The sequence below is a fragment of the Paracoccus sp. S4493 genome, assembly GCF_000967735.1.
In the GTDB taxonomy this organism is placed as follows: Bacteria; Pseudomonadota; Alphaproteobacteria; order Rhodobacterales; family Rhodobacteraceae; genus Paracoccus; species Paracoccus marcusii.
Genome location: NZ_JXYF01000010.1, coordinates 112,394 through 158,518, shown reverse-complemented (window position 1 = coordinate 158,518; position 46,125 = coordinate 112,394). Strand labels below are relative to the sequence as shown.

Genomic DNA, 46,125 nt, shown 5'->3' with positions numbered 1-46,125 from the left:
CGGCCAGATCGGCGGGCAGGGCGCTTTCCTGGGCCAGGGGATGATGGATCATCGCCACGATGGGCGCGCGGATCGCGGCCACCCCCTGCGGGTCCAGCGCGCCAAAGGCCAGCCCGTCGATGATCACCGGCCGATCCGCGGGCAGCGCCTGCAGCGCGTCCAGCGCCTGGCGCATGTCGCTGTCGGACGGGGTTGGAAAGCTGTCGGGCAGGGCCAGGACATCGACATGCCGGCCCTGGTCGCGCAGCCCCCGCACCATCCGGTGGTCGTAGATGTAGCCGCCGGTCAGGGTGGTGATGTCGCCCGGCAGGGCAAAGGTCAGGGTCTTTGGGTCGGTCACGGGTCTGCCTGTATGGCTGCGGGGGCGGGACGGTTGACGCGGCGCTGCGCCAGCAGGACCAGCAGCCCCGGCAGGGTGCTGGCCAGAAACATCAGGCCGAAGGCCAGACTGGCGGCAAGCCCCGCCTGCGCGGTGGCGCCGATCAGGGGGAACAGCCCGGCGGCCGCACCCTCGCGCAGACCCCACCCGCTGACGGTCAGCGGCAGGATCATGGTCAGCAGGATCAGCGGCACAAGAACGGCGGTCTCGAGCGGGGACATCATCGTGCCGGTGGCCGCGGCGCAGAAGGCAAAGGCCGCAAGGTTGGCCCCGGTGATCGCCAGGTTCAGCGCCACCTGACGCGGCAGGGCGCCCGGCGCCAGCAGCGTGACGCGCAACGCGCCCCGCAGATCGCGTGCGGCGGTGCCTGCGCGCCCAGGCAGCTGTCCAGCACCGCCGATGGCCAGCATCGCGATCAGCGCGACGCTCAGCAACGCGCCGATCAGGCCCATGACCCAGGACGGCAGTGTCAGCCCGCCCGGCATCAGCGTCACGGTCAGCGCGCCCGCCGCCAGCACCAGGAACAGCGCGACCTGGCCCGCCAGGCGCTCGATCGCGACGGCGGCACCGGCGCGGCGCAGGCCAGCCTGATGACGCGCACGGACCGCGCGGCCGGCATCGCCCACTACACCGCCGGGCAGCGACTGGTTGACGACCTGCGCCAGGTAATATTCTCCGATGGCCCGGGTCAGGGGGATGGTCTGGCCAAGCTGCCGCGCCGTCAGCCGCCAGCGCATTGCCGACAGCACCGTCTGTGCCGTCAGGGCCAGCGCGGCGGCCGTCAGCCCCAGCGGATCGGCACGAACAAGCAGGTGCAGCGCCTGCCGGCCGTCCAGGCCGAACCACAGAAGTGCCATCACCGCCAAGGCGACCAGGATTTGAAGACTGCGTGTCACGTTCATGCAGGAGGCACGTCCAGGGACCCGGAAAAGTTGCGCATGAAGCGGTCACGAAGTGCTTCCATCGGCATCGCCGGGCTGCCCGGTTCCGGGACCAGCCCCCGCGTCAGGCCCCAACCGTCGGTCCGCGCGACCAGATCGGGCGGGCCGATGACGTGGATCGGAACCTCTCGGCGGTCGTCCAGGCCGATGGTGGTGGCGGCCTGGTGATCGCCGACCAGGATTATCAGGGGCGCGTCCTCTTCTTGCCGCGCGGCATAGTCCAGCACCGCCTGCAGCGTATAGTCGATCGTGTCCCGATACTGGGCCCGCACCCGGTCGCGGTCGCGCCAGACGACGTTCGGCGGATCGCCCGCTTGCGCCATTGCGTCGAATTCGGTGCCGTCGCCCAGATCCTCCCAGGGCAGCATTTCGGGGACCGGGGTCCAGGGCGCGTGGGACGAGATCAGGGCGATCTGGGCGAACAGGCGGCGCGGGTCGCTGCCGTCGCGCAACAGGCGGTCGGTGGCGGCCAGCGTGAACTGATCAGGCATGGTGACCCAGTTGAACGGCTGCCCGCGATAGCCCAGGTCGGGCGCGGCCAGGATCCGCTGGAAGCCCATCGTCGACGCCTCGGGCCAGGGACGAACGATGGCGGGCATCACGGCCGCAGTGCGGAACCCGGCATCGGCGGCGTGGTGGAACAGCGTGCGGCGCCCGCTGGCGATGGCCGCCTGATAGCGCGTCTGGTCATTGACCCACAGCCCGTTGGCCAGCGTCGCATGCGCCAGCCAGCTTTGTCCGCCATGCGTCGGCGACGTCAGGAACCCCGATGCCATGGCCAATCCGCGATCCTGCAGCACCTGTTGTCCATGGCGCAGCCGGGGCAGGTGCGTGTCGGCAAAGAAGGGCGTGTCAAAGCTGGTGCGGCCATAGCTTTCCAGAAAGATCACCAGAACGTCGCGGTCGATCAGCGCCAGCGGATCCTGCAGCCCGGCCAGCGTGTCCTGGCGCGCCTGTTCGTTGAACTGGCGCAGCTCTGTCACGGTGCGTGCCGACAGCTGCGCGCGGTCGATGGCGTAGGCGGCCGTGGGGGGCGGCGTTAACGCCAGCAGCGCGATCCCCGCGACAGAGGCCGCCAGTCCGGCGATCCGCATCCAAGCGGCGCGCGGGCCCTGGCGCATCAGCACGCCCATCGCCCACCATGTGCCCGCAACGATAAGCAACGTGGCCAGAAGCGCGGCCAGAACCGCACCCGCCGCCTGCCAGGGGCCCAGGCTGCCGGCGATCAGCCGGACGGATGCATCGATCAGGGGCAGGTCCGCAACCGGGTTGAACCTGCGGCCCAGGCTTTCCAGCATTGCCAGGTCCGCGACCTTCAGCACGGTGACCAGCGTCAGGGCCAGGGTCGCCGCCACGCGCAGCAGCCGCCCCGCGACCGTCCGGCCCGCGGCCAGCGCCAGCAGGATCAGCACCGCCAGTTCCGGCGCCGGGCGTGCCAGCGCGGCCCAGGCTAGCTGATCGGGATGCGCGGGCAGCGCCAGCAGGACGTGCAGCAGCAGGATGGCGGCAAGGACCGACAAGGGCCGGGGGGTCACCGATGGCCCCGCAACCACAGCACGTCGCGGCCAAAGGACCAGATCAGCGCCGCTGCCGCGATCCGCGCCAGGGTGATCGCCAGATCGTCCGACAGGACCGGCACCTGAAGCGCGATCAGCGTCGCAAGCTGCAGCACGCAGACGGCCTTGCGGGCATAGCTGACCGGCAGCGGCGCCATGATCCACGGCCAGACCAGCCCCGCCCCGATGAATAGATAGCGTATGACGCCAAGGGCCAGGATCTCTGGTCCGACGGGGCTGCCGGCCAGGGCGTGCAGCGCCAGGATCAGGGCCAGCGCGGCGTCGACCTCCATATCGAAGCGGGCGCCGAAATCGGAACACAGCCCGCTGCGCCGCGCCAGCCAGCCATCCACCCCGTCCAGCGTCAGTGATATGGTCGCGATCGCCGCCACTGCCCAGCCCGCCGCGACCCCGCCGACCAGGGGCGCGATCAACGCCGTCGTCAGCGCCATCCGCATCAGCGTCACCGCGTTGCACGACCCCAGCCTGGCATGCGGATAATGCCTGCGCATCGCAACGCAGACCAGCGCGGCCCCCGCCAGATAGACGACGCCCGCGACCAGGGCACCCGTGCCCTGGCCCAGGACCATCACGCCGATGCCCAGGTTCAGGGCCAGCCCCGCGGGAATGGCCAGGATCAACCCCTCGGGCAGGCGGCGGCCTGCGGCGGGGGCCGGTCTGACGGTGGGATCGGCAAGGTCAGGGCGGGAAATCTGCATCGGGTGAACATATGACAGGGGCATGACGCGTCAAGCTGACTTCTGAACAGGCTTGCCTCAGCACGATACCGGGCTATCCTGTCGCGACAGGAGGGCTGCGCCATGGATCATCGACCCGCAGGCTATGGCACTACGGCGCGGATGCTGCACTGGCTGGTCGCGGCGCTGATCCTGGCGATGATCCCCGTGGGTCTGCTGATGGTGCAGGACGGGCTGGACCGCGGCCTGGGCGACGCGCTGTACCTGTTTCACAAGAACGTGGGCAGCCTGCTGATCGTCATCATCGCGCTGCGGCTGGTCTGGCGGCTGACGCATCCGCCCGCGCCGCTGCCCGCGACCATGTCAGACTGGCAGCAGCGGGTGGCGGGGTTGTCTCATCTGGCGCTGTACGGGCTGATGATCGTGATGCCGCTGTCGGGTTACGTCCGCGTGCGCGCGGGCGGCTTTCCGATCGAGGGGCTGGATGCGCTTGGAATGCCGACGCTGGTCCCCCGGTCAAAGCCCCTGGCCGACGCCGCCAGCAGCCTGCACGAACTGGCGGCCTGGGCGCTGATGGCGGTGTTGGCCCTGCATGTCGGCGCGGCGCTGCACCATGCGCTGATCCGGCGCGACGGGGTCTGGGCACGGATGTGGCCGCCGCGGGCGCGCTGAGCCCTCGACAGGACCGTCCGGTTTGGATATGGCCATGCGGCGCGAATGACGGGGACCGTCGGGTCGCACCGGATTATCAAATATTGATCACAGGCGGTTGAACGAAAGGTCCTGTCGCGGCGTTCGACGGTGACGTCGAAAATGCCGCCGACCAGGAGAGATCGTGACCAAGACCCAAGACCTGACGATTCTGGTCGTCATCGCAGCGGCCCTTGCCGGCGTGTTTACCCTCGATCTGATGGTGCCGTTGGGGACGGCGGTCTGGCTGATCTATATCCTGCCGTTGAGCCTTGCGGTCTTCGCGCGTTGGCCCGCTCTGCCGGTCGCCACGGCCGTGCTGGTCTGCGTGGCGATGGCGCTGGCGTTCCAGAAGGACAACACCGGCATCGATCCGACCGTGGCGGCCGTGAACCGCGGCTTGGCCGGGATCGTGTATCTGTGCCTGGGATTTCTGGGGCGAAGGCTGATCGTCACCCGCGGCAAGCTGCTGGACACCGACTGGATCACCGGCACCCAGGTCGCGGTGTCCCGTGCCGTGCAAGGCGACCTGACCGCGGAAAAGCTGGCCCGCCAGGTCCTGCAGGTGCTGGCCGACCGGATCGGCGCGCGGGCCGCCGTCGCCTATGCCCGTAATGGACATGGCCACCTGCGGCTGGCGCAATGGGGCACCGACGGTGACGCCCTGGCGGAACGCGTGGCGGATGACGAAGGCCATCTGGGCCGCGCCGTCACCGAAGGTCGCATCCTGCAGATGTCCCTGGCGCCGGACCAGGCGCTGGGCTGGGCGACGGGACTGGCGCGGGGGCGCACGGCGCATGCGCTGATCGTGCCGATGCGGGACGGGCAGCTGATCAACGGCGTGCTGGAGTTCGGGCTGGATGCCGCCCCGCCGCCTCGCGTGATCGACCTGTTCGAGCGTATCGGAGACAAGCTGGGCATTGGGCTGCGGTCCGCCCAGTACCGCCAGCAGCTGCAGGAGTTGCTGGAGGAGACCCGCCGTCAGGCCGAGGAGCTGCGCGCCCATACCGAGGAGCTTGCGGCGTCCAACGAGGAGCTGGAGGAGCAGACCCGCGCCCTGCAGGACAGCCAGCGCCGGTTGGAGGCTCAGCAATCAGAGCTGGAAGAACAGAACGCCCAGCTTGAAAGCCAGACCCAGGAACTGGAGGAACAGCGCGATGCGCTGGCCCGGTCGCGCCGGATGCTGGAGGATCAGGCGCAGGAGCTGGCGCAGGAGAGCCGCTACAAGTCCGAATTCGTCGCCAACATGTCGCACGAGCTGCGCACGCCGCTGAACGCGTTGCTGATCATGTCGCGGCTGCTGTCGGACAACCGCGGCCGCAACCTGTCCGAGGAGCAGGTCCGCTGGGCCGAAACGATCGAGGCATCGGGCAAGGATCTGCTGGCGCTGATCAACGACATCCTGGACCTGTCCAAGATCGAATCCGGCAAGATGGACGTGTCGCGCGACACGGTCGAGCCGCAGGCGCTGGCCGACAAGCTGGTGCGCGCCTTCGAGGCGCAGGCCCGCGACAAGGGGCTGACCCTGTCGGCGCAGGTCGATCCCAAGGTCGCGGCGTTCTCCTCCGACCGGCAGCGTCTGGAACAGGTGCTGCGGAACTTCATCTCGAACGCGCTGAAATTCACCGAACGGGGGCAGGTGGTGCTGCATATTTCCCCGGCGGCGCAGGGGATCGCGCTGTCGGTGCAGGACAGCGGCATCGGCATCGACGCGAGCCAACAGGAGACCGTGTTCGAGGCGTTCCGGCAAGCGGACGGCACGATCTCCCGCCGCTTTGGCGGAACGGGGCTGGGCCTGTCGATCTGCCGCGAATTGGCCGATCTGCTGGGCGGGCGCATCACGCTGACCAGCGCGCCCGGCAAGGGCAGCACCTTCACGCTGATCCTGCCCGCGGCCCCGGCGCTGCAATCGCCGGCACCTGCGCGGCGGTCCTTGCCCGCGCCCACGATGCCCGAACCCGCGCCGATGATGCTGGACGCCCTGCCGGGGGTCGAGGACGACCGCGCGGACATCGGTGCCGGCGACCGGGTGATGCTGGTGGTCGAGGACGATCCGGCATTCGCCCGCATCCTGTACGGTCTGGCGCAGGAGCTGGGCTTCCGCTGCGTCTGCGTGGGCAGGGCGGATGACGCGGTGCGTGCGGCGCGCCATTTCCTGCCGCAGGCGATCGTGATGGATGTGGGCCTGCCCGACCATTCGGGCCTGTCCGCGCTGGACCGGCTGAAGCGCGACACGACCACGCGCCATATCCCGGTGCACATGGTCTCGGCCGACGATTACACCAAGGAGGCGCTGGCCCAGGGCGCCATCAGCTATATGATGAAACCGGTGCGGCGCGACGATTTGGCCACGGCGATCCGCAACCTGGAGACCCGCCTGGAACAGCGCCTGCGCCGCGTGCTGATCGTCGAGGACGATCCCGCGCAGATGCTGGGGCTCAAAGCGCTGCTGACCAGCGACGGGGTCGAGACGGTGGGCGCCGGTACCGCCGCCGAGGCACTGCAGATCTGCCGCAGCCAGACGGTCGACTGTATCGTCCTGGACATGACGCTGCCGGATGCATCGGGGTTTGAGGTGCTGGAGCAGCTGGACGGGGACGGAACGGCGTCCTTTCCGCCGGTCATCGTCTATACTGCGCGCGCCCTGTCCGAGGCCGAGGAGCAGCGCCTGCGCCGCTATTCGAAATCGATCATCATCAAGGGCGCCAAGTCGCCTGAACGCCTGATCAACGAGGTCACGCTGTTCCTGCATCAGGTCGTCTCCGACCTGCCCCAGAAACAGCGCGACATGCTGGCCGCGTCGCTGAACCGCGATGCGCAGCTGGAGGGGCGCCGCATCCTGGTGGTCGAGGACGACATCCGCAACGTCTATGCCCTGACCGGCGTGTTCGAGCCGCATGGCGCGACCGTGCAGATTGCCCGGAACGGCCGCGAGGCGCTGGAGGCCCTGGGCCGCATCAACGACGGTGCCGCGCCCAAGATCGACCTGGTGCTGATGGACGTGATGATGCCCGAGATGGACGGCCTGACCGCCACGCGCGAGATTCGCAAGATCGACCGCTGGAAGGGCTTGCCCATCATCATGCTGACCGCCAAGGCGATGGCCGAGGATCAGAACCAGTGCCTGGCGGCGGGGGCGAACGATTATCTGCCCAAGCCCCTGGATGTCGACAAGCTACTGTCGCTGACTCGGGTCTGGATGCCGCGATGAGCGTCGATCCCGTCCCCCTGCGCGCGGCCGACGCGATCGAGCTGGACCTGTTCCTGGAGGCGCTGAACCGGCGCCACCATTACGACTTCAGGTCCTATTCGCGCGCATCGCTGGCCCGTCGCGCCGAACTGGCGCGCGAAAGGCTTGGATGCGCGACCCTGTCCGAGGTGCAGGGCCGCCTGCTGCACGATCCCGCGGTTCTGCCCGACATCATCGACGCGATGACCGTGCAGGTCAGCGAGCTGTTTCGCGATCCGGCCTATTACCTGGCGCTGCGCCGCGAGGTGATCCCGCATCTGCGGACATTCCCCTCGCTCAAGGTCTGGGTGGCGGGCTGTGCCGATGGCGAGGAGCTGTATTCGCTGGCAATCCTGTTCCGCGAGGAGGGGCTGTTCGACCGCACGATGTTCTATGCGACCGAAATCAACCGCCGCGCCCTGGCCCGGGCCGAGGCCGGCATCTATGACATCGATCGCCTGCCGGTCTTCTCGCAGAACTATCAGCGGGCGGGGGGGCTGGGGTCGCTGTCGGATTACTATACCGCCGCCTATGGGCGCGCGGCCTTTGACCGGGGCCTGCGGTCGCGCACGGTGTTCACCGAGCACAACCTGGCCACCGACCAGGTCTTTTCCGAGGTCCAGCTGGTGTCGTGCCGGAACGTGCTGATCTATTTCGACGGGACGCTGCAGGACCGCGCCGTGGGCCTGTTCGCCGAGGCGCTGGCGCGGGGCGGCTTCCTTGGCCTCGGCTCTCACGAGACGTTGCGCTTTTCCACCCATGCCGCGTCCTTCGCGGCCTTTGCCGAACCGGACCGGATCTGGCGCCGGAATGCCGACCAGGAGACTGTTCATGCCCGATAGACCCATCCGTTTCCTGATCGTCGACGACATCGCGGAAAACATCATGGCCCTGGAGGCGCTGCTGCGGCGCGACGGGCTGGTGGTCGACACCGCGCGGTCCGCGACCGAGGCGCTGGAACTGATGCTGCAGCACGATTACGCGCTGGCCTTCCTGGACGTGCAGATGCCCGGCACCGACGGCTATGAGCTGGCGGAACTGATGCGGTCCACCGAACGCACCCGCGGCGTGCCCATCATCTTTGTCACCGCCGCCGAGATGGACGAGGCCCGCCGGTTCCGCGGGTACGAGGCGGGGGCGGTCGACTATATCTTCAAGCCCATCGACCCGGTGGTGCTGAAATCCAAGGCCGAGGTGTTCTTCCGCATCGGCCGCCAGGCCAAGGACCTGCAGCGCCAGCGCGACGAGATGCAGGACATCGCGCTGCACCGCGACCGCGCGATGGCGCAGCTGAAGGCCCATGCCGACAATTCGCCGCTGGCCTTCGTCACGCTGGACCGGAACCTGTGCGTGCGCAGCTGGTCCAAGGGGGCCGAACGCATGTTCGGGCGGCCCGCGGGCGACATGCTGGGCATGACCGCCACCGCGGCGGGCTGGCTGGACGAACAGGGGGCCGCGCTGCTGACCGGCTGGCTGGACAGCCAGCAGGACGGCGTGCCGCGCTTCTCGGCCGAGATCAGCCTGGATCACGCCGATATCGGGCCGATCTGCTGCGAGGTCTATGGATCGGTCCTGTCCGAGGGTCTGAACCGCCAGTCGCTGTCGCTGCAGGTCCAGGACATCACCGAACGAAAGCAGTCCGAGGAGGTCCGCGCGCTGCTGATCGGAGAGCTGAACCACCGCATCAAGAACACCCTGGCAAACGTCCAGGCCATCGCCCGCCAAAGCCTGCGCCAATCCGGCAGCCTGCCTGAATTCGAGACCAGCTTTGGCGGGCGCCTGCAGGCGCTGGCCCGCGCCCATTCGATCCTGTCGGATGCGACCTGGGCCAGCGCACCGCTGGATCAGCTGATCGACGACCAGATCAGTTCGGGCACGCTGGACGGCGACCGGCTGCGCCGCGACGGCCCGCCGGTGGAACTGGCCCCCGACACCATGCTGCGCCTTGCGCTGACGCTGCACGAATTGGGCACGAATGCGGCGAAATACGGAGCGTTGTCGGTTCCGGGCGGGATCGTGCACATCGCTTGGCGCCTTGAGGGGCAGCGCCTAGTCCTGATTTGGCGCGAGACGGGCGGCCCGGCGGTCACCGCGCCGTCGCGCATGGGCTTCGGCATGACGCTGATCGGGGCGGCCGGGGGCGGCGATGCGGCCGCGGTCAGCGCCGACTGGAACCCCGACGGGGTCGTCTGGACCATCCGTCTGACCGACGGCGTGACCCGGCTGGCGGGCCAGGCCGCCGCCGCCGAGGCGCTGGTCGGCCAACCCGTCATCCGCGCATCGACGCTGGAGGGCGCGCGCGTCCTGCTGGTCGAGGACGAGCCGCTGGTCGCGCTGGACCTGCGCTATGAACTGGAGGATGCCGGGGCCACCGTCACCGGCGTCGCCCGCAGCGTCCCCGAGGCGATGGCCGCCGCCCGGAACGGGCCCATCGACCTGGCCCTGCTGGACGGCAACCTGAAGGGAGAGCCGGTGGACGAGGTCGCGGCCCTTTTCGACAGCCTGTCGGTGCCGTTCTGCTTCGTGTCGGGCTATGGCCGCGAGAACCTGCCGCAGGGGTTCGACCATGCGCCGCTGATCGAAAAGCCGTTCCGCCCCGACACGCTGCGCACGATCCTGACCGCGCTTCTGGCGCGCGGGGTGCCGGACGCCGCGGAATAAGGACGCCGTCCTGCCCGATGCGCGTCCCGACCGCTGCGGTCCGTGCGCATCGGCTGGGGCAGGGCCTGCGTTCCGGCAGGCTGCGCGGCGCGCGAACGGCCGTTCCGGGCGGGATCACGGTGCGGCTGTGGCACGGCTTGCGCCCGGCGGCCGTTTCGGGCAGGACCGCGCCCTGACTTTTGGCAAGCATGCAGGATGCAGATGACCGGCGCGGCGATAACCTTCGAAGGGCTGGGCAAGTCCTTTCCCAAGGCGGGCGGCCAGGTGACGGCGCTGGCCGACATCACCCTGTCGGTCCCTGAGGGCAGCATCACCGGCATCATCGGCCGGTCCGGCGCGGGCAAATCCACGTTGCTGCGCATGGTGAACGGGCTAGAGCGGCCGACGACGGGCCGCGTCACGGTCTCGGGCCGCGACGTGGGCACCGCCACCGGGTCCGCGCTGCGCGCGATCCGGCGCGATGTCGGCATGATCTTCCAGCACTTCAACCTGCTGGCCTCGCGCACGGTGCGGGGCAACATCGCCCTGCCGCTGGAGGTCGCGGGCACGCCGCGCGGCCAGATCCGCGCCCGCGTCGACCAGCTGATCGAGCAGGTGGGCTTGGGCACGCTGGCCGACCGCTATCCTGCGGAACTGTCAGGCGGGCAGAAGCAGCGCGTGGGCATCGCGCGCGCCCTGGCCACCGGCCCCAAGGTCCTCCTGTCGGACGAGGCGACCAGTGCGCTGGACCCAGAGACCACGCAGACCGTCCTGGACCTGCTGGCGCAGATCAACCGCGACCTGGGCGTCAGCGTCCTGCTGATCACGCATGAGATGGCCGTGCTGCGCGACATCGCCAGCCACATGGCGGTGATCGAGGCGGGGCGCATCGTCGAGGCCGGTCCGACCTACGACATCTTTGCCCGCCCCCAGCACCCGACCACCCGGCGCTTCCTGTCCGGTGTCACGGGCGCCACGCTGCCGGCCTTCGTCGCGGCGCGGCTGCAGACCGATCCGCCGGGCGACCAGGTGATCCGCGTGACCTTTGCCGGCACGCATGCGACCGACCCGATGCTGGCGCGGCTGGCGACCGATCTGGGCATCAGCGCCAACATCCTGGGCGGCACCATCGAGGAGATCGGCACGCGCCCCTTCGGCAACCTGCTGATCTCGGTCCCCCAGGACCGGGGCGATCAGGCCCGCGCCTTCCTTGAGCAACACGGTCTGACCACGGAGGTGCTGGGCCATGTCCGCTAACCTGATCCCGATCCTGTGGGACGCGACGCTGCAGACGCTCTACATGGTCGCCATCTCGGCCATTCTGGGGACGTTGGGCGGGCTGCCTCTGGGCGTGTTCCTGGCCTGCTCTCAGCGGGGGGAACTGCTGTCGGCGCCGTGGATCAACAAGGTGCTGGGGCTGGTGGTGAACGCCACGCGTTCGGTCCCGTTCATCATCCTGGTCGTGGCGATCATCCCCTTCACCCGCGCCGTGGTCGGCACGTCGATCGGCACGGACGCGGCCATCGTCCCGCTGACCCTGGCCGCCATCCCCTTCATCGCGCGGCTGGTGGAAAACGCCATCCGCGAGGTCGATGCCGGCCTTATCGAGGCCGCGCGCGCCATGGGTGCGACGCCGTTTCAGATCATCCGCAAGGTGCTGATCCCTGAGGCGCTGCCCGGCATCACCCTGGGCCTGACCCTGGCCGTGGTCAGCCTGATCGGCTATTCCGCGATGGTCGGCGCGGTCGGCGGGCAGGGGCTGGGCGATCTGGGCATCCGCTATGGATACCAGCGCTTCATGCCCGAGGTCATGGCTGCCGTCGTCGTCATCCTGATCGTGCTGGTGCAGCTGGTCCAGTCGCTTGGCGAATGGATCGCGGCCCGCGTCGACCGCCGCGCGCCCCGCAACCGCGGCGCCTGAATTTCCCGCAGACAAGAAAGGACGAATCCCATGCTGCGTCTGACAACCTTCGTATCCGCCATCGCCCTCTCCACCGCCGCCATGGCCGAAGACATCAAGGTCGGCGTGTCCCCCGGCGAACATGGCGAGATCATGGAGAAGGTGGCCGAGGTCGCCGAACCCCTGGGCCTGACCATCGAGGTCATCGAGTTCTCCGACTACGTCGTGCCGAACCAGGCGCTGGCGGATGGCGATCTGGACGCCAACAGCTTCCAGCACCGCCCCTATCTGGAGAACCAGATGAAGGACCGCGGCTTCGAGCTGGTCGAGGTCGGCACCACCATCACCACGCCGATGGGGATCTATTCCGACAAGGTCGAGGACATCGCCGACCTGCCCGAGGGCGCGCAGGTCGCGATCCCGAACGATCCGACCAATGGCGGCCGCGCGCTGCTGATCCTGCAGGATCTGGGCCTGATCACCCTGGCCGAGGGCACGGGCCTGGTCCCCAGCCCGCTGGATGTCAGCGACAACCCCAAGGGTCTGCAGTTCCTGGAGCTGGACGCGGCGCAGCTGCCCCGCGCGCTGGCCGATGCCGACATCGCGGTGATCAACACCAACTATGCGCTGGCCTCGGGCCTGTCCCCGCGCGAGGATGCCATCGCCATGGAAAAGGCCGACAGCCCCTATGTGAACATCCTGGTCGTCCAGCAGGGCCGCGAGGCAGAGCCTTGGGTCAAAACCATGGTCGAGGCCTATCAGTCGCCCGAGGTCAAGGCCTTCATCGACGAGAAATACGACGGGGCCGTCATCACCTCGTGGTGATCGCCGTAGTGATTGCTTGGGGCCGTCCTTCGGGGCGGCCCCTTTCCGTCAGACGCTGGACCGCGCCCGCCGCGGCGAACAGCGCCAGCCCCATCGCCGTCAGCACGGCCAGGGCCGCAAACATCAGGTCGGTCTGACCCCGCCCGTTCGCCATCAGCATCACATGGCCCAGGCCCCGGCTGGAGCCGACCCATTCGCCCACGATCACCGCCAGCGGCGCCTGCACCGCCGCCAGCCGCAGCCCCGACCCAAGCGCGGGCAGGGCGGCGGGCAGCTGGATCAGCGTCAAGCGCCGCAAAGGCCGCGCGCCCATCGACCGCGCCAGATCGTCCAGCGCGGCGGGCGGGCGCATCAGCGCGTCGAACAGCACCGATGCCACCGGGAAATAGACCACCAGCGCCACCATCACGACCTTGCTGGGCGCGCCGTAGCCCAGCCACAGCGTCAGGATCGGGGCCAGCGCAAAGACCGGCACCGCCTGCGCCGCGATCAGCATCGGTCGCAGCAGCCACCGCGCCGCGGGCGACAGCGCCAGATTGACCGCCGTCCCGACCCCAAGCGCCACCCCCAGGGCCAGCCCCGCCGTCAGATTGGCCAGCGTAAAACGCGCATTCACCGCCAGCATCGCGGCGTGATCCATCAATGCCTGCGCCACCCGCGCCGGTCCGGGCAGGATGAAGGGCGGCACGTTGCTGGCCCAGACCACGCCCTGCCAGACCGACAGCGCGACCAGGACGGCGATCAGGCCGCGCATGGCATCAGGCTGCGAAACAGCGCGGCTTGGGCCGCCAGAACCTGCGGGTCGTCCAGCGCGCGCGGCGTGGGCGTCGCGGGCAGGGCCAGCGGGCGGGTTCCCCGGGCATCCAGCAGGAAGGCCGCGTGGCAGAGGCGCGCGGCCTCCAGCGGGTCGTGGGTGATCAGGATGACGGTTAGCCCGGCCAGGTGCCGCGCCGCCAGATCCTGCATCTGCGCCCGCGTGGCGGCGTCCAGCGCCGAAAAGGGCTCGTCCAGAACGACGACCGGGCGATCCTCGATCAGGGTGCGGGCCAGGGCCACGCGCTGACGCTGGCCGCCCGACAGCTGGGCGGGGCGGCGCGCCTCCAGCCCTGCCAGACCCAGATCGGCCAGCAGGGCGCGGGCGCGGGCGCGGTCGGGCGCCTTCCCGCGTAGCCGCGCGCCGATGGTGGCATTGGCCAGCGCATCGGCCCAGGGCAGCAGCTGATCCTGCTGCCCCATCAGCGTGACCGGGCCCGCGACATCCGCCGCCCCGGCCAGACGCGCGGCCACGGGCAGGCCCGCCACGATCCGACCCAAGGTCGACTTGCCCACTCCCGACGGCCCCATCAGCGCCGTCCAGCGCCCCGGAGGACAGTCCAGCGCCAGATCCGGCAGCAGCACCCGCCCGTCCAGGATCAGATCGCCCGTGATGCGGATCATGTCCGGTCCAGCCCCATCTGCCAGAACCCGACCTCCAGCTGGGTGGCCTGGGTGAAATGGCGCGCCAGCGTCTGCGCGCGGGGCAGGGCGGGCCAGTCTGGGCCCAACCGCGCCTCCAGCGCCGCGTCGATCAGCGCGCCGACATCATGGCAGACGCGCTGATAATCCGCGCCGCCATAGGTCGCGGTCCATTCGCCATAGGGGCCGCCGCTGTCCGCATGCGCCAGCCCGATCTGGCCATAGCCGAAGACGCAAGGCGCCAGCGCCGCCAGCAGGTCCAGCATGTCACCCGCATAGCCTGTGGCCTGCACGAAGCGCGTATAGGCCATGTTCGCGGGCGATTCCGGGGTATCCTGCAGCATGCCTTCGGGGATGCCTTCGCGGCCGCAGATCGCGACATGCAGCGGCATCTCTCCGGTCAGCAGGCCGTGGGCGATGGAGGAGGCCAGCGCCATCTCCGACATCCGGTCCGACTTGGCAAAGACCAGCGCCCAGGATCGCGCGAAATGCAGCAGGAACACGTAATCCTGCCGCAGATAGTGCAGGAAGCTGTCGCGGGGCAGGCTGCCCGCCGCAAGCTGCCGCACGAAGGCATGGTCCACATAGGCGTTCCAGTGATGCCCCGCCGCGTCCCGCCACAGCGCGAAGGCGCGGCCATATTCGGGCGCGCTCATGGTGCGGTCACGTCGATGGCCAGATCGGACAGCGACTGCCCTCCCGGCGTGGCGCCCTGGTCGGCCAGGAACGCCTCGAACCGCAGATAGCGGCTCGCGTCCAGTGCCGCGGGGCGCCCGGCAAAGCGGGGCCAGGTGTCGGCCCACGCGGCCTCGTTCAGGGGGGTGCGCAGTTCGGCGGCGGTCTCCGCGAAGATCCGCCATGCCGCGTCGGGGTCGTTCTTGATGAAGGCCGTCGCGCGTTCCGTGGCCTCCAGAAAGGCCGCGATGGCGGCGCGATCCATGCGGGCGGGATCGGCCAGATAGATCAGCTCGTCATAGGCGGGGATGCCGTGATCCTCGGGGTTCAGGCAGCGGCCCTCGAACCCCTCCAGCCGCAGCTGGTTCAGCTCGAAGTTTCGGAAGGCGCCGATGACGCCGTCCACCTGTCCCGACATCAGCGCAGGCGCGATGGACCAGCCGATGTTGATCTGTTCGACATCGTCGGGGGCAAGCCCGCCATCGGTCAGCATGGCATCCAGCATCACCTCCTGCACGCCCGCCACGGCAAAGCCGACCTTGCGGCCGGACAGGTCGGCAGGGGTGGTGATACCGCTGTCGGCCAGCACGACCAGACAGGTCAGCGGCGTTTCCACCAACGTGCCGACGCGGGTCACCGGCAGGCCCTGGTGGCGCGACAGGTGCAGCTGCGGTTGATAGCTGACGGCCAGATCGACGCGCCCGGCGGCGACCATGCGCGGCGGATCGTTGGGGTCGGACGGGGCCACGGTCTGAACCGCCAGGCCGGCATCCGCGAAATAGCCCAGTTCCTGAGCCAGCACGATGGGCGCGTGGTCGGGGTTCACGAACCAGTCCAGCATCACCGTCAGGCGGGTTTCGGCATGGGCGGGCATGGCCAGCACGGCCAGCGCCAGGGTCAGCGTCTTCATGGGCGTCCTTTCAGGTCGTCATCGGTCAGGGCCAGCAGGGCGATGCGCCCCGGCCAGCGTGATTGCAGGATCCGGCCAGCATTGTGCGCGCGCAGGCCGGTGCGACAGGCCAGCACCACCCGCGCGGCAGGGCCGGGGTCCAGATGCGCGATGCGGTCGGGGGGCAGGTGGCGGGCGCCCGCGATGGGCGCAGCCTCGGTCCGCAGGTCGATCAGCAGGTCGCCGGGGTCGATCTGGGCGTGGGCAATGAAGGGCAGGGGGTCGGCGGGTTCGGGCGCGAAGTCGAAGCGGAACCCGCCCATCCGCCAGCCGCCTGCGTCCCAGGTGATCAGCCGCCCCAAGGGCCGCGGGTCCAGGCCCAGCAGCACCGCCAGCGCCATCTGCGCCTGCAGCGCGCCGATCATGCCGACGACGGGTCCCAGCACGCCCGCACTGGCACAGTTGGCGGCCTGCGCGGGCAGATCGGGAAAGATCGCGCGCAGGCTGGGCGCCCCGCCGCAGCAGCCCGCAGCATAGCCCGACAGGCCAAGCGCAGAGGCGGTGATCATCGGCCTGCCCGCCGCCATGCAGGCATCCGACAGCGTCAGGCTGACCGCAAAGCTGTCGGCGCAATCCAGCGTCACGTCGGCTGCCTGCACCAGATCGCCCGCGTTGGCCGGGTTCAGCCATTCCACACGTGGCACCACCTGACAGTCGGGGTTCAATACCGCCAATGCGGCCGCCGCGGCCTGGGCCTTGGGTCTGCCGACCTGGTCCATGCGATACAGGGGCTGGCGGTGCAGGTTCGTCTCCTCCACGCGGTCGGGATCGACCAGCGTGATCCGACCCACTCCCGCGGCGGCCAGGTATTGCAGCGCGGGGCAGCCCAGCCCGCCTGCGCCCACGACCAAAACGTGGGCCTGCGTCAGCCGATCCTGGCCCGCGGCGCCGATGCCCGGAAGCACCATCTGGCGTGCATAGCGGTTCATGCCGTCACCGCCAGCCAGTCGGCGATCCGCGCCTCGGGGTCGGGGTTCAGCGTGATGTCGGTCACGGCCGATACGATGTCCGCCCCCGCCGCCAGCGCCTGCGCACCGCGATCGGGGGTCAGCCCGCCGATCGCGACCAACGGAATGTCGCCCACCAGCGCCTTCCATTCGGTGACCCGGTCCAGCCCCTGTTCGTGCCAGCGCATCTTTTTCAGGATCGTGGGCCAGACGGGCCCAAGGGCCACGTAATCGGGGGCCAGCGCCAGCGTACGGTCCAGTTCCGCCCGGTCATGGGTCGAGACGCCAAGCCGCAGCCCGGCGCGGCGGATGGCGGGCAGGTCGGCGTCGTCCAGGTCCTCCTGCCCCAGGTGCAGCCAGTCGGCGCCCAGATCGATCGCCGCCTGCCAGTGGTCGTTGACGACCAGCGTCGCGCCGTGTGCGCGCGTCAGGCGCAGTCCGCGGTCAATCTGGTCGAGGACGTCGGCGGGGTCGCGGTCCTTCAGCCGCAGCTGGACCAGCCGGACGCCCAGGGGCAGAACGCGGTCCAGCCACGCGGCATCATCGAAGATCGGATAGAAGCGCGGCAGCGTCACAGCCAGGCCCTCCCGATCAGGGGGGTGGAGGGCGCACCCATGTCGCGCACCCCCATGGGATCGGCGTCGCGCGCCGAGGCGCCCGCCTGCACGGCCAACGCAAAGGCGCGGGCCATCGCGACCGGGTCGCCCGCCTGCGCCACCGCGCTGTTCAGAAGGACCGCGTCGAACCCCATCTCCATCGCCTCCGCCGCATGGCTGGGCAGGCCAAGGCCCGCGTCGATCACCATCGGCACATCGGGAAAAGCCGCGCGCAGCATGCGCAGCCCGTGGCGGTTGTTCAGCCCAAGGCCAGACCCGATGGGCGCGCCCCAGGGCATCAGCACCCGGCACCCCGCATCCAGCAGGCGGGCGGCCAGAACCTGATCCTCGGTCGTATAGGGGAACACCTGGAATCCCTCGGCGCAAAGCGTCGTCGCGGCCTCCAGCAGGCCGAAGGGGTCGGGCTGCAGAGTGTCGGCATGGCCGATCACCTCCAGCTTGATCCAGTCGGTCTCAAAGACTTCGCGCGCCATGCGGGCCGTGGTCACGGCCTCTCGCGCGCTGTGACAGCCGGCGGTGTTGGGCAGCACGCGCACGCCCATGTCTCGGATCAGCGACCAGAAGGCCTGGCCTTGGCCGGCCTCGCGGCGCAGCGACACGGTGGCCACGCCCGCACCGCTGGCGCGGAACGCCTCCTGCAGGATTGACGGGGACGGGTATTGGGCGGTGCCCAGCATCAGCGCGTTGGGCAGGGTGACGCCATAGAAATCACGCATCGCCTATCCTCCCTGCATGGGTGCCAGGACCTCCAGCCGGTCGCCGTCGCGCAGCGCCTGCGTCGGGCGGGACGCGGCGGGCAGGAAATCACCGTTCAGCGCCGTGGCCACGCGGGCCTCGCCCCAGCCCAGTTCGGACAGTGCGTCGGCCACGGTGGCGGCGGCGATGTCGCGGGGGGTTCCGTTGACCTCAATCCTCATGGACCAGTTCTCCCTTGGTTCCGGTGATCAGGTAATCGGCCGCCTGGCGCGCCAGCGCGGGGGCCATCAGGTATCCGTGACGGAACAGCCCGTTCAGGTGCAGCACCCGCCTTCGGACGGTCACGCGCGGGACGTTGTCGGGAAATGCCGGGCGCAGATCCGCGCCCATCTCGACGATGGCGCCCTCTGCGAAGCGGGGGTCCAGCGCATAGGCCGCCGACAGCAGTTCCAGCACCGACCGGGCGGTAGGACGCGCACGGGATGCGCTTTCGATCTGGGTCGCGCCCAGCATGAACAGGCCGCCCGCGCGGGGCACGATGTACAGCGGATGACGCGGATGCAGCAGGCGGACCGGCCGCGTCAGGGCGATGTCGGGCGCGTGCAGAACGACCATCTCGCCGCGCACGCCGCGGAGGTCGGGCAGGGCGGCCGACAGTCCGCGGGCATCGATCACCTGGCCTGAGACGTCGCCGGGCTCGGCGGTCGCGCATTCGATGCCGATGCCGCGCGCGGCCAGCCACGCGACCAGGTCCGCCAAGGCACGTCGGGGGTCCAGATGCGCCTCGGTTGGAAAGATCAGGCCGGGCCGGGGCTGCAGGTCTGGTTCCAGATCGGCGCTGTCGCAAGGATGATGCGCCGTGGCGCGGCGTGCATAGCGCGCCAGTTCCGCCCGGTCGCGGTCCAGGGCCAGGACCAGCGTGCCGCGCCGCGTGACGGGCGTAACGACTGACCAAGCATCGGCGGACTCTTCGCCAAGGCGGGTGATCACGGGGTCGGCGGTCACGCCCTCGCACTGCGGGGCCAGCATGCCGCCGGCCCACCATGAGCAGCCGTGTGGGCCAGGCGCGCCGTTGCGGTCCAGGATGCGCGGTGTCAGCCCGCGCTGCACCAGCACATGGGCCGCGAACAGCCCGGCCACGCCCGCGCCGATGATGGTGACATCAGCCATGCGACCAGACCGCATGGAAATGATGCACCGGCCCGTGCCCCGACCCCACGCACAGATCGTCCGCCGCCGCGATTGCGCGTTGCAGATAGCGGTGTGCGACCCCGACCGCCTGCTCCAGCGGCAGGCCGTGTGCCAGGCCGGCTGCGATGGCCGCCGACAGCGTGCAGCCGGTGCCATGCGTGTTGCGGGTGGACAGGCGTCGGGCGCTGAAGGGCGTCGCCCCCTGCGCGGTCACCAGAAGGTCGGTGCAGATCGCGCTGTCGCCATGCCCACCCTTCATCAGCACGGCCCCCGCGCCCATGGCGCGCAGCGCAGCACCCTGTTCGGCCATCTGGGCCGGGGTGGTGGCCGGGGCACAACCCAACAGGCAGGCGGCCTCGGGCAGGTTCGGGGTCAGCAGCGTCGCGCAGCCCGCCAGGGCACGCAGCGCGTCGATGGCATCGGGCGGTAGCAGGCGGTCGCCCGATTTCGCCACCATCACCGGGTCCAGCACGATGGGCAGGTCGCAGCCGTCCAGACACCCGGCCACCGTGGCGATGGCCTGGGCCCCGCCCAGCATGCCCAGCTTAACCGCCCGGACGTCCAGATCGTCCAGAACGGCACGCATCTGCCCTGCGATCATCGCGGGGCTGGCCGGTTCGACCAAGGCCACGGTGCGGGTGTTCTGCGCCGTCAGCGCGGTCACCACGCTGGCGCCATAGCAGCCAAGGGCCGAAAAGGTCTTTAGATCCGCCTGAATGCCGGCGCCGCCGCCCGAATCGGACCCGGCGATGGTCAGGGCAATGGGTGCTGTCACGTCGTCCCCCATATTGTGGCGGGTCGTGACCGGGCAAAGGGGTGGGGACACAGGGCGGGCCGATGGCCGCGCGGATATCTGCACCGTTCCCTCCGCCGGTATGACCCGGATCAGGTTCGATGGGTTGGCTGACGCCTCTCAGCCCCTGTGACGGGACACCCCAACGGTTTGCCCCCCAAGGCTAGGCGCGGCGGACGCGGGGCGCAAGGGGGGCTTTTCGCGCCCGCGCGATTGTCGCAGGATGGCGGGGCAGCGGACGGGGGACAGATGGACAGGCGCGGGCTGGAGATGACGGTGCTGATGTCGCTGGACATGGCGAATTTCAGCGGCAAGGTGCATGGCGGCGCGCTTTTGGCCTGTCTGGACCGGGTGGCCTATGCCTGCGCGTCGCGCTGGTCGGGAGAATATGCGGTGACCCTGTCCGTCGACCAGGTAACCTTCAAGGAGGCCATCCACGTAGGAGAGCTGGTGACCTTTCGCGCGCGGGTGAACCATACCGGCCGCACCTCGATGGAGGTCGGCATCCGGGTCGAGGCCGAGAACATCCGCCGCGGTACCCGCAGGCATACCAATTCGTGCTATTTCACCATGGTTGCGGTCGACGAACGCGGCCATCCTGTGCCGGTCCCCAAGCCCGAGCTTGAGGACGACATCGACCGCCAGCGCTGGCGGTCGGCCGAGGTCAGGCGCACCATGCGGCGCGAGATCGCGGCCCGCCAGGAGGCCGCGTCGAACACCCCCTGATTGGGCGTGGACTTTGCGATCCAAACCGCGTAGGGAACCGCCTTTGGCCCTGCTAGTCCGGGGCGGCGGGTGCAGGGTGGGCCGGTCGCAGCGACGATAGGTGCCGCTCATCGGGTCGCTCACGGCCCCCGCATTTTGGCGAATCACATGACTGAACTGAATTTCCCCGCGCCGCTTCAGGCGGCGTTGGCCGACAAGGGCTATGAGACGTTGACTGCCGTGCAGTCGGCGGTGCTGGCGCCCGAAGCCGCGGGCCGCGACGTGCTGGTCTCGGCCCAGACCGGGTCGGGCAAGACCGTGGCCTTTGGCCTGGCGATGGGCGCGGACCTTCTGGACGGCGACCGCATCATCGCGGGCGAGCTGCCGCTGGCCCTGGCCATCGCGCCCACGCGCGAACTGGCGCTGCAGGTCGCGCGCGAGCTGGAATGGCTTTATGCCGGGACCGGCGCGCAGATCGCGACCTGCGTCGGCGGTATGGACTATCGCAACGAAAAGCGCGCCCTGCAACTCGGCGCGCAGATCGTGGTCGGCACGCCTGGCCGCCTGCGCGACCATATCGACCGCGGCAGCCTGGACCTGTCGGACCTGCGCGCGGCCGTCCTGGACGAGGCCGACGAGATGCTGGACCTGGGCTTCCGCGAGGACTTGGAGTTCATCCTGGGCGCCGCCCCGGTCGAGCGCCGCACGCTGATGTTCTCGGCCACGGTGCCGTCGGCGATCGAGAAGCTGGCCCGTGATTTCCAGCGCGACGCCCTGCGCATCGCCGCCATGGGCGAGGCGCGCCAGCATGGCGACATCGCCTATCGCGCCTATACCGTGACCGCCCGCGACCGCGAGCCCGCGATCTTCAACCTGCTGCGCATCCACGAGGCGCAGACCGCCATCGTCTTCTGCAAGACGCGGGCCAACGTGAACCACCTGCTGGCGCGCATGTCGAACCGCGGCTTCAAATGCGTGGCCCTGTCGGGCGAGCTGTCCCAGCAGGAGCGGACCCACGCCCTGCAGGCGCTGCGTGACGGGCGCGCCCGCGTCTGCATCGCCACCGACGTGGCCGCGCGTGGCATCGACCTGCCGGGGCTGGAGCTGGTGATCCACGCGGACCTGCCGACCAACCCCGACACGATGCTGCACCGGTCGGGCCGCACCGGGCGCGCGGGCTCCAAGGGCGTGTCCGCGCTGATCGTGCCGTCGGCCGATTATCGTCGGGCACAGCGTCTGCTGCAGAACGCCAAGGTCTCGGCCGAATGGCTGGACGCGCCGACCGCGGACGAGGTGCGGGCGCGCGATGATCAGCGCATGCTGGACCATCCCGGCCTGCATGAACCCGTGGGCGACGACGCCGCCCTGGCCGCGCAGCTGCTGGAGCAGTTCAGCGCCGAACAGGTCGCCGCCGCCTTCCTGCGCCTGTGGCGCGAAGGCCGCCCCGCCGCCGAGGAACTGTCCGAGGCGCATGCGCCCCCCGCGCCGATGGCCCCCCGTGCGCAGCGCGAATTCGGCCCTTCGGTCTGGTTCACGCTGTCGGTCGGTCATTCCGGTCGGGCCGAGGCGCGCTGGCTGCTGCCCAAGGTCTGCGATGCGGGCGGGATCACCCGCGACAGCATCGGCGCGATCCGCGTCAAGCAGGACCTGTCCTATATCCAGATCGCGTCGGAAGTCGCCGCCAAGTTCGGCGATTTCATCGAGATCACCCCGGAGGTCACCATGCGCCGCATGGACGGCGCCCCCGACCTGGACGCGCCGATCGAGCGGGCGCCCCGCGCCCCGCGCACCGACAACCGTTCCGAGGGTCGCAAGCCCGCGCCGCGTGCCAAGCACGCCGCGTCGGACGAGGGTCACCACGCCCGCGTCAAGTCCGCCCGCGGCGGCTGGCTGCCCGATGATGCCCCCGCCGAACCGCGCGAGACCGGACCGCATGCGGCCGTGAAGTCGTGGAAGAAGAATTCGTCGGCCGACGCTGGCAAGGGCCCCAAGCCGGCCTGGGCCAAGTCCAGGCCCGCCGGCGACAAGGCGGGCGCCCCCAAGGCGCATCGCAAGGGACCCAAGCGGCCCGCCTGACCGGCAACTGCCCGCGGGGCCAAGCAACTGCCTGACAAACGGGCAGTGCGCCCTGCATGCTCTGCAATCCACATGGCCCTCGCGCCCGAAGCTCCCTTGCGGGGTTTCGGGCGCGACGCGTTCGGGGCATGGAATGTCGCAATTGATATTGCCAGTCGGGCAGGGCGACGCTTAACCTGATCCTTGCGCTGAATAACCAACGACATAACAGGGAGAGCGCTTTTGCTGGACGACCGCCACGGCGACGCATTCGTCGCCTTCGAGCATGTGCAAAAAAGCTATGATGGACAGACACTTGTCGTCAAAGACTTGAATCTGTCGATCGGACGGGGTGAATTTCTGACGATGCTGGGGCCCTCCGGTTCCGGCAAGACGACCTGCCTGATGATGCTGGCGGGCTTCGAGACCGCGACGAACGGAGAGATCCGTCTTGGCGGGCGTCCGATCAACCAGGTGCCACCGCACAAGCGCGGGATCGGCATGGTGTTCCAGAACTATGCGCTGTTTCCGCACATGACCGTCGGAGAGAACCTGTCCTTTCCGCTGGAGGTCCGCGGGATGGGCAAGGACGAACGCCAGACGCGCATCGCCCGCGCGCTGGACATGGTCCAGATGGGCAAGTTCGCGAACCGGCGTCCGGCGCAGCTGTCCGGCGGGCAGCAACAGCGGATCGCCCTGGCCCGCGCCTTGGTGTTCGACCCCGAACTGGTGCTGATGGACGAGCCGCTTGGCGCCTTGGACAAGCAGCTTCGGGAGCATATGCAGTTCGAGATCAAGCACCTGCACGAGAAACTTGGAATCACCGTCGTCTATGTGACCCATGACCAGGGCGAGGCCCTGACCATGTCGGACCGCATCGCGGTCTTCAACGACGGGCGCATCCAGCAGCTGGCCCCGCCGTCCGACCTCTACGAGCGCCCCGAGAACAGCTTCGTCGCAAGCTTTATCGGAGAGAACAACGCCCTGGCCGGCACGATCGAGCAGCTGGATGGAGACAAGGCGCTGGTGCGGCTGGACGGGGGCGGGGTGATCGACGCCACCGCCGTGAACATCCGCGAGAGGGGTCAGCGCACGACCGTGTCGATCCGCCCCGAACGGGTCGAGTTCAAGCCCGAGATGATGTCCCAGGGCGCCCACACGATCGAGGCGCAGGTGATGGAGGTCATCTATATGGGCGACATCCTGCGCGCCCGGCTGAAGGTCGCCGGCAGCGACAATTTCGTCATGAAGATGCGCAACACGATCGGCCAGACCCGTCTGGACCCCGGCCAGGTCATCCGCATCGGCTGGCATCCCCAGGATGCCCGCGCGCTGGACCCGATCTGATCCCTTTTTCCAACCGGAGACTTCGATGAAGCGTTTTCTTGCACTCAGCACCGCGATGGGCCTGGTCGCCGGGCCGGCCCTGGCCGATGTGAACCTGCTGTCCTGGGGCGGCGCCTATGGCAACAGCCACCTGGAGGCCTATGCCAAGCCGTTCACGGCGGAAACGGGCATCAACGTTGTCATGTCGGACGCCGACAACCCCGCGACCCCGATCAAGGCGCAGGTCGAGGCAGGCAATGTCAGCGTCGACGTCGCGTCGGTCGAATATGCCGATGCGGTACGCCTGTGCGACGAGGGCGCGCTGGAGATGATCGACCCCGCCATCCTGCTGCCGGCCGAGGACGGGACGGCCGCGGCCGACGACTTCATCGACGGCGCGGTGACCGAATGCTTCGTGGCGACCGACGTCTATTCGATGGTCCTGGCGTTCAACGAGACCGCGTTCCCGGAGGCCAAGCCCGCGACCCCTGCCGATTTCTTCGATCTGGAAGCGTTTCCGGGCAAGCGGACCATGCGCAAGGGCGCCAAGTTCAATCTTGAGCTGGCGCTAATGGCCGATGGCGTGCCCGCCGCTGAGGTCTATGACGTGCTGTCCACCCCGGAGGGCGTGGACCGCGCTTTTGCCAAGCTGGACACGATCAAGTCCGAGGTGATCTGGTGGGAGGCAGGCGCCCAGCCCCCGCAGCTGCTTGCCGATGGCGAGGTCAGCATGGCCTATGCCTTCAACGGCCGCATCTTCAACGCGGCGCAGGCCGACGGCCAGCCCTTCGAGATCATCTGGGACGCCCAGATCTATGAGATGGAGGGCTGGGTCGTGCCGAAGGGGGCGCCAAACCTGGAGCAGGCGATGGAATTCGTGGCCTGGACCACCGCGCCCGCGCCCCAGGCCCGCGCCGCCGAATTCATCAGCTATGGTCCGCCGCGCCGGTCCGCCGCCGCGATGGTCGGCAACATCGAGGGCACCGAGGAGCCGATGGGTCCGAACCTGCCCACCTTCGATGCGAACATGGCCGGGGCGCTGGCATCGGACCTGGATTTCTGGGTCGACCGCGACGCCGAGCTGATCGAGCGTTTCAACAGCTGGCTGGCCAGCTGATCCAGTTCGGACCGGGAGGGTTCGTCCCGCCCGGTCCGCGCCCCGACGACGGGGCCAATGACAACGGGCGAAAATGCCCGAGACCAACCAACCGGGAGAACCAACGTGAAATCCACCCTGATCCTTTCGACCGCCCTGTGCGGCGTGGCCTTCGGCGCGATGGCGCAAGAGGTCAACGTCGTGTCCTGGGGCGGCGCCTACGAGGTCAGCCAGGTCGAGGCCTATAACAAGCCCTTCACCGCTGAGACCGGCATCACCGTCAACATGATCGCCGCCGACAACCCCGCGACGCCGCTGCGCGCGCAGGTCGAGGCCGGCAACGTCACGGGCGATGTCTTCGACGTCGAGGTCAGCGACGCGATCCGCCTGTGCGACGAGGGTGCGCTGGTCGAGATCGACCCCGCCGACCTGCCCAGTGCGCCCGACGGCACCGCTGCGGCAGATGATTTCGTGCCCGGCGCGCTGCAGGATTGCGCGGTCGCCAACATCGTCTGGGGCACGGTCATCTCGTTCAACACGACCAAGTTCGAGGGAGAGACCCCCAGCACGGCGGCCGATTTCTTCGACACCGAGACCTTCCCGGGCAAGCGCGGCCTGCCCAAGAACCCCAAGCGCACCCTGTATCTGGCGCTGATCGCCGACGGCGTGCCCGCGGCCGAGGTCTATGACGTGCTGTCCACCCCCGAGGGCGTGGACCGCGCCTTTGCCAAGCTGGACACGATCAAGGCCGACACCGTCTGGTGGGAGGCCGGCGCCCAGCCCGTGCAGCTGCTGGCTGACGGAGAGGTCAGCATGACCACCGTCTATAACGGTCGCGCCTTTGACGCGATGGTAGCCGAAAAGCAGCCCTTCGAGATCATCTGGGACGGCCAGTACCTGGACATGGACATGTTCGTGATCCCGGTCGATGCGCCCAACCCGGACGCGGCGATGGAGTACCTGAAATTCGCGACCGACACGCAGCGTCTGGCCGATCAGGCGAAATACATCGCCTATGGCCCGGCGCGGAAATCGTCGAACGAACTGGTCGGGCTGTACCAGGACGGCGTGACCGAGATGGCGCCGCACATGCCGACCAGCCCAGAGGCGCTGGCCAATGCGGTGACGGACGATCCGGAATTCTGGGCCGACCATTCCGCGGAACTGACCGAACGCTTCAACAGCTGGCTGGCCGCGTCCTGAACTGACACCCTGCCGCCCCCGCATCCGGGGGCGGCGGACCTGACTGCCCGGGGAACGACATGGCCGACGCCGCACTTGATCCACATGCCGCCATCGCCACCACCGCATCCGGTGTGGGGTCTGGCACGCTGACGACCGCCGACGGAATGCCGCTGGCCCGCGCCCTGGCGCACAGCCAGCGCCGGGCGCGACGGCGGGCCTTTCTGCTGGTTCTGCCGCTGTTGGCCTTCATCCTGATCACCTTCGTGGTCCCGATCGGGCAGATGCTGGCGCGGTCGTTCCACAATGACGGCTTTTCCGCCAACATGCCGCAGGTCTCGGCTTGGTTCGCATCGACGGAGCCTGGCACCGCGCCCGACGACGCGGCCTGGACCGCATTGGCCCAGGACCTGATCGCCAGCGCCGATGCGCGCAGCATCGGGGTGGTGGGCACGCGGATCAACTATGACATGCCGGGAACGCGGTCGCTGTTCACTGCGACCGGGCGCCAGGTCCGCCGCGGGCTGGAGCCGCCCTATCAACAGGCCCTTCTGGAGATCAACGAGGACTGGGGCGACCCGCGCCTGTGGTCCGTCATGCGATCGGCATCGACGCCGGTCACGGCGAACTTCTATCTGGCAGCGGTCGACCGCACCCGGGACGAGGCCGGCAACATCCAGCAGGTCGCGGAACAGCAGCGGATCTATCTGACCCTGTTCTGGCGCACCTTCTGGCTGTCGGCGGTGATCACCGGCCTGACCTTCATCCTGGGCTTTCCCATTGCGCATCTGCTGGCGACGCTGCCCATGCGGAAGTCGAACCTGCTGATGATCCTGGTGCTGCTGCCGTTCTGGACGTCGCTTCTGGTGCGCACGACATCCTGGATGGTGCTGCTGCAGCAGCAGGGCGTGGTGAATGACGTCCTGGTCTGGCTGGGCGTGATCGGCGGCGGGCAGCGGTTGCAGATGATCTATAACCAGACCGGCACGATCATTGCGATGACGCATATCCTGCTGCCCTTCATGATCCTGCCGCTGTATTCGGTGATGCGGACCATCAACCCCGCCTATGTCCGTGCGGCGCGCAGCCTGGGCGCGACAAGCTGGACCGCGTTCCGCCGGGTCTATTTCCCGCAGACCCTGCCGGGCCTGGGGGCGGGGGCGATGCTGGTCTTCATCCTGGCGGTCGGATACTACATCACGCCCGCGCTGGTCGGCGGATCGTCGGGGCAGCTGATCTCGAACATGATCGCACAGCACATGACCGGCACGCTGAACTGGTCGATGGCGGCGGCGCTGGCGGCCCTGCTGCTGGGGTCGGTGCTGATCCTCTATTGGCTCTACGACCGCCTTGTCGGCGTCGACAACCTGAAACTGGGGTAAGCGAATGGCTGTTCCGACCTATGCAAGCCCGCTGGAGCGTGTCTGGCACTATACCTACCTGACGGTCTGCGCGCTGATCTTCGTGTTCCTGATCGCGCCGATCATCGTGATCATCCCGCTGTCGTTCAACGCCGAGCCCTATTTCACGTTCACCGACCGGATGCTGTCGCTCGACCCCGACGGCTACAGCATGCGATGGTATTCCAGCCTGCTGACCTTCGGGATGCAGAACCCGGATTCGACGGGCTGGGCCTTCTGGTCGGATGCCTGGGCGAATGCGAAATGGGTGCAGGCGGCCAAGAACTCGATCATCATCGGGGTATGTTCGACCATCGTGGCGACGGTTCTGGGGACGCTGGCGGCCCTGGGCCTGTCGCGGCCCGAGATGCCGTTCCGCAGGGCGATCATGGCGATCCTGATCTCTCCGATGATCGTGCCGCTGATCATCACGGCGACGGGGATGTTCTTCTTCTACTCGAACCCCTGCGAACTGCTGGCGCTGGTCGGGCTGTCGCCGGAATGCGGGCGGCTGGCAGGAACCTATCTGGGGGTGATCCTGGCCCATGCGACCCTGGGTATTCCCTTTGTGATCATCACCGTCACCGCGACGCTGGTGGGGTTCGATCAGTCGCTGAACCGCGCGGCGGCCAGCCTGGGGGCCAATCCGCGCACGACCTTCTTCAAGGTGACGATGCCGCTGATCCTGCCAGGCGTGGTGTCGGGTGCCTTGTTCGCCTTCGTCACCTCGTTCGACGAGGTCGTGGCGGTGCTGTTTATCGCCGGTCCCGATCAGCAGACCATTCCGCGCCAGATGTGGAACGGCATTCGCGAACAGATCAGCCCGGCCATCCTGGCGGTGGCGACGCTGCTGGTGATCTTCTCGATCGCGCTGCTGACCACGGTGGAACTGCTGCGCCGGCGGTCAGAGCGTATCCGGGGCGTCACGCCCCGATGACGCCTGAAGAGCTGGAGGACGAGGGCGCGCGTCCTGCGCCCCCGTCCTATCCCGCCATCACGCGGGCCGAGCGCGCACATGGCCGGCGCCTGGCCGCCATCCATGACATGTACCGGGCCGAACTGGACGGCGTGCAGCGGCTGCTGGTTCAGGTCCGGGCCGCGCAGGCCGATCCGTCCCTGGTCGCACCGGCGGTGGCCGGGACAGCGCTGGCGCGCAACATGGCGCAGTTCGGCACTGCCTGCGGCCGCGACTGCGCGCTTTTGCAGAACCACCACGACATAGAGGAGCAGTGGATGTTTCCGGTCCTTGCGGAGCGCGGCGGGTCGTCACTGGCGCCGGTGATCCGGCGGCTGAAGGCCGAGCATGAGGTGATCCACAGGCTGATCGGCGCGTTGCACGAGGCGGCACAGGCACTTGTCGCGGATCGGGGGACAGCGGCGCTTGATCTGTGTGCGGAGCGGTTCGCGGCGCTGGACCGAGCGATCCGGTCGCATTTCGGGTACGAGGAGCGTGCGCTGGAGGAGCCTTTGGGGGCGTTGCGCGTACCGATCTGAGGCAGGTTGCGTCCCGCGACGGCGGGGGGCCGGCCCCCCGCCCCCCCCGCCGGTGGGCCTGCGGCCCCCCGGACCCCCGCGACGCCTCAGGGCAGCAACGCCAGCCACATCCAGATCGTCAGCGTGGACAGCGCCGTGGCGATCAGCACGCTGGAGGCTGCGACACGCTTGGCCACGCCGTAGACATTGGCGAACAGATAAGCGTTCACGCCCGGGGCCATCGACGCCGTCAGCACGGCCGAGCGCATGCCGTCGCGGTCGAGATCCAGCGCCCAGGCCGTGCCGAAGGTGATCGCGGGATGCAGGATCAGCGATGCGGCGCAGCACAAGGCGATGGTCGCCATGTCGCCTTCAGGACGATAGCGATAAAGGACGCCGCCAAGGCCGAACAGTGCAGCGGGCAGGGCAGCGCGCGCGATCATGTCGGCAGCGTCCCAGAACCCCTGCGGCAGGGCCAGCCCCGCCTGCGACAGCAGGTTCACCGACAGGCCCGCGACGATGCCGATGACCAGCGAGGTGCGCAGCACCCCCGTCAGCGCACGCAGGGCCACGCGCCCGACCGACAGGCCGCTGCCGCGGGCGCGCGTGAACTCCATCACCGTGATCCCGAAGGTGTAGAGCATCGGCGAATGGATCGCGATGATCGCCCAGTTCCCGGCCAGCGCATCCGGGCCATAGGCGCGTTCCGTGATCGGTACGCCCAAGAGCAGCGTGTTCGAGAAAAGGCACACGAACCCGATCGCCACGCAGTCCACCGGCGGCCTGCCGAACAGGAACCGGGCGCCCCCCCAACCCGCCGCAAAGGCCGCGAAGGCGCCGGCATAGAAGGGGATCAGCAGCTGGGCGCGAAACTCGGTGCCCAGGTCCAGGCGCGCCATCGACACGAAGAGCAGCGTGGGCACGGCGAAGTTCTGCGCGAAATTCATCAGCCCGTCGACGCCGCTGGCCGAAAACCAGCCCCGCCACGCCACCAGATAGCCGAAGCCCACGATCAGGAAGACGGGCAGGATGATCGTGAACAGCGCCGTCATGTCGCGGCGGGCACGGTGATCTGCATGCCGTCGAAGGCGGGCTCGACATGGTCCGGGGTCTGGGCTGCGACCGCGGCATAGTCCATGTCGATATGCATGTTCGTCAGCACCGCGCGGGGGCTGCGCGCGCGGGCGATCCAGTCCAGCGACAGGGCCAGGTGGGCATGGCTGGGATGGGGTTCATGGCGCAGGGCGTCGATGACGAAGACCGGCGCATCCTCGATCAGCGGCCATGCGGCGTCGGGAATGTCCGACACGTCGGGCAGATAGACCAGGCCGCCGATGCGGAAGCCCAGGGCGGTGATCTCTCCGTGCTGGACGCGGAACGGGGTCAGGTTCAGCGGGCCACCGGGGCCGTCGATGGTGATCGGGCCGTCGATCGCATGCAGCGCGCAGATCGGGGGATAGAGGCTGCCCTCGGGCGTCTCGAACACATAGCCGAAGCGGGTCGTCAGCGCTTCGGCCGTGGGCTGATCGGCCCAGACCGGCAGGATGCGGCGCGCGTTGAAGACCAGTTGGCGCAGGTCGTCGATGCCGTGGACATGATCGGCATGGGCATGGGTATAGACCACGGCGTCCAGCGTCGCCACGCCCGCGTCCAGCATCTGCGGGACCAGGTCGGGGCCGGTGTCGATCAGCACCTGGGTGGTGCCGTCCGGCCCGTCGCGTTCGACCAGCAGCGAACAACGGCGGCGGCGGTTTCGCGGGTTATTAGGGTCGCAGGCGCCCCATCGGTTGCCAAGGCGCGGCACCCCGCCGGACGATCCGCAGCCCAGGATCGTGGCGCGGATCGTGTCGCTCATCGGGCGGCCTTCCAGAACAGGCGTTCGAAATTTGCCTCGGTCCGGGCGGCGAAATCGGGCAGGGACAGGCCGAACAGGTCCGCACCTACCGCGGCGGTATGGGCGACATAGGCGGGTTCGTTCCGGCGCCCGCGATGCGGGGGCGGGGCCAGATAGGGGCTGTCGGTCTCGACCAGGATGCGGTCCAGCGGCGCGGCCGTGAAGATGTCGCGCAGATCGGACGACCGGGGAAAAGCCGCGATGCCCGACATCGACAGGTAGAACCCCAGGTCCAGCGCCGCCTGCGCCAGCGCGGGGGTCGAGCTGAAGCAGTGCATGACGCAGGTATATTCGCCGGCGCGGTGTTCCTCGGCCAGGATGCGCGCCATGTCGTCATCGGCGTCGCGGGCGTGAATGATCAAGGGCAGGCGCGTCCGACGCGCGGCCTCGATATGAATACGCAGGCTGTCCTGTTGCGCCTGCGCGCTTTCGGCGGTGTAGTGGTAATCCAGCCCCGTCTCGCCGATGGCCACGAACTTCGGGTGATCGGCCAAGGCCACCAGCTGATCGACGGTGGCCATGGGTTCGTCCGCGACGCTCATCGGGTGGGTACCGGCGGCGTAGAAGACGCCGTCATGGGCCTCGGTCAGGGCGCGCACGGCGGGTTCCTGGCGCAGGCGGGTGCAGATGGTGACCATCCGCCCGACGCCCGCGGCACGGGCACGATCGATCAGGGCTGCGTGTTCGCCGTCGAAATCGGGAAAATCCAGGTGGCAATGGCTGTCGGTCAGCCGGAGGGCCGCATCGGTCATCGGTCAGGCCTTGGTCAGGGACGCTTGCGCGGGCGGCAGCTGCGCCAGTTCCAGCACCATATCCATGACCAGCGCGGCAGGGTCAAGGTTGACCGCCCGTCCCGTGCGGGCACGCGCCGACAGGCGGGCCTGCGCCTCGGCCCAGATGCGGGCGGCGTGGTCGTCGGGTGACAGCCGCGCCATCAAAGCCCCTTCGCCGCGCGCGGCCTGGGGCAGCGGCGCGCCCACCAGCCCCGCCCGCGCCAGCCGGGTAACGAAGCGGTCCAGCACGGTGATGGTCAGATCGAACGGGTCGCCATCGGCGCCCGCGCGCCCCGCGGCGCCATCGGCGAATTTGGATGCCGCCAGCCGGTCCAGCCGGGGCAGGGTGGCGAACAGGTCGACCAGGTCCTGATAGCGGTCAAGCCCCCCCTGGCCGGCCAGCCGCAGCGCCTCTCCGACCGATCCGTCGGACAGGGCCGACAGCGCCTCGGCATCCTCGTTCAGGCCCATGTCGGACAGGATCGCCGACATCTGTCGCGGCGGAAGCGGCGACAGGCGCAGCGTGCGGCAGCGCGACCGGATCGTGGGCAGCAAGCGTGCGGGCTGATGCGCGATCAGCAGGATCAGCGCATCCGACGGCGGCTCCTCCAGCACCTTCAGAAGGGCGTTGGCGGCGGGGATGTTCATCTCGTCGGCGGCATCGATGATCGCCACGCGACGACCGCCTTCGGCAGCCGAGAGGTGGAAGAAGGACAGCAGCTTGCGGATCTCGTCCACGGTGATCTCGGCGCGCAGGCGGCTGGTCTTGTCGTCCCAGGGGCGGCGGATCAGGGTTAGGCGCGGCTCGGACAGGGCGGCGATGCGGCGGGCCTCGGGCGTGTCGGGGTCGACGGCCAGATCGGCCCGCCCGCTCTCGGCCAGCAGCCAGCGCGCGATGGCCCAGGCCAGCGTCGCCTTGCCGACCCCGCGCGGCCCGGTCAGCAGCCAGGCGTGATGCAGCCGGTCGCCCTGCGCGGCCTGCAGAAACGCCGCCGCCGCCGCGTCCTGGCCGATCACGCGCGTCGCGTGACGCGGATGGGGTGCGCCCGGGACCCGGTCGGGTTCGGGAATGTCGGCGGCCTCGGTCTTCACAACGCGGCCATGATGCGGGCGGACACGTCCGCGGCGCTGCCTCTGCCGTCGATCAGCCGGACGCGGTCGGGATATTCGGCGGCCAGCGCGCGAAAGCCCGTGGCCAGCCGCTGCTGGAAGGCCAGCCCCAGGCTTTCAAAGCGGTCCTCGGCCCCGCCGCGCGCAGTGCCGCGGGCAAGCCCCGTTTCTGGGTCGATGTCGATGACGAAGGTCCGGTCCGGCTCGACCCCGATCATCAGCGCGTGCAGCCGGTCCACCATGTCCCGCAGGTCGCCCCGCGCGGCACCCTGATAAACGCGGGTGCTGTCGGCGAACCGGTCGGTCACGACGACATGGCCCGCTTTCAGCGCGGGTCGGATCGTGCGTTCCAGATGATCGCGCCGGGCGGCGGTGAACAGCAAGCATTCCGTCTCGGGCGACCAGCGTTCGCCCGCCCCCTCGACCAGCAGGCGGCGGATCTCCTCGGCGCCGGGGCTGCCGCCGGGTTCTCGGGTCAGCACGACCTCGCGGCCCTGCGCCCGCAGCGCGTCGGCCAGCAGGCGGGACTGGGTGGACTTGCCGCAGCCGTCAATGCCTTCCAGGCTGATCAGCATCAGCCGGTGACGGCGGTGATGGCACGCTGGCCAAGCTGCATCACGGCCCCCTTCATGCGGCCCACCAGCCCGGCCTCGGGGACGTCCTGCGTGGCGATCAGGGGCGTGACGGTGTCGCGCGTGCCGGGGATGGTCACGACCAACTGGCCAAGGCGGTCCCCCCGCGCGATGGGCGCGGGGACGGGGGAATCGTAGACCACCTCGACCTTGACCTGGTCCTGGACGCCGGCGGGAACCAGGACGTTGACGCCGTTCTGGGTGGTCAGGCCGACCCGCGACAGGGTGCCCAGCCAGACGGGCGCCTGCGCCACGTCCTCTCCGGCGGGGACCAGGGTGCGCATGCTGAATTCGCGGAATGCCCAGTTGACCAGGCGTTCGGATTCCTCGGCCCGGGCACGGTCGCTTGTCAGGCCGGTGATGACGAAGATGATGCGACGCCCGTCCTGGATGGCCGACCCGACCAGGCCGTATCCGGCCTCCTGGGTGTGGCCGGTCTTCAGCCCGTCGGCGGTCCATTCGCCCGTGCCGATGGACAGCAGCGGGTTGCGGTTGCCCGCGTTTGACGGCACGCGGCCCTTGTAGTTGAACGAGGTCATGGCGAAGTTCGGATAGAGATCCGGGAATTCCGTGATGATGTAGGTGGCCAGCAGACCCAGATCCTCCATCGACATGCGATGTCCCGGATCGGGCCAGCCCGAGGCGTTCGTCAGCGTCGTGTGGGTCAGTCCCAGCTGCGCCGCGCGTTCGTTCATCTGGCGGGCAAAGGCCTCTTCGGTCCCGGCCAGGCCCTCGGCCACGACGACGCAGGCGTCATTGCCGGAATTGATGATGATGCCGTGGATCAGGTCCTCGACCGAGGGGCGGTCGGCTGGTTCCACGAACATCTTGGACCCGCCCATGCGCCAGGCCTTCTCGGACACCGGAAAGGTCGTGTCCATGCTTACGCGCCCATCGCGCAGCGCTTCGAACAGCATGGTCAGGGTCATCAGCTTGGACATCGAGGCCGGGGGAAGCGGCGTCTCGGCGTTCTTCTCCATCAGCACGGTGCCGGTCTGGACGTCATAGACCCACGCGGCCGATGCTGTCGTGTCAAAGGCCCTGGCGGGGGCCGTCATGGCCAGCACGGCCGCCACCCAGATCAGGAATCCGCGCATGATAAGTCCCCCTAGGTTGTTTTCCATGATGGTTACATCAACCCAATCCGCCCCGCAACGCGCCATGGCCGGGGCGGGGCAATCGTGATCAGTTTCCCGTGGCCTCGCGCCAGTGCCTGCGGCAGAGCGAGACATAGGTCTCGTTCCCGCCGACCTGCACCTGCGCGCCCTCGGTGATCGCCTGTCCCGCCTCGTTGCGGCGGATGACCATGGTGGCCTTCTTGCCGCAGTGACAGATGGTGCGCACCTCGCGCATGTCGTCGGCCAGCGCCAGCAGGGCAGCGGATCCCGGGAACAGCATGCCCCGGAAATCGACCCGCAGCCCATAGCACATGACCGGAATGCCCAGGTCGTCGGCCACGCGGGCCAGCTGCCAGACCTGGTCCGCGGTCAGGAACTGCGCCTCGTCGACGAACACGCAGGCGGGGCGTGGCGCGGTCTGCGCCACCAGCGTCAGCAGGTCGGACGCGCTGTCAAAGGACAGCGCCTCGTCGGCGATGCCGATCCGGCTGGCGATGCGCCCCCTGCCGGCGCGGTCGTCCAGCGCCGCGGTCAGCAGCAGCGTCTCCATCCCGCGTTCGCGATAGTTGTAGGACGCCTGAAGCAGCAGCGTGCTCTTGCCCGCGTTCATCGTCGAATAGTTGAAATACAGCTTTGCCATGGTGCCCGGCCCATACCCGCGCGCATGACGCGCGACAAGCGAAAGCCGCCGGAGATTGCGCCCCGGCGGCCTGTTCGTCGTTCAGATACCCATTCCGCCTTGCGGCAGGGATCAGGCGGTGCGGCTCTTGGGCGCGCGCGACGGGCGGCGTGCCGGACGCTTGTGGGCGCCCCCGTCCATCGGCTTGCCGCGTCCGCGCTGTGCACCGCCGGCAGGACCCGCCGCTGCGGCCGCGGCGGCCGAGGGCACGTCGCCGCCGATCACGGGAATGGCGTTCTTCATCGCCTTCTCGATGGCGCGCAGCTCTCCCAGTTCGGCAGGCGAGCAGAAGGCCACGGCGCGACCGTCACGGCCCGCACGCGCCGTCCGGCCGATGCGGTGGACATAGTTCTCGGGGACGTTCGGCAGGTCGTAGTTGTAGACATGCGCGACCTCGGGGATGTCCAGGCCGCGGGCGGCCACGTCGGTGGCGACCAGCACCTTGGTCTCTCCCTTGCGGAAGGCCTCCAGCGCACGCTCGCGCTGGCCCTGGCTCTTGTTGCCGTGGATCGCAGCGACGGCAAAGCCCCACTTTTCCAGCAGCTTGGCCAGCTTTTCGCAGCCGTGCTTGGTGCGGCCGAAGACCATGGCCAGCTCGTTGGTGTGCTTGGACATGTATTCGGCCAGGAGGGTGGCCTTGTCGCCCTGGCTGACGAAGTGGACACCCTGTTCGATCTTCTTGGCGGCCTGGCCCGGCGGGTTGACGGCTACCTTGACCGGGTTGGTCAGGTAGGTGTCCGACAGCTCGGACATCAGCTTGGGCATGGTGGCCGAGAACATCAGCGTCTGGCGTTCACGGGGCAGCATCCGCGCGATCTTGCGCAGCGTGTGGATGAAGCCGATGTCCAGCATCTGGTCGGCCTCGTCCAGCACAAGATAGGTGGTGGCCTCCAGGCTGATCGCGCGACGCTCGATCAGGTCCATCAGGCGGCCCGGGGTGGCGATCAGTACGTCCACGCCACGCGACAGCCGCTCGGTCTGGGTGTTGATCGAGGCGCCGCCCACGACGCGGAACGACCGGATCGGCGTGCCCTCGGCATAGGCGTCGATGTTCGTCGCGATCTGGGTGGCCAGTTCGCGGGTCGGTGCCAGGATCAGCGCGCGGCAGGTCTTGGGGTCGGGCTTCTTGCCATAGTTGATCAGGCGGGTCAGCATCGGCAGGCCGAAGGCCGCCGTCTTGCCGGTGCCGGTCTGGGCCAGGCCCAGCACGTCGCGGCCCTGCACGATGGCGGGGATGCCCTGTTCCTGGATCGGGGTGGGCGTGGTCAGGCCCATCGCGATGATGTTGGCGTTGATGCGGTGGTCGATCCCCATATCCGCGAAGGGACCGGTGATGACGGGTTCGCGGGCGGGGGCGCGGCGGCCTTCGTTGGCCTGGATCGGCGGGCGGGCGGGGGTGGACTTGCCGCCACGGTTGGGGCGGCGGCGGGTGTTGTTCTGTTCCATCAGGATCTTTCGTCCCTTCCGTCCCCCGTATCGGACGAAAAGGCAGGGGCCCCGCGCAGGGCGCGGCCAGTGGCAGGGGTGCAGGCGCGATACGAGGATGCCTGCTGCCTCCCCGCGTGAATGGGAAACTGGATTGGGTGTCGGCGTCATCGGGCAGGGGCCCAAGGCTGCTCACGCGGCAGCGGACGGCGATGGGGGTCAGATGGGCGGAAATGACGTGAAAGTCAAGCCCCGTTAGGCACGGCCCTGGATGGTCAGGCGCGGTCGGCGCTGTCCATCCAGATCGTCACGGGCCCGTCATTGACCAAAGCCACCTGCATGTCCGCGCCAAAGCGCCCGGTTTCGGTGGCGACCCCCAGGTCGCACAGCGCTTGAGCGAAGCGTTCGTACAGGCGCCGGCCATCGTCAGGCGCGGCGGCCGAGGAGAAGCCGGGGCGGTTGCCGCTGCGCGTGTCGGCGGCCAAGGTGAACTGGCTGACGACCAGCGCCGTGCCGCCCGTGTCCAGCACCGACCGGTTCATCCGCCCCTGATCGTCGCGGAAGATGCGCAACCGCGCTACCCGCCCGGCCAGCGCCGCGGCGGTCGCGTCGTCGTCGCCCCGCATGGCGCAGGCCAGGATCAGCAGGCCCGGCCCCGTCTGCCCCACGATCTGGGCGTCGACGGTGACGCGGGCTTCGGTGACGCGCTGGATCAGGACCCTCATCGTCGGGTCACCGGGCCAGCACGATGCCGATCACGACCATCATCAGGCCGATGACCGATGCCGCCAGCGCACCCATGTTCACGGCCAGCACGCCGCGCATCTTCTCGCGCAGCGCCGCGTCGTCCAGGCCCCGCGCGCGGGCGCGGCTGACGGTCCAGATGCACCAGACAAGGGCGCCCAGCCCGATCAGGGTCAGGGCCGCGCCGCTCCAGATGATCCAGTCGAACAGGGTCATGGTCGTCTCCTTGCGCAAAGCGGGGTTTCGCGACCGTCCCCTAGCGGCGATTGCACCCCGCAACAAGACCGCCTAACACCCGGTGCAAACGCGCAAGAAGGGACGAATCCGATGCAGGACGATCAAGCCTATGGGGTGGCCGCGGACGAGCTGCGCCAGTTCATCGAACAGTTCGAGCAGCTTGAGGCCGAAAAGAAGGACATCGCCGAACGCCAGAAAGAGGTGATGGCCGAGGCCAAGGCCCGCGGATACGACACCAAGGTGATGAAGCAGATCATCGCCCTGCGCCGCCGCGACAAGGACGACATCGCCGAGGAAGAGGCGATCCTGGACATGTACAAGGCCGCTTTGGGCATGGTCTGACGCACCCGCCCCGGGGCCGCCCGCGCGGCCCTAGGGCAGGATGAACTCGACGCCCGGCAGGACCGCGATCTCGGCCACGTCGGCGCGATAGTTTTCCGTCACCTGATCGACCAGCTCCTGCGTCCAGCCCGGCAGGTCGACGGTCTGCTCCAGCACCTCGGGCAGGGCATGGGCGGCCAGGACGTCGGAATAGATCTGGCGGCGCTGCGCGACATTGGTCTGGTCGCGGCCCGCCATCGCGGCGCGCAGCTTCTCCATCCCGGACGGGCCCAGCAGGTCGAACATGTAGGGCATGTTTCCCGCCAGCGGCACGCCGTCGGGCAATGCGCCGATCAACCGCACCACCTCGGGCCAGATCAGCGGCACATCCTCGTGGCACCACAGGACCAGGCGGCGGCCCTGCACCGATCGGACCAGCTTCTGGATGGCCAGCCGCCAGCGCAGCTGCAGCGGATGGTTTCCCTGCATCAGGTCGTCATAGCCGCCGCCGCTGAACTGGGGCAGGACCTCGGCCAGCAGGGTGGCGGGATTGCGCATCGCCAGGAAGAACTCGGTCCGCGCCGACGGGAACAGCCGCGACAGCGCGGCCGCGCGCATGCCGATCTGCGGATAGAGCCCGTCGCGCCCCACGGCCCGGCCCGGCGCACCCATGAAGGTCGAGGTGGACATCACGATCCGCTTGGGATCGTCGCTTTCCAGCATCGCGTCCATCATGATCTGTTCCATCTCGGGCGTGGCGGTGCCGCCGTTCAGCGATGCCAGGGCCTCGTCGAACAGCCCACGGTGGCGGTTCGGGGTGACAACCTCGGTGCCGATGCCCTGCAGGGCGGCGCGGTTGTTCAGCAGCGTCTTGAGCAGGCGGTCGCGGTCGGTGCCGTGCACCCCCAGGTGGAAAACCATCTGCATCTGAACTGTCCCGTCTTTTCTTGGCCTTGCGGCGGGCAAGCCCACCCTGGTTGTGGCGCGCAGATTAACCGTCCGGCGTGGACAGTCAAACCGCTTTGGCATATCGCCCTTTGGCATGACCCGGACAGCCCCAGAACCGACCCGCAGCCGCCGTCACGATCATGCCCTGCGCCAGGGGGGCGGACGCGGATGGTCGGTCGCCGCGGTCCTGGTCGCGGGGCTGGTGCTGATGCCGGTCCTGTCGGTCGTCTGGCTGGCGCTGAACCCCACCGACAATATCTGGCCGCATCTGCTGTCCAGCGTCATGCCCCGCTATTTCGGCAACACGGTCGCGCTGACGGTGGGGACGGGACTGCTGGCCGCGGCGATGGGCACCGGGGCGGCCTGGCTGGTCAGCATGTACGACTTTCCGGGCCGCGGCGTGCTGCAGTGGCTGCTGCTGCTGCCGCTGGCGGTGCCCGCCTATATCGGCGCCTATGCGCTGGCCGATTTCCTGGATTATTCCGGCCCGGTCCAGATCGCCCTGCGCGGCTGGTTCGGGTGGGAGACGGCCCGCGACTACTGGTTCCCCCGCATCCGCTCGCTGGAGGCGGCGATCGTGGTGCTGGCCTCCGCCCTCTATCCCTATGTCTATCTGCTGACGCGCGCCGCGCTGCACGAACAGTCGGGCAGCGCATACGAGGTCGCGCGCGCCCTGGGCACCGGTCCTTGGGGCCTGTTCGCCCGCGTTGGCCTGCCGCTGGCGCGCCCGGCCATCGTGGCGGGATCGGCCATCGCGATGATGGAGGCGGTCGCCGATTACGGCGTCGTCAGCTATTTCGGGGTCCAGACCCTGAACACCGGCATCTTCACCACCTGGCTGGAGCGTCGGAACGCCGGCGGTGCCGCCCAGATCGCCTGCGCGATGCTGGCCATCATCGTGCTTCTGTCGCTGTGGGAACGCTTTGCCCGCCGCAACGCGCGCTATCACCAAAGCGCCCGGCAGCCGCGTCCGATCCAGCGTCAGCGCCTGCGTGCCCTGCCGGGGGTCCTGGCGACGCTGGCCTGCACGCTGCCTTTCGCGATGGGGTTCGTCCTGCCGGTGGGGGTGATCGCGACCTATGCGCTGGCCTATCCGCAGGGTTGGGTGTCGCCGGGGCTGGTGCGGGCCGCGTGGCACACGGTGTCATTGGGCGGTATCGCCGCGGTGCTGACGGTGCTGATGGCGCTGATCATGGTCTATGGCACGCGCCTGTCGGGGCGGGCGCTGCCGCGCCTGCTGATGCCGGTCACGACCATCGGCTATGCCGCGCCGGGGGCGGTGTTGGCGGTGGGCCTGCTGATCCCGCTGGCCGCGCTGGACCACCGGGTCGCGGACGGCTGGCTGGCGGTGACGGGCACCGATCCGGGGCTGATCCTGACCGGGACGGGCACGGCCATCGTGCTGGCCTATCTGGTCCGTTTCTTCGCGATCGGGCAGGGGGCGATCGACGCGGCCTTCACGCGGGTGCCGCCCTCGCTGCCGATGGCGGCGCGGTCGCTGGGGCGCGACAATGCCGGGGTGCTGCGCGCGGTCTATCTGCCGATGATGCGCGGGTCGGTGGGGGCGGCGCTGCTGCTGGTCTTCGTCGATTGCGTCAAGGAACTGCCCGCAACGCTGCTGCTGCGCCCGTTCAACTTCGAGACCTTGGCCACCCGCACCCACGAACGCGCCAGCCTGGAGGATCTGGGCAACGCCTCGCCCGCGGCACTGCTGGTGATGGCCGTGGGGCTGGCCGCGGTCGCGCTTCTGGCGCGCACCAACCTGGGCGGTGCCAGACGCACGAAGCCGCCGCTTGCGTAACATCGGGCGGCTTGGTAATCGGACGACGATGCCGGCTTAGCTCAGTGGTAGAGCGTCTGATTTGTAATCAGGGGGTCGGGGGTTCAAATCCCTCAGCCGGCACCAAGTTTCCCTTGCATTAAGGCCCTGTCCCCCCTATCTAGACATGGCTACGTTAAATTCTCTGCATCCTGTCTGCTTCTGCCTTCAGTCTGCTTTGTTAATCTGACGGCCAAGCCACCGCATACTGCGGGTGGAACACTAAGACAGGAGATCTCACGATGGCCAACGGCACCGTGAAGTGGTTCAACAGCACCAAAGGCTTCGGCTTCATTCAACCGGAAGGCGGCCGCCAGGACGTTTTCCTGCACATCTCGGCTCTCGAGCGCGCGGGCCTGTCGGCTCCGGCCGACGGCCAGAAGGTGACGTTCGAGCTGGAGCGTGGCCGTGACGGTCGCGAATCGGCAACGAACGTTCAGTTCGTCTGATCCGACGCCTTACGGCGACGATATGAAAGGGCTGCCGCAAGGCAGCCCTTTTTGCATGTGCGCGCTTGAGGCCGCACGCAGATTGGCATAGCAGACCCCCATGAAAATTCTGTTTCTTGGCGATGTGATGGGCCGTTCAGGCCGTCGAGCGATCACCGAACGGCTGGTGGGGCTGCGCGCCCGGCTGAAGGCCGATCTTGTCGTGGTCAATTCGGAAAACGCAAGCGGTGGGCGCGGCCTGACCGCGGGTCACGCGCAGCTGCTGCTGGAGGCGGGGGCCGATTGCCTGACGCTCGGCGACCATGCCTTTGATCAAAAGGACATGCTGGCCTTCATCGACCGCGAACCGCGGATCGTGCGCCCGCTGAACTTCGCGCGCGAGGCGCCGGGCCGCGGCCACACGATCATCAGCGACCAGCGCGGGCGCAAGGCGCTGATCGTGCAGGCCCTGGGCCAAGTGTTCATGTCGCGTCCCTATGACGATCCGTTCTCGGCGCTGGACGGCGTGCTGCGCGCCCATCCGCCGGGCGGCATGGTGCAGGCCGCCCTGGTCGACATCCACGCCGAAGCGACCAGCGAAAAGATGGCCGTGGGTCATTTCTGCGACGGGCGCGCCAGCCTGGTGGTGGGCACCCACACCCACGTCCCCACGGCCGATGCGCAGGTCCTGCCGCGCGGAACGGCCTATCTGACCGATGCGGGAATGTGCGGCGACTATGACAGCGTGATCGGCATGGACAAGGCGGAGCCGCTGCGCCGCTTCATCACCGGCATGGTCCGCGACCGCTTCGTGCCCGCCGAAGGCGAGGCTACGCTGTCCGGCGTGCTGGTCGAGACGGACGACCGCACGGGGCAGGCGCGCAGCGTCCAGCCGGTGCGCGACGGCGGTCGGCTGGCGGCCACGCATCCGGCCTGACCCGCCGGCACCGTTTCAACTTTCGCTTGCGGCAGCGCAGAAAACTGCTCTACACCCCGATGTCGGGGCCGCATCCGGGCCGTGTGACGAGACAGGATCTTCATGCTTGGCTTTGAACTGACCGGCACGACCGCTTCCGTTGCCATGCTGATCATCGTCAGCATCACCTTTGTCCTCTTCATCCGCGAAAAGCACCCGCCCGAGGTCATCGCCATCGCCTCGGCGGCGACGATGATGGTGCTGGGGCTGCTGCCGGTCGAGGATGCGGCGGGGGTGCTGTCGAATGCCGCGCCCTGGACGATCGCCTTCATGTACCTGCTGATGGGCGGCCTGATGCGGACGGGGGCGTTGGACCTGATGTCCAGCATCGTATCGGCCCGCGCCGACACCAATCCGATGCTGGCCGTGGCCAGCCTGTTCGGCTTCGTGATCGTTGCATCGGCGGTGATGAACAACACGCCGGTCGTCGCGGTGATGATCCCGATCTGCATCCAGCTGGCGCTTCGGCTTGGAACAACGCCGTCCAAACTGTTGATGCCGCTTAGTTATTTCACGTTGATGGGGGGCATGATCTCGTTGATCGGCACCTCGACAAACCTGCTGGTCGACGGGGTCGCGCGCGAACGTGGGATGGAGCCCTTTACGATCTTCGAGATCGCCCCGGTGGGCATCGCCATCACCCTTGCCGGGATCGCCTATTTCCTGCTGATCGGGCGCAAGCTTCTGCCCGAACGCACCTCGCTGGCCGGCTTCTTGGGGTCGCGCCGCGAGATGAAGTACTTCACCGAGGTCGCGATCCCCGAGGATTCGTCCCTTGTCGGCCAGACCGTGACCGAGGTGGCGCTGTTCAAGCGCGACGCGGTGCGCCTGATCGACGTGCTGCGGGGCGACGCGTCGCTGCGCCGCAACCTGCCCGAGGTCGTGCTGGCCCCCGGCGACCGCGTCGTCCTGCGGTCGGAGATGTCCGACCTGCTGGAGATGCTGGACAACAAGAACCTGCAGATGCTGGACAAGCTGGGCTCGGTCGCGACCGAGACGGTCGAGGTCCTGATCTCGCCGGGCTGCCATCTGATCGGTCGCCGCCTTGGCGACCTGCGCCTGCGCCGCCGCTATGGCATCTATGTCCTGGCGGCGCACCGGCGGAACCAGAACATCGGTCGCCAGTTGGACGACCTGGTGGTGCGCGTGGGCGACACCCTGCTGCTGGAGGGCGCGCCAGAGGATATCGGCCGCCTGGCCACCGACATGGAGATGGTCGACGTCTCGCGCCCCTCGGCGCGCGCCTATCGGCGCAATCGCGCGCCCATCGCGATCATCTGCCTGCTGGCCGTGGTGACGCTGGCGGCCCTGAACGTCGCCCCGATCCTGGCGCTGTCCTTCCTGGCGGCGGCGGTGATCCTGATCACCCGCTGCGTCGACGCTGAAGAGGCGTTCTCTTTCGTGGACGGCCGCCTGATGGCGATGATCTTCGCCATGCTGGCCGTGGGCGAGGCGTTGGAACATACGGGGACGGTCAACCTGATCGTCGACTTCCTGGCGCCGCACCTGATGGACCTGCCGCCGTTCCTGACCCTGATCGCGGTCTATTTCCTGGGCCTGATCCTGACCGAGGTTCTGTCAAACAATGCGGTCGCCGTCCTGCTGACGCCCATTGCCATCGCGCTGGCCACGACCCTTGGCCACGACCCACGACCCTATGTCGTGGCCGTCATGTTCGCGGCGACCGTCGCCTTTGCGACGCCCATCGGCTATCAGACACACATGATGGTTTATGGGCCGGGGGGATATCGGTTCTCCGACTTCGTCAAGGTGGGCGTCCCGCTGGACATCATCTGCGGGATCGTGGCTTGTCTGATCATCCCCCTCCTGTGGCCGCTGGTCCCCTGACGCCTTGCGCTTGCCGCGACTGCAATGCTGCCATGCAGCATCGGCGGTTGCGATCGGGGGGCAAAACCCCGATCTAGTGCGCAGGGGAGGAAACGACTTTGTCCTATGCAAGGAGTTTCCACATGGCGACCATCGCTTCTGTCGATCACAAATCCACCGGTTTCTCGGCCGGCTCGCTGTTGGCGCCGTTCCGTGCCGTGGGCCGCTTCATGATCGCTTTGGCCGAGGCAAGCCCGCAGATGCGCGCGCTGAACCGCCTGAGCCAGATGTCGGATGCCGAACTGTCGGCCAAGGGTCTGACCCGCGACGGCGAAGTCCGCCGCATCCTGGGCGGTTCCGCCGCGCTGTAAGGCGCGCCCGATCACCGGACGACCACCGCGCGGCCCCTTGGGGCCGCGTTTCGCATTGCGATGGGGGTGCCCGCTGGACTAGAAGCGGGCCATATTCCAGTTTCCGCACGAAGGACGACCCGACATGGCAGGGCATTCCAAATGGGCCAACATCCAGCACCGCAAGGGCCGGCAGGACAAGCTGCGGTCCAAGCTGTTCTCCAAGCTGGCGAAAGAGATCACCGTGGCCGCCAAGATGGGCGACCCCGATCCTGAAAAGAACCCGCGCCTGCGCCTGGCCGTCAAGGAGGCCAAGTCGAAATCCGTCCCCAAAGACGTGATCGATCGCGCCATCAAGAAATCGCAGGGCGGCGACGCCGAGACCTATGACGAGATCCGCTATGAGGGTTACGGCCCGAACGGGATCGCGCTGGTGGTCGAGGCGATGACGGACAACCGCAACCGCACCGCGTCGAACGTGCGCAGCTATTTCACCAAGTCGGGCGGCGACATGGGCCAGACCGGTTCGGTCAGCTTCATGTTCGACCGGGTCGGAGAGATCGTCTATCCCGCATCCGCTGGCGATGCCGATACGGTCATGCTGGCCGCGCTGGAGGCCGGGGCCGACGACGTCGAATCCGACGAGGAGGGCCACTGGATCTATTGCGCCGACACCGCGCTGAACGAGGTGTCCAGCGCATTGGAGGCGTCCTTGGGCGAATCCGACACTGCCAAGCTGATCTGGAAGCCGCAGGCGCCCACCGAGGTCACCGACCTTGAGACCGCGCAAAAGCTGATGCGCCTGATCGACACGCTGGAGGATGACGACGACGTCCAGACCGTCACTGGCAATTTCGACATCTCGGAAGAGATCGCGGCGCAACTGTAACCGCCGTCGATCGCGTGGGCGGGCCGTTCCCATCGGGGGCGGCCCGTCTTGCGTTTTGCACCTTGCGCGCCGTCGGGAAAGGCGGCAATTGCAGATCATGCAGATGCAAAGCGAGACACGCCGCGACCTGATCGGCATCGGATGGATGCTGGCGACAGGGCTGTGCTTTGTCGCGGTCAACACCATCGTGCGCGGGCTGGACGGCGCGCTGCCCGCGGCGCAGGCGGCGTTCATCCGCTTTCTGTTCGGATTGGTGTTTCTGGCCCCGGTCATCACCAGCGCATTGCGGAGCGGGTTTTCGCGGGGGATCTGGGGGCTTTTCGCGCTGCGTGGTGCGCTGCACGTGGTGGCGGTGGTCGCTTGGTTCTATGCGATGTCGCGCATCACCGTGGCCGAGGTGACGGCCATCGGCTTTCTGAACCCCATCATCGTGACGATCTGCGCCGCGCTGTTCCTAGGCGAGAAGCTGGCCTCGCGGCGGATCGCGGCGGTGGCGGTGGCGCTTATGGGCGCGCTGGTCGTACTGCGGCCGGGGTT

The 46,125-nt window shown here is 68.6% G+C and carries 47 protein-coding genes, 1 tRNA gene, 1 pseudogene and 1 riboswitch (1 of these 50 running past the window's edge); of the genes and pseudogenes, 24 read left to right on the top strand and 25 right to left on the bottom strand.

Annotation, left to right across the window (positions count from 1 at the left end; all coding sequences use genetic code 11):
- From TW83_RS03275 to TW83_RS03260, 4 genes and pseudogenes are all read right to left on the bottom strand, one after another.
- Positions 1–340 (bottom strand): annotated as a pseudogene (locus TW83_RS03275) (glycosyltransferase family 1 protein); the annotation flags it as partial.
- Positions 337–1,281, bottom strand: a complete 945-nt coding sequence (locus tag TW83_RS03270) for a lysylphosphatidylglycerol synthase transmembrane domain-containing protein (RefSeq protein ID WP_045981324.1) — start codon at positions 1,279–1,281, stop codon at positions 337–339. The pseudogene TW83_RS03275 and the gene TW83_RS03270, both read right to left, overlap by 4 nt.
- The gene (locus tag TW83_RS03265) at positions 1,278–2,855 is read right to left on the bottom strand and encodes a sulfatase (protein ID WP_045981323.1); all 1,578 of its coding nucleotides are present in this window, start codon (positions 2,853–2,855) and stop codon (positions 1,278–1,280) included. Before TW83_RS03265 ends, TW83_RS03270 begins: the two co-directional genes overlap by 4 nt.
- Positions 2,852–3,595, bottom strand: coding sequence for a CDP-alcohol phosphatidyltransferase family protein (locus tag TW83_RS03260; protein WP_239441273.1), 744 nt, complete (start codon positions 3,593–3,595; stop codon positions 2,852–2,854). The genes TW83_RS03265 and TW83_RS03260 overlap by 4 nt, the downstream gene beginning before the upstream one ends.
- A 102-nt stretch (positions 3,596–3,697) precedes the next feature.
- On the opposite strand from TW83_RS03260, the gene TW83_RS03255 reads away from it, so the two are divergent.
- From TW83_RS03255 to TW83_RS03225, 7 genes are all read left to right on the top strand, one after another.
- On the top strand, positions 3,698–4,246 hold the full coding sequence (locus TW83_RS03255) for a cytochrome b (RefSeq protein WP_045981322.1): 549 nt from the start codon (positions 3,698–3,700) through the stop codon (positions 4,244–4,246).
- Positions 4,247–4,409: 163 nt separating this feature from the next.
- A complete protein-coding gene (locus TW83_RS03250; RefSeq protein WP_239441272.1) occupies positions 4,410–7,475 on the top strand; it encodes a response regulator in 3,066 nt (1,021 codons plus the stop codon).
- Complete coding sequence (locus TW83_RS03245; protein ID WP_045981320.1) at positions 7,472–8,335, top strand: CheR family methyltransferase; 864 nt, start codon at positions 7,472–7,474, stop codon at positions 8,333–8,335. The genes TW83_RS03250 and TW83_RS03245 overlap by 4 nt, the downstream gene beginning before the upstream one ends.
- A complete protein-coding gene (locus tag TW83_RS03240) occupies positions 8,325–10,154 on the top strand; it encodes a response regulator (protein WP_045981319.1) in 1,830 nt (609 codons plus the stop codon). The genes TW83_RS03245 and TW83_RS03240 overlap by 11 nt, the downstream gene beginning before the upstream one ends.
- 195 nt (positions 10,155–10,349) lie before the next feature.
- Positions 10,350–11,390 (top strand): methionine ABC transporter ATP-binding protein, encoded by a 1,041-nt coding sequence (locus TW83_RS03235; protein ID WP_045981318.1) that lies wholly within the window; start codon positions 10,350–10,352, stop codon positions 11,388–11,390.
- Positions 11,380–12,054 (top strand): methionine ABC transporter permease, encoded by a 675-nt coding sequence (locus tag TW83_RS03230; RefSeq protein ID WP_045981317.1) that lies wholly within the window; start codon positions 11,380–11,382, stop codon positions 12,052–12,054. The genes TW83_RS03235 and TW83_RS03230 overlap by 11 nt, the downstream gene beginning before the upstream one ends.
- 30 nt (positions 12,055–12,084) lie before the next feature.
- The gene (locus TW83_RS03225) at positions 12,085–12,858 is read left to right on the top strand and encodes a MetQ/NlpA family ABC transporter substrate-binding protein (protein ID WP_045981316.1); all 774 of its coding nucleotides are present in this window, start codon (positions 12,085–12,087) and stop codon (positions 12,856–12,858) included.
- On the opposite strand, the gene TW83_RS03220 is transcribed toward TW83_RS03225, so the two are convergent.
- From TW83_RS03220 to thiD, 10 genes are read right to left on the bottom strand one after another with little or no spacing between them, the layout of a single operon-like run.
- Positions 12,845–13,612: an ABC transporter permease gene (locus tag TW83_RS03220; protein WP_045981315.1), complete on the bottom strand. Its 768-nt coding sequence runs from the start codon at positions 13,610–13,612 to the stop codon at positions 12,845–12,847. The two genes, TW83_RS03225 and TW83_RS03220, sit on opposite strands and share 14 nt — an antisense overlap.
- Positions 13,600–14,295, bottom strand: coding sequence for an ATP-binding cassette domain-containing protein (locus TW83_RS03215; RefSeq protein WP_052714602.1), 696 nt, complete (start codon positions 14,293–14,295; stop codon positions 13,600–13,602). Before TW83_RS03215 ends, TW83_RS03220 begins: the two co-directional genes overlap by 13 nt.
- Entirely contained in the window at positions 14,292–14,969 is a 678-nt protein-coding gene (locus tag TW83_RS03210; protein WP_045981314.1) for a TenA family protein, read from the bottom strand. The genes TW83_RS03215 and TW83_RS03210 overlap by 4 nt, the downstream gene beginning before the upstream one ends.
- Positions 14,966–15,898, bottom strand: a complete 933-nt coding sequence (locus tag TW83_RS03205; protein WP_045981313.1) for an ABC transporter substrate-binding protein — start codon at positions 15,896–15,898, stop codon at positions 14,966–14,968. The genes TW83_RS03210 and TW83_RS03205 overlap by 4 nt, the downstream gene beginning before the upstream one ends.
- Positions 15,895–16,866 (bottom strand): HesA/MoeB/ThiF family protein, encoded by a 972-nt coding sequence (locus TW83_RS03200; RefSeq protein WP_045981312.1) that lies wholly within the window; start codon positions 16,864–16,866, stop codon positions 15,895–15,897. Before TW83_RS03200 ends, TW83_RS03205 begins: the two co-directional genes overlap by 4 nt.
- Entirely contained in the window at positions 16,863–17,459 is a 597-nt protein-coding gene (locus TW83_RS03195; protein WP_045981311.1) for a thiamine phosphate synthase, read from the bottom strand. Before TW83_RS03195 ends, TW83_RS03200 begins: the two co-directional genes overlap by 4 nt.
- Entirely contained in the window at positions 17,456–18,217 is a 762-nt protein-coding gene (locus tag TW83_RS03190; RefSeq protein WP_045981310.1) for a thiazole synthase, read from the bottom strand. Before TW83_RS03190 ends, TW83_RS03195 begins: the two co-directional genes overlap by 4 nt.
- Positions 18,218–18,220: 3 nt before the next feature.
- Positions 18,221–18,418 (bottom strand): sulfur carrier protein ThiS, encoded by a 198-nt coding sequence (gene thiS / locus TW83_RS03185; RefSeq protein WP_045981309.1) that lies wholly within the window; start codon positions 18,416–18,418, stop codon positions 18,221–18,223.
- A complete protein-coding gene (locus tag TW83_RS03180; protein ID WP_045981308.1) occupies positions 18,408–19,367 on the bottom strand; it encodes an FAD-dependent oxidoreductase in 960 nt (319 codons plus the stop codon). Before TW83_RS03180 ends, thiS begins: the two co-directional genes overlap by 11 nt.
- Positions 19,360–20,175: a bifunctional hydroxymethylpyrimidine kinase/phosphomethylpyrimidine kinase gene (gene thiD, locus TW83_RS03175; protein ID WP_045981307.1), complete on the bottom strand. Its 816-nt coding sequence runs from the start codon at positions 20,173–20,175 to the stop codon at positions 19,360–19,362. The genes TW83_RS03180 and thiD overlap by 8 nt, the downstream gene beginning before the upstream one ends.
- Before the next feature lie 58 nt (positions 20,176–20,233).
- Positions 20,234–20,336, bottom strand: a riboswitch (TPP riboswitch).
- A gap of 94 nt (positions 20,337–20,430) precedes the next feature.
- Here thiD and TW83_RS03170 point away from each other — a divergent pair.
- From TW83_RS03170 to TW83_RS03135, 8 genes are all read left to right on the top strand, one after another.
- Entirely contained in the window at positions 20,431–20,907 is a 477-nt protein-coding gene (locus TW83_RS03170) for an acyl-CoA thioesterase (protein ID WP_045981306.1), read from the top strand.
- A 147-nt stretch (positions 20,908–21,054) separates the two neighbouring features.
- Positions 21,055–22,962 (top strand): DEAD/DEAH box helicase, encoded by a 1,908-nt coding sequence (locus tag TW83_RS03165; RefSeq protein ID WP_084697231.1) that lies wholly within the window; start codon positions 21,055–21,057, stop codon positions 22,960–22,962.
- Between the two features lie 222 nt (positions 22,963–23,184).
- On the top strand, positions 23,185–24,288 hold the full coding sequence (locus TW83_RS03160; protein WP_045981305.1) for an ABC transporter ATP-binding protein: 1,104 nt from the start codon (positions 23,185–23,187) through the stop codon (positions 24,286–24,288).
- Between the two features lie 25 nt (positions 24,289–24,313).
- Positions 24,314–25,384 (top strand): ABC transporter substrate-binding protein, encoded by a 1,071-nt coding sequence (locus TW83_RS03155; protein ID WP_045981304.1) that lies wholly within the window; start codon positions 24,314–24,316, stop codon positions 25,382–25,384.
- Positions 25,385–25,489: 105 nt separating this feature from the next.
- Positions 25,490–26,566: an ABC transporter substrate-binding protein gene (locus tag TW83_RS03150; RefSeq protein ID WP_139598157.1), complete on the top strand. Its 1,077-nt coding sequence runs from the start codon at positions 25,490–25,492 to the stop codon at positions 26,564–26,566.
- 59 nt (positions 26,567–26,625) lie between these two features.
- Positions 26,626–27,927: an ABC transporter permease gene (locus TW83_RS03145; protein ID WP_045981302.1), complete on the top strand. Its 1,302-nt coding sequence runs from the start codon at positions 26,626–26,628 to the stop codon at positions 27,925–27,927.
- A gap of 4 nt (positions 27,928–27,931) precedes the next feature.
- On the top strand, positions 27,932–28,882 hold the full coding sequence (locus tag TW83_RS03140) for an ABC transporter permease (RefSeq protein ID WP_045981301.1): 951 nt from the start codon (positions 27,932–27,934) through the stop codon (positions 28,880–28,882).
- Positions 28,879–29,439 (top strand): hemerythrin domain-containing protein, encoded by a 561-nt coding sequence (locus TW83_RS03135; RefSeq protein WP_045981300.1) that lies wholly within the window; start codon positions 28,879–28,881, stop codon positions 29,437–29,439. Before TW83_RS03140 ends, TW83_RS03135 begins: the two co-directional genes overlap by 4 nt.
- An 86-nt stretch (positions 29,440–29,525) precedes the next feature.
- On the opposite strand, the gene TW83_RS03130 is transcribed toward TW83_RS03135, so the two are convergent.
- From TW83_RS03130 to TW83_RS03085, 10 genes are all read right to left on the bottom strand, one after another.
- Positions 29,526–30,470 carry an AEC family transporter gene (locus tag TW83_RS03130; RefSeq protein ID WP_045981299.1) on the bottom strand — a complete coding sequence of 315 codons (945 nt, stop codon included), beginning with the start codon at positions 30,468–30,470 and terminating at the stop codon, positions 29,526–29,528.
- Positions 30,467–31,273, bottom strand: coding sequence for an MBL fold metallo-hydrolase (locus TW83_RS03125; RefSeq protein WP_045981298.1), 807 nt, complete (start codon positions 31,271–31,273; stop codon positions 30,467–30,469). The genes TW83_RS03130 and TW83_RS03125 overlap by 4 nt, the downstream gene beginning before the upstream one ends.
- A complete protein-coding gene (locus TW83_RS03120; RefSeq protein WP_045981297.1) occupies positions 31,270–32,064 on the bottom strand; it encodes a TatD family hydrolase in 795 nt (264 codons plus the stop codon). Before TW83_RS03120 ends, TW83_RS03125 begins: the two co-directional genes overlap by 4 nt.
- 3 nt (positions 32,065–32,067) lie before the next feature.
- A complete protein-coding gene (locus TW83_RS03115) occupies positions 32,068–33,177 on the bottom strand; it encodes a DNA polymerase III subunit delta' (RefSeq protein ID WP_045981296.1) in 1,110 nt (369 codons plus the stop codon).
- The gene (gene tmk / locus TW83_RS03110; protein WP_045981295.1) at positions 33,174–33,770 is read right to left on the bottom strand and encodes a dTMP kinase; all 597 of its coding nucleotides are present in this window, start codon (positions 33,768–33,770) and stop codon (positions 33,174–33,176) included. The genes TW83_RS03115 and tmk overlap by 4 nt, the downstream gene beginning before the upstream one ends.
- Positions 33,770–34,924, bottom strand: coding sequence for a D-alanyl-D-alanine carboxypeptidase family protein (locus TW83_RS03105; protein WP_045981294.1), 1,155 nt, complete (start codon positions 34,922–34,924; stop codon positions 33,770–33,772). Before TW83_RS03105 ends, tmk begins: the two co-directional genes overlap by 1 nt.
- Before the next feature lie 88 nt (positions 34,925–35,012).
- On the bottom strand, positions 35,013–35,585 hold the full coding sequence (locus tag TW83_RS03100; protein ID WP_045981293.1) for a thymidine kinase: 573 nt from the start codon (positions 35,583–35,585) through the stop codon (positions 35,013–35,015).
- 111 nt (positions 35,586–35,696) lie between these two features.
- The gene (locus TW83_RS03095) at positions 35,697–36,938 is read right to left on the bottom strand and encodes a DEAD/DEAH box helicase (protein ID WP_045981350.1); all 1,242 of its coding nucleotides are present in this window, start codon (positions 36,936–36,938) and stop codon (positions 35,697–35,699) included.
- Positions 36,939–37,324: 386 nt separating this feature from the next.
- The gene (gene dtd / locus TW83_RS03090) at positions 37,325–37,774 is read right to left on the bottom strand and encodes a D-aminoacyl-tRNA deacylase (protein WP_045981292.1); all 450 of its coding nucleotides are present in this window, start codon (positions 37,772–37,774) and stop codon (positions 37,325–37,327) included.
- 7 nt (positions 37,775–37,781) lie between these two features.
- Entirely contained in the window at positions 37,782–38,009 is a 228-nt protein-coding gene (locus tag TW83_RS03085) for a hypothetical protein (protein WP_045981291.1), read from the bottom strand.
- A 111-nt stretch (positions 38,010–38,120) separates the two neighbouring features.
- On the opposite strand from TW83_RS03085, the gene TW83_RS03080 reads away from it, so the two are divergent.
- A complete protein-coding gene (locus TW83_RS03080; RefSeq protein ID WP_042248738.1) occupies positions 38,121–38,372 on the top strand; it encodes a DUF2312 domain-containing protein in 252 nt (83 codons plus the stop codon).
- Between the two features lie 30 nt (positions 38,373–38,402).
- Here TW83_RS03080 and TW83_RS03075 read toward each other — a convergent pair whose 3' ends face one another.
- Entirely contained in the window at positions 38,403–39,278 is an 876-nt protein-coding gene (locus tag TW83_RS03075; protein WP_045981290.1) for a hypothetical protein, read from the bottom strand.
- A 229-nt stretch (positions 39,279–39,507) separates the two neighbouring features.
- Here TW83_RS03075 and TW83_RS03070 point away from each other — a divergent pair, with 229 nt between their 5' ends.
- The 8 genes from TW83_RS03070 to TW83_RS03035 all read left to right on the top strand — a co-directional run.
- Positions 39,508–41,100 (top strand): iron ABC transporter permease, encoded by a 1,593-nt coding sequence (locus tag TW83_RS03070; protein ID WP_239441274.1) that lies wholly within the window; start codon positions 39,508–39,510, stop codon positions 41,098–41,100.
- Between the two features lie 30 nt (positions 41,101–41,130).
- Positions 41,131–41,205 (top strand) — tRNA-Thr (locus tag TW83_RS03065).
- Between the two features lie 155 nt (positions 41,206–41,360).
- The gene (locus TW83_RS03060) at positions 41,361–41,567 is read left to right on the top strand and encodes a cold-shock protein (protein ID WP_042248736.1); all 207 of its coding nucleotides are present in this window, start codon (positions 41,361–41,363) and stop codon (positions 41,565–41,567) included.
- A gap of 100 nt (positions 41,568–41,667) precedes the next feature.
- The gene (locus TW83_RS03055) at positions 41,668–42,483 is read left to right on the top strand and encodes a TIGR00282 family metallophosphoesterase (RefSeq protein WP_045981289.1); all 816 of its coding nucleotides are present in this window, start codon (positions 41,668–41,670) and stop codon (positions 42,481–42,483) included.
- A 102-nt stretch (positions 42,484–42,585) separates the two neighbouring features.
- On the top strand, positions 42,586–44,370 hold the full coding sequence (locus TW83_RS03050) for an SLC13 family permease (RefSeq protein ID WP_045981288.1): 1,785 nt from the start codon (positions 42,586–42,588) through the stop codon (positions 44,368–44,370).
- Between the two features lie 122 nt (positions 44,371–44,492).
- Entirely contained in the window at positions 44,493–44,720 is a 228-nt protein-coding gene (locus TW83_RS03045; RefSeq protein WP_045981287.1) for a hypothetical protein, read from the top strand.
- A gap of 124 nt (positions 44,721–44,844) precedes the next feature.
- Positions 44,845–45,588, top strand: coding sequence for a YebC/PmpR family DNA-binding transcriptional regulator (locus TW83_RS03040; protein ID WP_045981286.1), 744 nt, complete (start codon positions 44,845–44,847; stop codon positions 45,586–45,588).
- 97 nt (positions 45,589–45,685) lie between these two features.
- Positions 45,686–46,125 carry the 5' portion of a DMT family transporter gene (locus TW83_RS03035; protein ID WP_232303269.1) on the top strand. It continues 469 nt past the right edge of the window, so only the first 440 of its 909 coding nucleotides appear in the window; it begins with the start codon at positions 45,686–45,688; its stop codon lies beyond the right edge, outside the window.

Coding starts and splice junctions, on each gene's coding strand:
- TW83_RS03270 (WP_045981324.1), bottom strand. CDS start 1,281: ATGAACGTGACACGCAGTCTTCAAATCCTGGTCGCCTTGGCGGTGATG.
- TW83_RS03260 (WP_239441273.1), bottom strand. CDS start 3,595: ATGCAGATTTCCCGCCCTGACCTTGCCGATCCCACCGTCAGACCGGCC.
- TW83_RS03255 (WP_045981322.1), top strand. CDS start 3,698: ATGGATCATCGACCCGCAGGCTATGGCACTACGGCGCGGATGCTGCAC.
- TW83_RS03245 (WP_045981320.1), top strand. CDS start 7,472: ATGAGCGTCGATCCCGTCCCCCTGCGCGCGGCCGACGCGATCGAGCTG.
- TW83_RS03240 (WP_045981319.1), top strand. CDS start 8,325: ATGCCCGATAGACCCATCCGTTTCCTGATCGTCGACGACATCGCGGAA.
- TW83_RS03235 (WP_045981318.1), top strand. CDS start 10,350: ATGCAGATGACCGGCGCGGCGATAACCTTCGAAGGGCTGGGCAAGTCC.
- TW83_RS03230 (WP_045981317.1), top strand. CDS start 11,380: ATGTCCGCTAACCTGATCCCGATCCTGTGGGACGCGACGCTGCAGACG.
- TW83_RS03225 (WP_045981316.1), top strand. CDS start 12,085: ATGCTGCGTCTGACAACCTTCGTATCCGCCATCGCCCTCTCCACCGCC.
- TW83_RS03220 (WP_045981315.1), bottom strand. CDS start 13,612: ATGCGCGGCCTGATCGCCGTCCTGGTCGCGCTGTCGGTCTGGCAGGGC.
- TW83_RS03215 (WP_052714602.1), bottom strand. CDS start 14,295: ATGATCCGCATCACGGGCGATCTGATCCTGGACGGGCGGGTGCTGCTG.
- TW83_RS03210 (WP_045981314.1), bottom strand. CDS start 14,969: ATGAGCGCGCCCGAATATGGCCGCGCCTTCGCGCTGTGGCGGGACGCG.
- TW83_RS03205 (WP_045981313.1), bottom strand. CDS start 15,898: ATGAAGACGCTGACCCTGGCGCTGGCCGTGCTGGCCATGCCCGCCCAT.
- TW83_RS03200 (WP_045981312.1), bottom strand. CDS start 16,866: ATGAACCGCTATGCACGCCAGATGGTGCTTCCGGGCATCGGCGCCGCG.
- TW83_RS03190 (WP_045981310.1), bottom strand. CDS start 18,217: ATGCGTGATTTCTATGGCGTCACCCTGCCCAACGCGCTGATGCTGGGC.
- thiS (WP_045981309.1), bottom strand. CDS start 18,418: ATGAGGATTGAGGTCAACGGAACCCCCCGCGACATCGCCGCCGCCACC.
- TW83_RS03180 (WP_045981308.1), bottom strand. CDS start 19,367: ATGGCTGATGTCACCATCATCGGCGCGGGCGTGGCCGGGCTGTTCGCG.
- thiD (WP_045981307.1), bottom strand. CDS start 20,175: ATGGGGGACGACGTGACAGCACCCATTGCCCTGACCATCGCCGGGTCC.
- TW83_RS03170 (WP_045981306.1), top strand. CDS start 20,431: ATGGACAGGCGCGGGCTGGAGATGACGGTGCTGATGTCGCTGGACATG.
- TW83_RS03165 (WP_084697231.1), top strand. CDS start 21,055: ATGACTGAACTGAATTTCCCCGCGCCGCTTCAGGCGGCGTTGGCCGAC.
- TW83_RS03155 (WP_045981304.1), top strand. CDS start 24,314: ATGAAGCGTTTTCTTGCACTCAGCACCGCGATGGGCCTGGTCGCCGGG.
- TW83_RS03145 (WP_045981302.1), top strand. CDS start 26,626: ATGGCCGACGCCGCACTTGATCCACATGCCGCCATCGCCACCACCGCA.
- TW83_RS03140 (WP_045981301.1), top strand. CDS start 27,932: ATGGCTGTTCCGACCTATGCAAGCCCGCTGGAGCGTGTCTGGCACTAT.
- TW83_RS03135 (WP_045981300.1), top strand. CDS start 28,879: ATGACGCCTGAAGAGCTGGAGGACGAGGGCGCGCGTCCTGCGCCCCCG.
- TW83_RS03130 (WP_045981299.1), bottom strand. CDS start 30,470: ATGACGGCGCTGTTCACGATCATCCTGCCCGTCTTCCTGATCGTGGGC.
- TW83_RS03125 (WP_045981298.1), bottom strand. CDS start 31,273: ATGAGCGACACGATCCGCGCCACGATCCTGGGCTGCGGATCGTCCGGC.
- TW83_RS03120 (WP_045981297.1), bottom strand. CDS start 32,064: ATGACCGATGCGGCCCTCCGGCTGACCGACAGCCATTGCCACCTGGAT.
- tmk (WP_045981295.1), bottom strand. CDS start 33,770: ATGCTGATCAGCCTGGAAGGCATTGACGGCTGCGGCAAGTCCACCCAG.
- TW83_RS03105 (WP_045981294.1), bottom strand. CDS start 34,924: ATGCGCGGATTCCTGATCTGGGTGGCGGCCGTGCTGGCCATGACGGCC.
- TW83_RS03100 (WP_045981293.1), bottom strand. CDS start 35,585: ATGGCAAAGCTGTATTTCAACTATTCGACGATGAACGCGGGCAAGAGC.
- TW83_RS03095 (WP_045981350.1), bottom strand. CDS start 36,938: ATGGGGATCGACCACCGCATCAACGCCAACATCATCGCGATGGGCCTG.
- dtd (WP_045981292.1), bottom strand. CDS start 37,774: ATGAGGGTCCTGATCCAGCGCGTCACCGAAGCCCGCGTCACCGTCGAC.
- TW83_RS03085 (WP_045981291.1), bottom strand. CDS start 38,009: ATGACCCTGTTCGACTGGATCATCTGGAGCGGCGCGGCCCTGACCCTG.
- TW83_RS03080 (WP_042248738.1), top strand. CDS start 38,121: ATGCAGGACGATCAAGCCTATGGGGTGGCCGCGGACGAGCTGCGCCAG.
- TW83_RS03075 (WP_045981290.1), bottom strand. CDS start 39,278: ATGCAGATGGTTTTCCACCTGGGGGTGCACGGCACCGACCGCGACCGC.
- TW83_RS03070 (WP_239441274.1), top strand. CDS start 39,508: ATGCCGGTCCTGTCGGTCGTCTGGCTGGCGCTGAACCCCACCGACAAT.
- TW83_RS03060 (WP_042248736.1), top strand. CDS start 41,361: ATGGCCAACGGCACCGTGAAGTGGTTCAACAGCACCAAAGGCTTCGGC.
- TW83_RS03055 (WP_045981289.1), top strand. CDS start 41,668: ATGAAAATTCTGTTTCTTGGCGATGTGATGGGCCGTTCAGGCCGTCGA.
- TW83_RS03050 (WP_045981288.1), top strand. CDS start 42,586: ATGCTTGGCTTTGAACTGACCGGCACGACCGCTTCCGTTGCCATGCTG.
- TW83_RS03045 (WP_045981287.1), top strand. CDS start 44,493: ATGGCGACCATCGCTTCTGTCGATCACAAATCCACCGGTTTCTCGGCC.
- TW83_RS03040 (WP_045981286.1), top strand. CDS start 44,845: ATGGCAGGGCATTCCAAATGGGCCAACATCCAGCACCGCAAGGGCCGG.